At 41.5% G+C, this 57,671-nt stretch carries 46 protein-coding genes (2 of these 46 only partly in view); 17 read left to right on the top strand and 29 right to left on the bottom strand.

Translation table 11 applies throughout. From position 1 onward, the window contains the following. Nucleotides 1-1,963, bottom strand: partial view of a transcription-repair coupling factor gene (gene mfd / locus IQ13_RS08245; RefSeq protein WP_242009501.1) — the 5' portion only. 1,493 nt of this gene lie to the left of the window's left edge; only the first 1,963 of its 3,456 coding nucleotides appear in the window; its start codon is at nt 1,961-1,963; the stop codon falls past the left edge of the window. 142 nt (nt 1,964-2,105) lie between these two features. Between mfd and IQ13_RS08240 the strand changes: the two genes are divergently transcribed. Then, nucleotides 2,106-7,151: a S8 family serine peptidase gene (locus IQ13_RS08240; protein WP_158637352.1), complete on the top strand. Its 5,046-nt coding sequence runs from the start codon at nt 2,106-2,108 to the stop codon at nt 7,149-7,151. Between the two features lie 67 nt (nt 7,152-7,218). On the opposite strand, the gene IQ13_RS08235 is transcribed toward IQ13_RS08240, so the two are convergent. From IQ13_RS08235 to dtd, 4 genes are all read right to left on the bottom strand, one after another. Next, a complete protein-coding gene (locus tag IQ13_RS08235; RefSeq protein ID WP_144885826.1) occupies nt 7,219-7,572 on the bottom strand; it encodes a hypothetical protein in 354 nt (117 codons plus the stop codon). A gap of 103 nt (nt 7,573-7,675) precedes the next feature. Beyond that, nucleotides 7,676-9,133 (bottom strand): glycine--tRNA ligase, encoded by a 1,458-nt coding sequence (locus IQ13_RS08230; RefSeq protein WP_144885824.1) that lies wholly within the window; start codon nt 9,131-9,133, stop codon nt 7,676-7,678. Between the two features lie 96 nt (nt 9,134-9,229). Beyond that, nucleotides 9,230-9,568, bottom strand: coding sequence for a nucleotide pyrophosphohydrolase (locus tag IQ13_RS08225; RefSeq protein ID WP_144885822.1), 339 nt, complete (start codon nt 9,566-9,568; stop codon nt 9,230-9,232). A gap of 32 nt (nt 9,569-9,600) precedes the next feature. Further along, nucleotides 9,601-10,053 carry a D-aminoacyl-tRNA deacylase gene (gene dtd, locus IQ13_RS08220; protein WP_144885820.1) on the bottom strand — a complete coding sequence of 151 codons (453 nt, stop codon included), beginning with the start codon at nt 10,051-10,053 and terminating at the stop codon, nt 9,601-9,603. A gap of 59 nt (nt 10,054-10,112) precedes the next feature. Here dtd and arfB point away from each other — a divergent pair, with 59 nt between their 5' ends. Together arfB and IQ13_RS08210 are read left to right on the top strand one after the other, a co-directional pair. After that, a complete protein-coding gene (gene arfB / locus IQ13_RS08215) occupies nt 10,113-10,520 on the top strand; it encodes an alternative ribosome rescue aminoacyl-tRNA hydrolase ArfB (RefSeq protein ID WP_144885818.1) in 408 nt (135 codons plus the stop codon). A gap of 2 nt (nt 10,521-10,522) precedes the next feature. Beyond that, nucleotides 10,523-11,554, top strand: coding sequence for a cytochrome-c peroxidase (locus IQ13_RS08210; protein ID WP_144885816.1), 1,032 nt, complete (start codon nt 10,523-10,525; stop codon nt 11,552-11,554). 38 nt (nt 11,555-11,592) lie between these two features. On the opposite strand, the gene IQ13_RS08205 is transcribed toward IQ13_RS08210, so the two are convergent. Then, nucleotides 11,593-12,231: a hypothetical protein gene (locus IQ13_RS08205; protein ID WP_144885815.1), complete on the bottom strand. Its 639-nt coding sequence runs from the start codon at nt 12,229-12,231 to the stop codon at nt 11,593-11,595. Nucleotides 12,232-12,331: 100 nt separating this feature from the next. Here IQ13_RS08205 and IQ13_RS08200 point away from each other — a divergent pair, with 100 nt between their 5' ends. Continuing rightward, complete coding sequence (locus IQ13_RS08200; protein ID WP_144885813.1) at nt 12,332-13,843, top strand: oligosaccharide flippase family protein; 1,512 nt, start codon at nt 12,332-12,334, stop codon at nt 13,841-13,843. On the opposite strand, the gene IQ13_RS08195 is transcribed toward IQ13_RS08200, so the two are convergent. After that, a complete protein-coding gene (locus tag IQ13_RS08195) occupies nt 13,835-14,473 on the bottom strand; it encodes an MBL fold metallo-hydrolase (protein WP_144885811.1) in 639 nt (212 codons plus the stop codon). The genes IQ13_RS08200 and IQ13_RS08195 overlap by 9 nt on opposite strands. A 159-nt stretch (nt 14,474-14,632) precedes the next feature. On the opposite strand from IQ13_RS08195, the gene IQ13_RS08190 reads away from it, so the two are divergent. Next, on the top strand, nt 14,633-18,079 hold the full coding sequence (locus IQ13_RS08190; RefSeq protein WP_242009500.1) for a hypothetical protein: 3,447 nt from the start codon (nt 14,633-14,635) through the stop codon (nt 18,077-18,079). On the opposite strand, the gene IQ13_RS08185 is transcribed toward IQ13_RS08190, so the two are convergent. From IQ13_RS08185 to IQ13_RS08160, 6 genes are read right to left on the bottom strand one after another with little or no spacing between them, the layout of a single operon-like run. Next, nucleotides 18,076-18,726, bottom strand: a complete 651-nt coding sequence (locus IQ13_RS08185; RefSeq protein WP_144885809.1) for a DUF1361 domain-containing protein — start codon at nt 18,724-18,726, stop codon at nt 18,076-18,078. The genes IQ13_RS08190 and IQ13_RS08185 overlap by 4 nt on opposite strands. A 4-nt stretch (nt 18,727-18,730) precedes the next feature. Next, nucleotides 18,731-19,072, bottom strand: a complete 342-nt coding sequence (locus IQ13_RS08180) for a diacylglycerol kinase family protein (RefSeq protein ID WP_144885807.1) — start codon at nt 19,070-19,072, stop codon at nt 18,731-18,733. Next, nucleotides 19,069-19,554 carry a Coq4 family protein gene (locus IQ13_RS08175; RefSeq protein WP_144885806.1) on the bottom strand — a complete coding sequence of 162 codons (486 nt, stop codon included), beginning with the start codon at nt 19,552-19,554 and terminating at the stop codon, nt 19,069-19,071. The genes IQ13_RS08180 and IQ13_RS08175 overlap by 4 nt, the downstream gene beginning before the upstream one ends. Further along, nucleotides 19,551-20,897 carry a cell envelope integrity protein CreD gene (gene creD, locus IQ13_RS08170; protein ID WP_144885804.1) on the bottom strand — a complete coding sequence of 449 codons (1,347 nt, stop codon included), beginning with the start codon at nt 20,895-20,897 and terminating at the stop codon, nt 19,551-19,553. The genes IQ13_RS08175 and creD overlap by 4 nt, the downstream gene beginning before the upstream one ends. A gap of 54 nt (nt 20,898-20,951) precedes the next feature. Beyond that, a complete protein-coding gene (locus IQ13_RS08165; protein WP_144885802.1) occupies nt 20,952-21,254 on the bottom strand; it encodes a winged helix-turn-helix domain-containing protein in 303 nt (100 codons plus the stop codon). A gap of 20 nt (nt 21,255-21,274) precedes the next feature. After that, a complete protein-coding gene (locus IQ13_RS08160) occupies nt 21,275-21,940 on the bottom strand; it encodes a hypothetical protein (RefSeq protein WP_144885800.1) in 666 nt (221 codons plus the stop codon). 170 nt (nt 21,941-22,110) lie between these two features. On the opposite strand from IQ13_RS08160, the gene IQ13_RS08155 reads away from it, so the two are divergent. Continuing rightward, nucleotides 22,111-24,609, top strand: coding sequence for a DUF5686 and carboxypeptidase-like regulatory domain-containing protein (locus tag IQ13_RS08155; protein ID WP_144885798.1), 2,499 nt, complete (start codon nt 22,111-22,113; stop codon nt 24,607-24,609). A gap of 25 nt (nt 24,610-24,634) precedes the next feature. Here IQ13_RS08155 and IQ13_RS08150 read toward each other — a convergent pair whose 3' ends face one another. After that, complete coding sequence (locus tag IQ13_RS08150) at nt 24,635-25,816, bottom strand: aspartate aminotransferase family protein (protein ID WP_144885796.1); 1,182 nt, start codon at nt 25,814-25,816, stop codon at nt 24,635-24,637. A gap of 169 nt (nt 25,817-25,985) precedes the next feature. On the opposite strand from IQ13_RS08150, the gene IQ13_RS08145 reads away from it, so the two are divergent. The 3 genes from IQ13_RS08145 to IQ13_RS08140 are packed head-to-tail and all read left to right on the top strand — an operon-like array spanning nt 25,986 to nt 27,104. Beyond that, on the top strand, nt 25,986-26,522 hold the full coding sequence (locus IQ13_RS08145) for a gamma carbonic anhydrase family protein (RefSeq protein ID WP_144885794.1): 537 nt from the start codon (nt 25,986-25,988) through the stop codon (nt 26,520-26,522). A gap of 44 nt (nt 26,523-26,566) precedes the next feature. Further along, nucleotides 26,567-26,743, top strand: a complete 177-nt coding sequence (locus IQ13_RS21360) for a hypothetical protein (protein WP_158637351.1) — start codon at nt 26,567-26,569, stop codon at nt 26,741-26,743. A 49-nt stretch (nt 26,744-26,792) separates the two neighbouring features. Next, nucleotides 26,793-27,104 (top strand): DUF3630 family protein, encoded by a 312-nt coding sequence (locus IQ13_RS08140; protein ID WP_144885792.1) that lies wholly within the window; start codon nt 26,793-26,795, stop codon nt 27,102-27,104. Between the two features lie 32 nt (nt 27,105-27,136). Here the strand turns inward: IQ13_RS08140 and rsgA are convergent, their stop codons facing one another. The 5 genes from rsgA to IQ13_RS08115 form a co-directional block, all read right to left on the bottom strand. After that, entirely contained in the window at nt 27,137-28,069 is a 933-nt protein-coding gene (gene rsgA / locus IQ13_RS08135) for a ribosome small subunit-dependent GTPase A (protein WP_144885790.1), read from the bottom strand. Nucleotides 28,070-28,223: 154 nt separating this feature from the next. Beyond that, nucleotides 28,224-29,228: a vWA domain-containing protein gene (locus IQ13_RS08130; protein ID WP_199758213.1), complete on the bottom strand. Its 1,005-nt coding sequence runs from the start codon at nt 29,226-29,228 to the stop codon at nt 28,224-28,226. Continuing rightward, the gene (locus IQ13_RS08125) at nt 29,221-30,111 is read right to left on the bottom strand and encodes a hypothetical protein (protein WP_144885788.1); all 891 of its coding nucleotides are present in this window, start codon (nt 30,109-30,111) and stop codon (nt 29,221-29,223) included. The genes IQ13_RS08130 and IQ13_RS08125 overlap by 8 nt, the downstream gene beginning before the upstream one ends. Beyond that, nucleotides 30,108-30,980, bottom strand: coding sequence for a DUF58 domain-containing protein (locus IQ13_RS08120; RefSeq protein WP_242009499.1), 873 nt, complete (start codon nt 30,978-30,980; stop codon nt 30,108-30,110). Before IQ13_RS08120 ends, IQ13_RS08125 begins: the two co-directional genes overlap by 4 nt. Nucleotides 30,981-31,013: 33 nt before the next feature. Further along, complete coding sequence (locus IQ13_RS08115; RefSeq protein ID WP_144885786.1) at nt 31,014-32,015, bottom strand: AAA family ATPase; 1,002 nt, start codon at nt 32,013-32,015, stop codon at nt 31,014-31,016. 194 nt (nt 32,016-32,209) lie between these two features. Between IQ13_RS08115 and IQ13_RS08110 the strand changes: the two genes are divergently transcribed. From IQ13_RS08110 to IQ13_RS08095, 4 genes are read left to right on the top strand one after another with little or no spacing between them, the layout of a single operon-like run. Further along, a complete protein-coding gene (locus tag IQ13_RS08110; RefSeq protein WP_144885785.1) occupies nt 32,210-32,554 on the top strand; it encodes a hypothetical protein in 345 nt (114 codons plus the stop codon). 1 nt (nt 32,555) lies between these two features. Continuing rightward, nucleotides 32,556-33,215: a peptidylprolyl isomerase gene (locus IQ13_RS08105; RefSeq protein ID WP_144885783.1), complete on the top strand. Its 660-nt coding sequence runs from the start codon at nt 32,556-32,558 to the stop codon at nt 33,213-33,215. 46 nt (nt 33,216-33,261) lie between these two features. Then, nucleotides 33,262-33,639: a glycine cleavage system protein GcvH gene (gcvH, locus tag IQ13_RS08100; RefSeq protein WP_144885781.1), complete on the top strand. Its 378-nt coding sequence runs from the start codon at nt 33,262-33,264 to the stop codon at nt 33,637-33,639. Further along, nucleotides 33,639-34,052, top strand: coding sequence for a VanZ family protein (locus IQ13_RS08095; RefSeq protein WP_144885778.1), 414 nt, complete (start codon nt 33,639-33,641; stop codon nt 34,050-34,052). Before gcvH ends, IQ13_RS08095 begins: the two co-directional genes overlap by 1 nt. Nucleotides 34,053-34,367: 315 nt before the next feature. On the opposite strand, the gene IQ13_RS08090 is transcribed toward IQ13_RS08095, so the two are convergent. The 3 genes from IQ13_RS08090 to prfA all read right to left on the bottom strand — a co-directional run bounded on the left by IQ13_RS08090 (nt 34,368) and on the right by prfA (nt 37,403). Next, nucleotides 34,368-34,943, bottom strand: a complete 576-nt coding sequence (locus IQ13_RS08090) for a DUF937 domain-containing protein (RefSeq protein ID WP_144885776.1) — start codon at nt 34,941-34,943, stop codon at nt 34,368-34,370. 147 nt (nt 34,944-35,090) lie between these two features. After that, a complete protein-coding gene (locus tag IQ13_RS08085; RefSeq protein ID WP_144885774.1) occupies nt 35,091-36,020 on the bottom strand; it encodes a thrombospondin type 3 repeat-containing protein in 930 nt (309 codons plus the stop codon). A 321-nt stretch (nt 36,021-36,341) separates the two neighbouring features. Then, complete coding sequence (prfA, locus tag IQ13_RS08080; RefSeq protein WP_144885773.1) at nt 36,342-37,403, bottom strand: peptide chain release factor 1; 1,062 nt, start codon at nt 37,401-37,403, stop codon at nt 36,342-36,344. Nucleotides 37,404-37,470: 67 nt separating this feature from the next. Between prfA and IQ13_RS08075 the strand changes: the two genes are divergently transcribed. Continuing rightward, the gene (locus IQ13_RS08075; protein WP_144885771.1) at nt 37,471-38,625 is read left to right on the top strand and encodes an amidohydrolase family protein; all 1,155 of its coding nucleotides are present in this window, start codon (nt 37,471-37,473) and stop codon (nt 38,623-38,625) included. Nucleotides 38,626-38,677: 52 nt separating this feature from the next. Here the strand turns inward: IQ13_RS08075 and IQ13_RS08070 are convergent, their stop codons facing one another. The 3 genes from IQ13_RS08070 to porZ all read right to left on the bottom strand — a co-directional run bounded on the left by IQ13_RS08070 (nt 38,678) and on the right by porZ (nt 45,633). Then, the gene (locus IQ13_RS08070) at nt 38,678-42,487 is read right to left on the bottom strand and encodes a TraB/GumN family protein (protein WP_144885769.1); all 3,810 of its coding nucleotides are present in this window, start codon (nt 42,485-42,487) and stop codon (nt 38,678-38,680) included. A 96-nt stretch (nt 42,488-42,583) separates the two neighbouring features. Beyond that, entirely contained in the window at nt 42,584-43,333 is a 750-nt protein-coding gene (gene recO, locus IQ13_RS08065) for a DNA repair protein RecO (RefSeq protein WP_144885767.1), read from the bottom strand. Between the two features lie 5 nt (nt 43,334-43,338). After that, nucleotides 43,339-45,633 (bottom strand): type IX secretion system anionic LPS delivery protein PorZ, encoded by a 2,295-nt coding sequence (gene porZ / locus IQ13_RS08060; RefSeq protein WP_144885765.1) that lies wholly within the window; start codon nt 45,631-45,633, stop codon nt 43,339-43,341. Between the two features lie 183 nt (nt 45,634-45,816). Here porZ and IQ13_RS08055 point away from each other — a divergent pair, with 183 nt between their 5' ends. From IQ13_RS08055 to IQ13_RS08045, 3 genes are all read left to right on the top strand, one after another. Then, a complete protein-coding gene (locus IQ13_RS08055) occupies nt 45,817-48,234 on the top strand; it encodes an efflux RND transporter permease subunit (protein ID WP_144885763.1) in 2,418 nt (805 codons plus the stop codon). A gap of 167 nt (nt 48,235-48,401) precedes the next feature. Beyond that, nucleotides 48,402-51,629: a SusC/RagA family TonB-linked outer membrane protein gene (locus IQ13_RS08050; protein ID WP_144885761.1), complete on the top strand. Its 3,228-nt coding sequence runs from the start codon at nt 48,402-48,404 to the stop codon at nt 51,627-51,629. Between the two features lie 18 nt (nt 51,630-51,647). Beyond that, nucleotides 51,648-53,144, top strand: coding sequence for a RagB/SusD family nutrient uptake outer membrane protein (locus IQ13_RS08045; RefSeq protein ID WP_144885760.1), 1,497 nt, complete (start codon nt 51,648-51,650; stop codon nt 53,142-53,144). 425 nt (nt 53,145-53,569) lie between these two features. Here the strand turns inward: IQ13_RS08045 and IQ13_RS08040 are convergent, their stop codons facing one another. The 4 genes from IQ13_RS08040 to alaS all read right to left on the bottom strand — a co-directional run. Next, a complete protein-coding gene (locus tag IQ13_RS08040) occupies nt 53,570-54,700 on the bottom strand; it encodes an AhpC/TSA family protein (protein WP_144885758.1) in 1,131 nt (376 codons plus the stop codon). Nucleotides 54,701-54,706: 6 nt separating this feature from the next. Continuing rightward, complete coding sequence (gene gatB, locus IQ13_RS08035; protein ID WP_144885756.1) at nt 54,707-56,161, bottom strand: Asp-tRNA(Asn)/Glu-tRNA(Gln) amidotransferase subunit GatB; 1,455 nt, start codon at nt 56,159-56,161, stop codon at nt 54,707-54,709. 165 nt (nt 56,162-56,326) lie between these two features. Beyond that, complete coding sequence (locus tag IQ13_RS08030; RefSeq protein WP_144885754.1) at nt 56,327-57,382, bottom strand: PDZ domain-containing protein; 1,056 nt, start codon at nt 57,380-57,382, stop codon at nt 56,327-56,329. A 172-nt stretch (nt 57,383-57,554) separates the two neighbouring features. Then, nucleotides 57,555-57,671: the 3' end of an alanine--tRNA ligase gene (gene alaS, locus IQ13_RS08025; RefSeq protein ID WP_199758212.1), read on the bottom strand. It continues 2,499 nt past the right edge of the window; the window shows 117 of its 2,616 coding nt (coding positions 2,500-2,616); its start codon lies beyond the right edge, outside the window; its stop codon occupies nt 57,555-57,557.

Genomic DNA, 57,671 nt, shown 5'->3' with positions numbered 1-57,671 from the left:
TTTTGTAGTGCTGGTAAGCAAGAATGGTTGTTGGCACCATTACTGCAGCCTGTTTACCATCACATACTGTTTTAAACGCTGCACGAACAGCAATTTCTGTTTTACCAAAACCAACATCGCCACATACCAAACGATCCATGGGCGATGGCGCTTCCATATCTTTCTTTACATCGGCCGTAGCCTTGCTTTGATCTGGAGTGTCTTCGTACATAAACGAAGCTTCCAGTTCTGTTTGCAGATAACTATCCGGTGAGTGCTGAAAACCTTGTTGCGCTTTACGTTGTGCATACAGCTGAATTAAATCGAATGCAATTTCTTTTACTTTCGTTTTTGTTTTTTCTTTCAGCCGCTGCCATGCATCGCTGCCGAGTTTATTGATCTTCGGTACGCTTCCTTCTTTACCAGTGTATTTTGAAATTTTATGGAGTGAATTGATGTTCACATACAAAATATCGCTGTCTTTATAGATCAAACGCACCGCTTCCTGCATTACGCCATTTACTTCTATCTTTTGTAGCCCACTGTACGTACCTACACCATGATCGATATGCGTTACATAATCGCCTGGCTGCAATTCTTTTAATGCACGAATGGTTAATGCCTTACTCTTATTATATGCCTGCTTGACTTTGTATTTATGATAACGCTGGAAAATTTCATGATCGGTATAACAAACCACTTTCAGGTCTTCATCAATAAAACCTTCATGAATCGCTAATGCAATTGGCGTGAAGGGAATCTCTGCTTTCAGATCTGCAAAGATGCTGTGCAGTCGTTCAAGTTGCTTGGGATTTTCGGCAAAGATGAATAGTTCAAATTGTTTCGCATTCCAACTTTTAAGATCGCTGATCAATAATTCGAACTGCCGGTTGAAAGCAGGTTGATGTTTGGTGTGATATTCGATTTCAAACCTGTTCTTCTCTTCAACAGAGTTCAACAAGTGCGGCTCGTAACCAAACTCAATGGTATGATGTTGCTTTATTTGCTCTTCAACAATTGCTGCAGTAATAAAATCCTGTTCGTTGAGATCAATTTTTTCCAAACGCTCATCATCATCACGTTCCTGTTTCGATACCGGCAATTTCAAAAACTGCTCCATGTCTTCTTCCATGGTGAGCAATCGTTCTTTCATTACATCAAAATCCTTCACCCACACAATCGTATTCTCCGGTAAAAATTCAAACAGTGAAACCTTCTCGCCACTTTCAAATTGTGTTTCTACATTTGGTATAATACTTACCTGCGCCAATCGTCGTTCACTCAACTGTGTTTCAGGATCGAAGATGCGGATACTGTCTACATCGTTCCCAAACAATTCGAGACGATAAGGTTTTTCATTACCAAATGAATAAATATCGAGAATACCTCCTCGTACAGCAAACTGTCCGGGCTGATACACAAAATCGGTGCGTTCAAAACCAAGATCAACGAGAAAGCCCATCATATTCTCAACGTCCAGTGTATCGTTGGTTTTAATGAGGAGCATATTACCCTGCAACTTTTTGGGTAATACCACTTTTTCAAACAAGGCATCGGGATAAGTAACCATTGCACCTACACGTTGCCCGGTAGGCATGGAAAATTTCGTCAACGCTTCCGTGCGCAACATCACATGCGATGAGTTGAGCAAACGGAAATTCTTTGGGTGCTTGAACGACGAAGGGAAATAAAACAGGTTGAGTTCTTTGGTAATACTTTCCAGTGAATTGTGGAAGTATGCAGCCTCCTCAGCATCATTAACAATAAACACATGATTGAACTGTTCCAGTGATGAGTGGTTAAAAACCGAAGCTGCCACAAACTGCGATGAGCTACCCAACAGGTTTTTGAGATAAATCCGTTGCGTTTGGGAAAAAGAAAGTCTGTCCGCCAGTTGAAAAAGGCGGGGATCATCGGTAAACTTTTTCTGCAACAACTCAAAATTCACAGGCGGTAAAGATACAAAGCCGACATTTATCTTCAACAAGAACTATTCGGTCAAAAGCTTCCGTTTTAAGCTGATATTACTTATTTTTGAGGTAATCCAAAATCTGAAAACCAGTTCCATGAAACACTTGAACCTGCTTTCACCTCTATCTGCTTCATATTTCCAAAAACATTTTCGTTTGCGTTATACAAATTTTGCAAAGCCATTGCTGCTTGCTGCAATGCTTATTGGCAGTATCCAATTTGTTCTTGCACAAAAGACAGTCACCACCATTCGCTTAAAAACAGGCAATGTTGTTGTTAAAGAAAACATGACTGTGGAAAATATTAACAACGAGTTTAAAAAGGGACGGGTTGGAGAATGGACGTATTGTCTTTTATCATTTAATGGCCCTGTTACTGCAGCTCAACAACAGTCATTAAAAAATAACGAAATTGAATTATTGCAATACCTGCCAGATAATAGTTACCAGGTTAGATTAAAAAAAACACAACAGTATTCCCAACTTTACAGCATTGGCATCAGAGCTATTTCTCAATTACCCGGATCATCGAAACTTGGCCGGGAATTAAGCCAATCAATTGCAAGCCAACAGCCTGAAACCAATCTTACGCTCAATGTACAATTATTACCCGCCGTACAATGGGCAGATGTGAAAGCACAGTTTGAAAATCTCGGTGCAGCATTAATAAAGAGTACATTCTTAAATCAAGGTTTGTTGCAAATAAGGGTTTCTGCAAAACAAATTGATGCCATCAGCCAGATACCGGCTGTAGCCTATCTCAATACAGGTAACAACCAGGTTGTGCCATTGAATCAACGTGAAAGAGGATTATTTGGATTAACCAATCTCACCGGTTCAGAAGCAGGAGGACGGAATTTAACGGGTGCAGGAATAACTGTTGGCGTGGGTGATGATTCAGATCCTATGCATCTAGATAATACAAAAAATGTATTAAACCGAAACCCAATTTATACGAGTAATATTCACGGAAGAATGGTATCTGGTGTAGTAGGCGGTGATGGATTGGTTGAAGAACGTTTTCGTGGCGTGGCACCTAAAAGTCGTTTGATCGTTGATTATTTTGATTTGATACTGGCAAAAACTCCTACTTACTTCAATGACTACGGCATGACTGTTACAAATAACTCCTATTATAATGGTCTTGCAGGCTGTATTGGCGATGGCGAATACAATGAGTTGAGTGTATTTGTAGATCAACAGATTTACAGCAATCCCTTTTTACAACATGTTTTTGCTGCAGGAAACGATGGGCAAAGAACCTGCTCGCCATTTCCTTTGTCCTTTGGTACCATAAAAAGCGGTTACCAAGCGGGTAAAAATATTTTAGATGTTGCGGATTATCATGTGGGGACAGATGCACTAAACCTTTCATCCAGTAGAGGTCCTGTAGAAGATGGAAGAATAAAGCCTGAAATTACTGCGAGTGGCGTAGCTGTAATGACCACAAGTGGCAACAACGGTTACCAAGACGCATATGGTACGAGTTTTTCCTCACCCTTCATTACTGGCGTGTGGAGTTTACTTACCGAAAGATACAAGCAACTTAACAGTAACACTCTTCCAAAATCTGCACTACTAAAGGCTGTGATTTGTAATACTGGTGATGATAGAGGAAATCCCGGTCCGGATTATAGCTATGGGTTTGGATTTATTAATCCGCGAAGAGCTGCAGAAGCTCTTGAGAATAATCGCTATTTCTCTGGTGTGCTATCGTCTGGCGGGACATACTCTCAAACAATTACAGTTCCTGCAGGCACAAAGCAAATAAAAGTAATGGTTTACTGGCACGATAGACCAGGGTCGCCTGTAGCTGCGAATGCACTAGTAAACGATATTGATTTGACGGTTATTGATGGTGCAACATCATATCAGCCATGGATTTTAAATTCCGCTCCTGCTTCAGTAAATCTTCCTGCCACCAGAGGCGCAGATCATGTCAACAATATAGAACAGGTAACAATTGATAATCCAAGCAGCAACGTAACCGTCAACCTTAGCGGATTTAATATACCTAATGGTCCACAGGAATATTTTGTTACTTATGAGTTTCTATTTGATGGTATTAAACTCGAATACCCAATTGGAGGAGAGAGACTGGCAGCAGGGCAGGATGAAGTAATTAAATGGAATGCAAACGACAACAGCACAAATACATTCACAATAGAATATTCCATTGACGATGGTGCAACGTGGATTACGATAAATAATAATGTCGCTGCAAACCAACATCGATTACGTTGGATTGGCATTCCGAACACCCCTACCAATAAAGGTAAAGTGCGTGTTACAAGAAACGGTGGCGGTGCTTCTGCCGTAACTGCCGGCAACTTTACATTACTTGAACAACCGGTTCTTACACCTTCTGTTCCATGCGAAGGTTACGTTAATCTTTCGTGGCCCGCTATTTCAGGAGCAACAGACTACGAAGTATTGCAATTGGTAGATTATGAATATGTAAGCTTAGGAACTACTACTGCAACCAGCTACAGGGTAAATGCGCTTGACAAAACAAAAACCTATTGGTTTACAGTAAGAGGGCGTATTACCGATTCAGTAGGTCAGCGTGCCGTTGCCAAAAGCATCATCCCAACTTCAACTACCCCCTGCACTGCAGCTGAGTTTGATAAGGATCTGAAAATTGACTCCTTACTTTCACCAATAAATGGACGGGTATTAACAAGTAATGCATTAACCGCTGCACATCCCGTAACAGTTCGCATTAAAAACCTCGACGATGTTGCGACCAGCGGCAGTTATACATTAACCTACCAGGTAAATGGTGGTTCAATTATTTCTGAAACATCAGCTGCAACAATTGCCGCAGGCGGTACCGTTAATTACACTTTTACAACTCCGGCAAATTTTGCAGCACCTGGCACCTATACCATTAAAGTAACGGTTAAGCAAACCGGAGACATACAAACAACTAATGACGAATTGATATATACTATCCGTCAAGTTGTAAACCCAGCAATCAGTTTACCATACACGGAAGGTTTTGAAGCTGCAGATACTTCAACTTACACCAGTAACTACTTTGCATTAACCAGTTTGCCCGCATTCGACTTTACTACTACACCCAACGGGCGTTTGCGCACTTTTGTGAACAGCGGCATTGCTGTTACAGGCGGTAAAGCATTAACGCTGGATGCTGTAAACTATACAGGCGTGTTAGCCAATAACGAAATTATTGCAACTGCGAATCTTTCTAATTACATAGCCGATCAGGGTTTACGCTTTGATTTTAGTTTTAAAAATCACGGACAGTTGAAACAACCCGGCACTGCTGTTTGGATGCGTGGTAGTGATGTTAATCCATGGATAAAAGTATACGACCTGTCTGCCAATCAAGGCAAACCTGGCGATATCAAACGAGTAAGCATCAACATCAATGAGCTTGGTCAACCGGTAAGCTCCAGTTTCCAGGTTCGGTTTGGTCAGCAAGGAACTACTTCGGCAAACAATGGCAGTTACAGCAGTGAAAGTGATGATATGGATGATGGGTTTACATTTGATGATCTGCGAATTGTAAAAGCCAACAACGATCTGCAGTTAACACAGATTGTTGCGCCCGATACGTTCCTCTGTAATGCAGGTAATACAGTTGTTACCATCAAAGTAAAAAACACTACCACTTCTGTGTACAATAATGTTCCTGTTTACTACCGCATCAATAACGGAACACCTGTAGCAGGCAGCATCAGTTCGTTACCTGCAAACACCGAAGTGAATTATACATTTACAACAACTGCCGACCTAACTGCGTTAAGAGCATATAAAGTTGATGCATGGGTACAATTACCCGGCGACAATTATCCTGTCAACGACAGTACTACAAATCAATATGTTTACAGCAGCCCGTTAGTTACCACCTTCCCTTACCTCGAACGCTTCAATAATAATAAGGGTAACTGGTTTACAGATACCTTAAGCTACAACAGCTGGCAATGGGGTGAGCCAGGAAAAACAATTATGAAACGAGCTGCCAGTGAAGGCAAAGGTTGGTTTACTACACTTAACAGTATTTACAGGCAAAACGAAAATGCATATCTCTACTCACCTTGCTTTAACCTCAGCAGCTTAACGCAACCTGTTTTAAGCTTTAGCCATATTTCACAACAGGAAGATAATTGCAACTGCGATTATCATACACTCGAATACAGCATTGATAATGGTAATACCTGGCAACGTTTATCTGCTACCAACGGTACTAATTGGTTCGACTCAACCAGTAACCAATCATGGAGAAAAAGTATTCAACGCTGGCATGTATCGAGTACAGAGGTGCCGAATGCAGCAAACATCCGTTTCCGTTTTGTATTATCAAGTGATGAGTTGACAGAATATGAAGGCGTGGGTATTGATGACATCCACATCTTTGATAAAGCAACCGTGTATACCGGTACTGATGTTTTAAATAACAGCCAAACAGTGTCCGGAAATAACTGGGTGCATTTTAACAGTGGCGGTAACCGTATTGCTTCAATCCATCCTTTAGGTCAGAATCTTGGTACTACGAATGTGAGTGTTTACATCAACACCAATCCCGTGCGTTACATGAACAATCAGTATTATCTCGATCGTAATCTTGTTATCAGTTCTGCAAATGCACCAACCGATAGTGTATTGGTTCGCTTCTACTTTACAGAACAGGAAGTAAACAGATTGCTATCTGCCACAAGCTGTACAGGCTGTACGAAGTTTTCTGATGCATTCCTGGCTGCTGTTACCAAATACAGCGGTTATGCTTCATTCGAAAATGGTTTACTCAACGATGGTACAGATGGAACATTCCTGTTCATTGATTCAGGTAAAGTTGATGTAGTGCCATTTAACAATGGCTATTATGCGGAATTTAAAGTGAAGAGTTTTTCTGAGTTCTGGATCAATGCTGTGGATATGGGTTTAGCGCAACTTGTAACGGATGTAAACGATGTTCCTGAAACCGGCATATTTATTAAGAATGCATTCCCCGACGAAGCAGGAAACTTAATGATTGCTGTGGGCAATAAACCACAAGTACGTTCAATGACAGTTCGTATTGTAAACAGCATTGGCCAGGAAATGAAGCTTGTACAAACATCCTACAGCGATACCAAGGTAGATATGAGCCAGCTGCCAAAGGGTATCTACTTTGTAGAAATAAGAGATGCAAAAGGAAAAGATAAGTACACGAAAAAGATCACAAAGGGCAAATAATAAACCCGCAAACATACAAGCATAAAAAAAAGAGCCTAATGGCTCTTTTTTTTTATTTCTTATTTGATTATCCGATTTTACCAAGAGGAATTTTTCTAACCTTTTCATCATCCTCTTCATCTATTCTTGTAACTGGATAAGGAATTTTTGCTTTTTCGAGAGTTTCCTTCAACTGCTTATTGGCTTTAGCATACTGTAAAATTTCCTGGTGTGCTGCAAGCATTTCTTCTTCTACTTCCAAGATGCGTTTTTCCTTCGCTTTTACATTTTTACGCCCATACAGAAAGCCGATGAATATAAAAACAGCAGTTAATGCACCGAAAAGAACTACGTGAATTTGAAGGGTCGATTGTGTTAGGCCAAAGATTTCACCTGGTATGAAACCTAGGATTTCAAGGGTTAATTGAGTAAGGTCTATCATTTCTTCCTAAGGTTTAGTTCAATAACATGGCAATTTGCCTGTATTGATTTGGGTATGCTAATAAATAAAGCGCTCGGGCGGCAAATTAGTTCACTTCTGCCAATTATGCAATATAATTGAGAATAAATTGTTTAACGGCAGTTGCGGGAATTCGCTCCTGCACCAATGTATCCCTGTTGCGGATTGTAACCGTGCCATCTTCTTTTGTTTGATGATCGACGGTAACACAGAACGGCGTACCAATTGCATCCTGCCTGCGGTAGCGCTTACCAATAGCATCTTTCTCTTCATAAAAACATGCAAAATGCGGACGGCATTCTTTTACGATTTCTTCAGCCAGTTCCGGCAATCCGTCTTTTTTAGTAAGTGGAAACACTGCCAGTTTGATAGGTGCAATTTTGGCAGGTAACCGCAAAACTGTACGCATATCTGTTTTACCTTCTTCTGCGGTAGGCACTTCTTCCTCATGATAAGCATTGCTTAAAACGGTGAGGAACAAACGATCCAGACCAACAGAGGTTTCCACCACATAAGGAATATAATTGCCATAAGGTTTACCTTCTGCATTCAGATCATTATCGAAATACTGCATTTTCTTTTTGCTGAACTCCTGGTGGCGGCGAAGATCATAGTCGGTTCTTGAGTGGATTCCTTCCAGTTCTTTCCATCCAAACGGAAATTCAAACTCAATATCTACCGCTGCGTTTGCATAGTGCGCCAGTTTTACGTGGTCGTGGAAACGGAGCTTTTCAGCAGGTAAGCCCAGATCTTTATGCCACTGCAAACGGGTTTCTTTCCATTTTGCATACCAATCGAGTTCCGTACCGGGGCGTACGAAAAACTGCATTTCCATTTGTTCAAACTCCCGCATACGGAAGATGAACTGGCGGGCCACAATTTCGTTTCGAAAAGCCTTTCCTGTTTGTGCAATACCAAACGGTATTTTCATACGGCCGGTCTTTTGCACATTAAGGAAGTTGACGAAAATACCCTGTGCCGTTTCGGGGCGGAGGTATACAATATTATCTTCCGGGTTATCGCTGCTTACAGCGCCAAACTCGGTGGAGAACATGAGGTTGAATTGGCGCACATCGGTCCAGTTAGCAGTACCGCTTACCGAACATTTGATCTTATTGTCTTCAATCAGATGTTTAATGCCGGTAAAATCATCGGCCGCTAACAACTGTTCCATTTTTGTAATGAGGGCTGCTCCCTGATCTGCAGATAATGTTTCTGCAAAACCTTCAATTAAATGATCTACACGGTAGCGCTTTTTGCTGTCCTTGTTATCAATCATCGGATCGCTGAAATTATCTACGTGGCCGCTGGCCTTCCAGGTAGTAGGATGCATAAAAATAGCCGCATCAATACCTACAATATTGTCGTGCAGCTGAGTCATACTCTTCCACCAGAAATCACGGATGTTCTTTTTCAGCTGCGATCCGTACTGGCCGTAATCATATACCGCACTTAAACCATCGTAAATTTCTGATGACTGGAAAATATAGCCATACTCTTTAGCGTGAGAGATAATGTTTGCAAAAAGCTTTTCGTTCGCCATGTTCGCTGTTTTTGAAGGTGGGCAAAGATAAGCGTTTGCAGTCGCAAGACGAAGGAACAGCAGCAAGAAACAAAAGCCAATTTTGGAACCCAGGTGTTATTTCAACTTTTCATTTTCCTGATGCCGATTGGCATCCCTTATGTTTTTCTTCTCAAAATTCTTTTGCAGGGCTTCGGTTAAATCAACACCGGTTTGATTGGCGAGGCAAATCAGCACCCACAGCACATCAGCCATTTCATCACTCAGTTCCCTGCCTTTATCGCTTTCTTTAAACGATTGTTCGCCGTATTTGCGTACCATCAACCTCGACAGCTCACCCACTTCTTCCATTAAAATACCAAGGTTGGTCAATTCATTAAAGTAGCGTACACCAACAGTTTTGATCCATTGGTCCACATCAGTCTGTGCCTGCTTTAGTGTTATGTCTATACTCATTATCGTATCATTTATCCATTATAAATTATTCATTACTCCTTATTCTTCGTATCAATTACAATTGTAACCGGGCCATCGTTCAGCAACTCCACTTTCATATCAGCACCAAACACGCCGGTCTGTATTTTTCTACCCAGTTCCTTTTCCAGTTGTACAATCATTTTTTCATACATCGGTACCGCAAAATCGGGTTTGCTAGCTTTGATGTATGATGGGCGGTTTCCTTTTTTTGTTGATGCATGCAAGGTAAACTGGCTTACCAATAAAACATCACCTGCCACATCTTTTACGCTCAGGTTCATTACGCCATTCTCATCATCAAAAATGCGCAGGTTCACAATTTTTGAAGAAAGCCACTCCAGATCCTCTGTTGTATCTGCATCTTCAATACCAACTAATACCAGTAATCCTTTTTCAATGGCGCCGGTAATTTGTCCATCAACTTTAACAGATGCATGTGCCGTTCGTTGCAGTACCGCTCTCATAATTTCTCTATTTGGTTGTACATTCGAAAACCGAAAATACAACGCTTCGGGTTTGATGTATGATAAAAGATGTGAGCAGCGAAATTCAATTTCAGACTGCACGTAGCGGCGGTGCCGGCGGACAAAATGTAAACAAGGTAGAAACAATGGTGATGGGCTATTGGCCCGTTGCAGCATCGGCTTTGTTTACCGATGTGCAGAAACAATTGCTGCTGGAAAAACTCAGCAACCGCATCAACAAAGAAGGGATGCTGCTGGTAAAAAGCCAGGTACACCGCACCCAGCAAAGCAATAAAGAAGAAGTAATCCGAAAGATCAACGAACTGATTGCAACTGCACTTACGCCAAAGAAAGCACGCATTGCCAGCAAACCTTCCAGGGCCGCAAAAGAAAAACGCATTGAGAGTAAGAAAAAACTGGGCGACCAAAAACAAAACCGGCGGAAAATTCGTTTATCAGATCTTTAAACATGCTGAAAAGAAACACCATACTCCTTATTACAATTTTCATTGTTCTGTTCGTTTGGGTAATGGAAGGCTGCCGTAAAAACAAGCTGGAGTTAACGACTTATCCTGTTTCTGTTCCTGCACATTTTCCTGCTACCGATTACTACCAACGTAAACCCATTTACAAAGAAGGTTTTGAATTAGGCCGACGTTTGTTTTACGATACCCGTTTTTCGAAAGACGGCACTATTTCCTGCGGCTCCTGCCACGAACAGGTGGCAGCGTTTGGAACATTCAATCACGACTTAAGCCATGGTGTAAATGGGGAGCATGGCATCCGCAATGCCATGAGTTTGTTTAACCTTGCCTGGCAAACCAATTTTGGATGGGATGGAAAATATAATTCCGTAGAAGATGTGTACACAGCGCACATCAACAGCCGCATTGAGTTTGGCGAAAATATTACCAGCATCATTAATAAACTAAAGGCCGACAACCGCTATCCGCAACAGTTTGCACAAGCATTTGGCACAACTGAAATAAACCAGCAACGTATTTACGCTGCGTTAACGCAATTTATTTCTGTTTTCGTCAGTGCCAATACAAAATACGATTCGGTAAAACAAGGACTGGCTTCGTTTACCGTTAGTGAACAAACAGGCTACAATGTTTTTTTAAGCAAGTGCAACAGTTGCCATACCGAACCGCTTTTTACCAATAACAGTTACCGCAATAGTGGTTTACCGGTTACTGCATTAAACGATTTTGGACGGATGCGTGTAACCAACAACAAATTCGATTCGCTGAAGTTTCGTGTACCCTCTTTACGCAACCTGTTTAAAAGTTATCCGTTTATGCACGATGGAAGGTTTGTTGCATTTTCGCAGGTGTTCGATCATTACCAAACAGGTGTTCAGCAAAGTGCAACACTTGATCCGTTACTCAGCAGCGGCATTTCTCTTTCAACCAACGAACGCAATGCGTTGGTAGACTTTTTGCGTACATTAACCGATAACAATTTTACCGGCAACAGCAGCTTTACTGCACCGCAATAAAAAACCCCGGCTTTACCGGGGCTATAAAAAAAGATCGCTTAAATTTTTCGTTTGGCTCTTAACACATCCAATGCCTTTTTCTGATTCTCTACTTCCGCTTTTTGCTTTTCGATATTCTTCTTGTTCTCTTCCATATCTTCCTGCAATTTGCGTAAGCGCTTTTCCAAACTCACACTTTCATCTTCGTAATCTTTCAGCTTCTTTTCGGTAGACTTTACTTTGTCTTCCTGGCCTTTAATTTCCACTTCCAGCGATTGTGCTTCTGCTAACGGAATAAATCCAAGACAGTACTGTTTTATTTTAGCAATTAACACCGGATCATCTGTTGATTTTATATAATTCTCATTGCTGCGTGTTACAATAAAATACACAACGCTTTCATCTTTTTCCTTGCGGCTTTTGCGTTCTACTTTCAATAACAGATCAAACGCTTCTTCCATTATTTCGGGAATGCGCACTGTTTTATACGTATACACTCCTTTACTTTCTTTCGCACTGTAACCCATTTGGCTGAATTTTTGCCGTATGGCATCTTCAGTTACAGAGGCCGTGTAAGGTACTTCGGTAATAATAGCAGGGATCTTTTTCTTCTGTACTTCCAGTTCGCCAAAGTTTTGCGCCTGCAGACCAACAACTGCAGAAAAAAGGGCAACTAAAAAGAGTAGCTGTTTTTTCATATAAACTTATTTTGTGAACCGAAGATAGAAAACAATACAGATCAGTTGCATGATTATGGAATGATGTTTCCCTATTTTTACAAATCGTAATTATCCTTACTTGAGCAGCGTAAAAAAATTAGCCGGACAAACTTTATGGTATGGGTTACCCACAATCGCAAGCCGGTTTCTGGGTTATTTAATGAACATGGCATTGCCGTTCATTTTTGCACAGCCATCTGTTACGGCCGATCTTACACAGGTTTATGCTATCATTCCTTTTTTAAGCATCGTCTTTACATACGGTGTAGAAACAGCTTACTTTCGTTACTCGAACGAGAAGGACCGCACCGCTCTTTACAACACCTTAAGTCTTTCCATCTTTGGTACAACAATTCTGTTTTCGGTTCTTTTATATTTTTTCCGGGATAGTATTGCCGGCGCAGCTGGCTTAAACGATCACCCGGAATATATTACCTGGATGTTAGCGATTCTGTTCTTAGACACATTAGCTACTTTGCCGTTTGCCCGGCTTCGTCAGGAAAACCGCCCGAAGAAATATGCTTTTGTAAGAGTAGCGGGCATTGTGGTAAACATCCTCATCGTGTTTACGTTTCTAGGCTTTCTTCCGTCGTATGTAAAAGATCATCCGGATGGTTTCATTGGCACTTTTTATAACAAAGAAATCGGCATTGGCTACTATCTCATCGGTAATTTATGCGGCAGCCTGTTTACTTTTTTATTGTTGTGGAAAGAATGGAAGCAGATCCGTTTCAACTTCGATGGCGGTTTGTGGAAAGAAGTAATGAACTACAGCTATCCGCTCATTATTGTTGGACTGGGTGGCATGATCAACGATATGCTCAGTCGGCTTGTGTATCAGCATGTGGTTGATTTACCAAAGGAACAAGCCAAAAATGAGCTGGGCATTTTTGCCAATATCTATCGTATTGCTGTGCTCATCACCATCATGATACAGGCATTTCGTATGGCAGCCGAGCCTTTCTTTTTTAACCGGGCCAAAGATGAAGATGCCCCACGTACCTACGCACGGGTAATGAAGTTTTTTGTCATTGCCTGCTGCTTTATGTTTCTCGGCATCGGCTTATATCTGGATGTGTTGAAATGGATCATTACATTAAAATCAAAAGCCTGGGGCGAAGGCATGAACGTGGTGTTGCTGCTGGCCATGGGCAACATTTTCCTGGGCATCTATTATAACCTCAGCGTTTGGTACAAGCTCACCAATAAAAACATGTACGGAGCAGTCATTACAATTGCCGGTGCGGTAGTAACTGTACTGCTCAACATTTTGTTGATTCCGAAATTTCATTACTGGGGTGCAGCCATTGCAACCTTCAGCTGCTATTTTTTAATGATGGTAAGCAGTTATGTATTGGGGCAGAGACATTATCCCATACCATATGCCCGTAAAAAAATCATCAGCTACCTTGTTGTGGTAACACTACTTGTATTGCTGCACAAACTCATTCTGCTGTTGTATGCGCCACTCTGGTTCAGTATTGTTACCGGCACACTGTTGCTTGGCTGCTTTACTTGGCTGGTATTGCAGGTAGAACGGAAAGAGCTGCAAGGCTTACCCTACATTGGCAGACTTATCTCATCACGTTAAAAACGGATTATACTTCTTTTCGTAACCAATGGTTGTCGGTTGTCCATGACCGCTATACACGATCGTTTCATCGGGTAACACAAACAACTGGGTTCGTATGCTGTTGAGCAAGGTTTCGTGGTTACCTCCCGGCAAATCGGTTCGGCCAATACTTTGCCGGAACAACACATCGCCACCAATAACAAAACCCTGGGCTTCGCAATAAAAACACACATGGCCGGGGGCATGGCCTGGGGCAAACAATATCTTCAGCTTATCGGCATCCAGCAAAATTTCATCGCCTTCGTTCAACCAATGCAGCGGTCCGTTGTAATTATCAAAAGGCAGGTTCCACATTAAACCACTGGCCGGGGCAAAGTCTAATACCTGTTTTTCGTTGGGGTGCAGGTGCAGCTCCAGGCCGTATTGCTCATGTACCCATTTGTTACCAAACACATGGTCGAGGTGGCAATGGGTGTTGAGCAGTTTTACAGGGGTAAGTTTATTCTGGTGAAGAAAACGGGCCAGCTCTTCCCGCTCTTCATCAAAATAACAGCCGGGATCTATAATGAATGCATGCCCCTGTTCGTTATAGATTACGTATGTATTTTCCTGAACGGGGCTGAATGTAAAAGCTTTAACAGTGAACATGGATTGATTTTTGTACTTTTAATTACATTTTTCGACTCTGTTTTCTACAACCAATACAACACGAAATGAGCCGGATGAACTGCTGCCTGAAAATTGAAATAACAACTTTTTGGCGAATCACATTTGGTAAATTTCGCTCATCAAATAACAAATGACAATATGCGAATTCAACGGATCGGTTTCTTACGGCTTACAGCATTTGTAACAGGTGTTTTTCTTTTGCTAGCCACATCTACTACTGCACAGGTGAACATGGTGGAGTTTGGTAAGAACAGAGTGCAGCATACAAAATTCAAGTGGAGCTTTTATCAAAGTCCCAACTTCAACGTTCACTATACCCTTAATGGTTTGGAGCTGGCCAAGTTTGCAACACAGGTTGCCGAAGAAGAATTGCCGGGTATCGAAGATTTTGTTGAGTTTGCCGTGCAGCGTCGCATCAACATTGTTTTATACAACAACTTCAACGATTTCAAGCAATCGAATATTGGCCTCGGACTCGATTACCCGAATGCCGGCGGTTTAACCAAACTGGTCAACAATAAAATGGTGGTGTATTACAATGGCGATCATAACGATCTCCGCCGCCAGATCAAACAAGGCATTGCTAAAGTACTGGTTGAAACAATGCTTTTTGGTGATGATTTGGGCGAGTTTGCACAAAACCAGGCTTTGCTTGATTTACCGAAATGGATGACCGATGGTTACATTTCGTACGTGGCCGAAAACTGGAGCCCGAAACTGGACAACGAATTAAAAAGCGCCATGATTGGTGCTGAATATAAAAACTTCTACCACTTTGCACATGTACAGCCCGAACTGGCGGGGCATGCATTTTGGTATTATATCGAAGAAAAATACCGCAAGGAGAATGTAACCTACCTCCTCTACCTCAGCCGCATTTATAAAAATGTAAACCGTGCAACAAACACGATTGCCAAAAAGAAACTGAAGGACGTGTTGAAAGATTTCATGGTTTATAACCGTGATAAATATTTTAAAGATATCCGTGCAAGAAGAAATGTGCCGGCCGGCCGCTTAACGCTGCCCAAAGAAATTGGCAAGAGCGATTATTTCCGCTTCCAGGCCAACCCCAATCCGAAAAGTTTTACCTACGCTGTTGTTGAATACAAGAAAGGACAAACAAGAGTGATTCTGAACGAAAACTTTATCTCCGAAAAAACATTGTGGAAGAGTGGTGTTCGTAACCTCGAAGAAAAACCCAACCCCAACTATCCGTTGCTGGCATGGGACCCCAAAGGCACACGCATTGCCATGATTGTTTGGGAAAAAGGGAAAGTACTGTTGAATGTGTACGATGCATTCCGCCGTATTAAAACAGTGAAGAATGTGGAATTGCCTTTTGAACAGGTGAATGATATGCAGTACATGCTTGATGCAAATACATTGGTGATGAGTGCTGTGAAGGGCGGACAAAGCGATGTATTTGTTTACAAGATCGATCGTATGAAAGAAGAACAGGTTACCAACGATGTGTACGACGACCTTGATGCAAGTTTTGTTGCGTTCCCCAACAAAACAGGTATCATCTTTTCCAGTAACCGTCCATCGCCCAACGCACCAACAGGTGATACTGTTTTACCGAAAGACCGTTACAATGTATTCCTCATCGATAACTGGAACAAATCGGAGTTCAAACAAATTTCGCAGCTGAGTAATATTCCTTATGGTAATGCCCGCTACCCCATGCAATACAACATGAATCACTTTACATTCATTAGTGAACAAAACGGTATTGGTAACAGATGGGCAGGTTTCTTCAGCACAACAGCTGCAGGTTTAGATACAATTTTCCAGGTGGGTGATGAACTGTTGCGCAATCCCGAACCAAAAGAACTTGATTCAACATTGCAGGCGTGGAATAAACAGGAACCCGATTCAGTTTACACCTTCCGTGTAACCGACGACAGTTCGTATACGTTCCCAATCACCAACTATCAAAGCAGTGTGTTGGAAACACGCATTGCAGGCGATAACGGGCAAGTTACTGAAGTAAACCGCCAGGGTGAGTTTAAATTCCTGTACAAATTAAAAGTGGATGAAAATGTATTACGCAAACGCAATGTTAATGCACGTCCTACGGAGTATGTAAAACGTATGACGAGGATGGATAAAATTGCCGGGGAAGATAAAAACCAGCAAACAGATATTGTTGACAGCACATCGGTAATACAAAAGCCAGCTTCCGACTTTTTTGAAACAGAATTTAAAACAGATTCTGCACAACAAACAACAGAAAAGCTGATGGGCGCAAAATCGCAAAGCAGAGAAGAAGTGCTTAGCCGTATGCGTTTGTTCCCCTACAAAAAGAAATACTTTATTGATAATGTAAGCACCAACTTTGCTTCGAACAGCGCATTACTCATCAACCGTTTCCAACCTTATTCAGGTGCAAACGGCCCGGTAAACCTTGGTAATAACAATCCGTTAAACGGTATGTTCCGTGTGGGCGCAATGGAGTTTATGGAAGATTATAAATTCACCGGCATGTTCCGCATGAACTATGGCTTGCAGGATAATGAAGTGTACATGCGCTTCGATAACCTGAGACGCCGCATCGATTGGGGACTTGCTTATTACCGCTCCATTTCTTCACTAGGTTTACAAACGTCGGGTGGTACTATTAATAATGGAGCAACGGGTATTACCAGTATTTACCAGGCAAACCTTTCTTATCCGTTTAACGAAGTACAAAGTCTTCGTTTTACAGGAGGTTTGCGTCGTGATATGTATCATATTAAGAGCGATGACCAGGTGCCTGGTTCATTACAACAACAACCGTTCGATGAAAATTTTGCATTAGGCCGAGCAGAATTTGTACACGATAATTCCATCAATCCTGCTACAAACATCTGGGTAGGTTTACGTGCAAAAGCATGGATGGAACTGTTCCATCGTTTAGGTGGTAATTACGCTGTGCGTCCCGGAGACAATACGTTCAATTTCGGTTTTGATGTTCGTCATTATCTACGCATTTACCGCAACTTCATTTGGGCGGTACGTGGTGCTGCCGATGTATCGTGGGGTGATAATAAATTTATTTACTATCTCGGTGGTACAGACGGATGGTTGATGTTTGGCCCAAATACCGTTATCAGAAATGGTGTTGCAAAAGAACGTTATTTCAACACAGCCAATAAACCTGCAAACGATGTAAGTTATGTGTACGAATCGCTTGCAGTAAACCTGCGTGGCTTTACACAAAATGCAGCAAACGGAAACAATGCTGTTGTAATAAACAGTGAATTACGTTTGCCTGTTTTTGCTACGCTGTTTAATAAACCAATTAACAATGCGTTTTTGCGCAACTTCCAGTTGGTACAGTTTATTGATTTAGGTACTGCCTGGAATGGTCAGTACAATAAAATCGGTCGCCCGGAAATTACCTATACCGATCCAAGCAACCCCAACAGTCCGGTAACAGTAACCATTAAAGCTCCCGGCGTTGGACCATTCCTCGGCAGCTATGGTTTTGGTGCAAGAAGTACATTGCTTGGTTACTTTATCCGCTACGATGCAGGTTGGCAGATGAATGGTATTTTCAAAGGCAAACCACAAATGCATGTATCGCTGGGCTTCGACTTTTAATGTTTCAGTTCTTTGTTAACAGATGCCTGCTCTTCAAAAAGAGCAGGCATTTTTTTGAGTGTTTCATAAATGAGCAACAGCACGACTGTAAACAAAATTGTTACTGCCCATACACGTGGGTATGCGAGCGGTGAAATTAATTTTGTACCAATGCCATATGCTAATTCGAAAGGCTGTGTAAGAATGTGCCAGCTGTTGTAACGATCGTACCTGCCGAGATAAATACCAAAGCCGCATAACACGATAAAGCAAACAATGAGCACGTTTACTTTTTTAGCTGAGAAGCGTTGCAGCAATACACGTTCAATATTGCGTAATGAAAACAGTCCCATCATCAAGCCATTCCACGCTGCCATAAACAACAACACCAGATCGTAATACAGTGGCACGCCCGGCCGTTCCTGCAAATGAAACAGATCAGTAATTAAATAAGGCGAATTCGGGAAAAAGAGCAACCACAACCCAAACAACAACACATTACGCAAACTGTAAGATGCATTTGTGAGTTTACTGCTGAAATACAAGGGCAGCCATGCCAGGAATAAATTCCACGGTATAAATAAAAACAGGAAGCTGCCGGTATAGCCTACACGGAATACGTAGAGTAAAATGGGAAATCCTACAGAATAAAGAAAGATGCGTTGCATAGATTTACAATGAAAAAAGTTTTGGAATAAAGATGATGGCGCCGGTTATAGCAGCACCGGCACTGATAACCAGTACGGCAGCTGCAGCAATATCTTTCACTTGTTTTATTGCCGGGTGATGTTCGGGTGTTACATGATTACACAATACTTCAATAGCTGTGTTTATCAACTCCGCTGCAATTACTGCAACAACAGCCGTAACAACCAATAACCACTCCGTTGTTGAAATATGCAGAAAGAACCCTGCGATGCAAACAGCAGCCGCACTGCCTGCATGTAACCGCAGGTTGTATTCTCGACGTAATGCATACATTAACCCACTAATGGCATAATAGAACGACTTCATACAATTTTATTTACATGATATTGTTTGCGTACATCCATTAACAGCTCGGGCATAATACCAAACCAATCCAGTTGCGAAAGATCGCCGGCTTCTTTTCCTCTTGCATACGCTTTGCGAAACGATGCATAATACTCCGGCATTGTAACCAGGCCATACAGTACTGTTGCCAGCACCGGAAATGAAACACGGCCATTTGCCAGCATAAAAAACTGCAGACACACTTCGCCTTCGTCTGTAAACGGATAGCCCAGTACTACATGTTTAATATCGTGCCGCTCGTAGTACGGTAACAGCCGCAGATTATTTTCATTCAGCAATTGCCACACTTCGTTACCTACTGTATCAAAAGGCAAAGCGCTCAACTGTTCCATACTATATGGAAAAGCTTTTTTCCTCCGCACAATTTTCAGTACCGGTAAAGCAAACGTATGAGTAAGCAATACCAGCAGCTGACTTCGTAAATTCTTCAGCAACTTTATCATATAACAGGTGTTGAATTGTTAGCAGATTTTTTCGTGTCACCATACCAATCAATGCGTCTTGAATAGAACATAACAAACGCCAGCAGCATAAACAAGCCGATGCTGCCGAATAACAAGGCACCATCCTGCAACTGAATTAAAATATAAATGAAACCGTACAATGCAGAAAGGAAACTCGTTAATGCAATAGCTACACCTGCCTGTTTAAAAATGCTGTAGGTATAAGCTGTAATCAATCCAATGGTTGCAACAGATGCAATTACATACGCAATATTAAAACCGGTATACTCCGATACGGATAACAGCAACGTATAAAAAATACAGAGTGCCAAACCTACCAAAATGTATTGCAGCGGATGCACGCTTCGTTTCTTCAGTATTTCAATAAAGAAGAATAAGCAGAAAGTAAGCGCAATAAACAGTAACGCATATTTCACCGTACGCATCGTTTTACTGTAAGAGTCGATGCCCTGCAGCAAACCAACCCCAAAAGCATAGGTATGTACATCGTGTTTGCCGCTTTTCCAAACCTGCGGAATATCACGTGTAAAATGCAGGATGTTCCATTTGGCAGTAAAGCCGTTTGGTTTTACAACAGATTGTTGTGGCAAAAATTTTCCATCAAACGCCGGGTTCGCCCAACTCGATTGCAGTTGCACACTGGTTTGTTTGGCCAATGGTGTAAAGTACAATCGTTCCGATCCGTTGAGTTTTAGTTTTAGTTGAAATGTTGATGCGGTGTCTTTTAAACGAACGGCATCTGGTACCAACATACTTACTCCTGATACTGCTACTTCTGTTTCGGGAAAGCCCGGCTCCATTTCCATTGGCTGACCATTCCAGTTTAACACCAGCGATTCTGCAATACCACGGTTATCGGTAATACCCAAACACAAACGCACTTCGTTCCATTGAATATTATTCGGATCGATGCCGGCTTTTGCCAATTGTAAAGGAGAAATTTTTCCCTTCAGCATAATATCCGATTTGTATAATACAATTTTAAAAATGCTTCTGTGCTTTACTTCGGGCATCAGTTTGCCATCCACTTCCAACGCATCAGGCATGTAGTGCAGCATACGTTTATATGCCAGTACTTTTCCATTTTCAGCAGGTTGATAATCGAGATAAGGAATCAATAAAAACGGACCGTTAATCGTTTGTGCCGATGCCCACTTGGAACTTACTTCGGCAATTACCTCCGTTTGACGCTCCTGCCGTTCACGTACCAGGTCTTGAATAAAAGAAGCAGGAATAAGTAATACGAGCATAAGAAAACCAACGACCATCGATTTAAAAAAGAGCCCGTAGCGTTGCCAGAATGTTTGTTGTTGTGTACCCATTTTTTCATTTTTTAAAAGCGCTTTGAATTACAAAGTATAAATCCAAAAAAAAATTTACTTCCCCATTTGTTTGATCATTTGCTCCAATGCATCGAGATGAAGACGAAATGCTTTCTCTCCTGCTTTTGTAACAGCATACGTTGTATTTGTTTTACGGCCAACAAAGCCTTTGTTCACTTTTATATAACCGTTTTCTTCCAATGCTTTTAAGTGCGATGCTAGGTTACCGTCAGTTAGCTGTATCAGCTCCTTCAACTCGTTAAAGCTAACCTGGTCGTTTACCATCAGCGCACTCATTACACCCAGCCGCACACGGCTGTCGAAAACTTTCTGTAATTGTTCAATCGGATTCTTCATACGTTCCTGTTCTGATTCGTCTAAGCCTGCCGCTCGTATTTGTTCCACATTACAATACCGTAGATAATGTGCAGTAATCCAAAACCGGCGGCCCAAAAATAAAGACCATAACCCGGAAACCAACAACTGATTATGCCCAACAACAACATTCCATATCCTAAAAACCGTATTTCTCCCAGCGTATATTTTGCGCCGTTCACTAATGCGAGTCCGTAAAAAATTAAACATCCGGGCGCAATTAAGCCATATACACCAGCTTCAATCAGCTTTAATAAAAATAAGCCCCCCGCAACAAGCGGTACCGCCACATTCCAGATAAGTCGTTGCGATGTTGAACTCCACAAAGGAATACCTTGCCTACTGCTTCGTAAATAGGTGAAGATAACGGCCACTACAATTGCAGATATTAAGGTAACAGCTGCAATCATAAACAAGCGGTGACCCATAAACGAGTGAAGCATATCGAGACCTCCATCTGCATGCTCGTACTGCCGTATAGTTCCTGCCTTTGCAGTTTTACCTGCATCTGAACCTGCAATTACATCATTGGCAAACCAGGCACCAGCAAGTGCACATACACCTGCCCCCACTCCGCTTAAGCCACTTAAACTCAAAAAGCGGCTGCTCCTGTCCATAATATTGCGGATGTCCTTTATTGTTTCCAGCGTTTGATTTTGGTCTGTCATAAAAGCACTTTGTTTTACAAAGTAAATTCAAAAAGAGTTACTTCGCCAAATTTTCAACAACCTTTTTAACAGAAACTTCCGAAAAAGAGTAATGTTACGGGTAAATCTCTTAACGGTAGCAAAACAGGAATCGCTAATTTTATCGCTTTAACGATCACTCTGATAACCGGATGAAGTATAGCTTTCTTTTTGTGCTGTTTTGTGTTGCAGGTATTTCGGCGTTTACACAAACAAAGCTGATAACCGGCCTCGTTAAAGATTCACACTCCGACGAACCTATTCCATTTGCATCGGTTGTTGTAAAAAATACAACTACAGGTAAGCTTACTGATTCTGCCGGAAACTTTACACTGCACCTTACTTCTATCACTCCAACCGATTCCCTGCTTATCAGTTACGTTGGTTACAACAGTGTAACGATACCCATACCCGTAACAACAAATGATACTGTTTTTTTGATGATTCAACTGGAGCGTGGAAGCGCCGGCAAAGAAGTGGTGGTGAAATCCAAATACGGCAGGGGTTGGATCTTGTGGCGAAAAGTGGTTCGCCAAAAACCCGTAAACGATCGCTATCGTTTCGAAAATTTCGGTTACGAATTGTACAATAAACTTGAAATAGATTTAAACCGTTTCAACAAAGAAAAGTTTAAAAATATCCGCCCGTTAAAACCGTTTGGTTTTATTATGGATCAGAACATCGACAGTACGAGTGAAGAAAAACCCTTCCTGCCGGTGTTTCTTACCGAAACTATTTCTGACTACTATTTTCAAAAATCCCCTCTACGCCGAAGAGAAGAAATTAAAGCCAGCCGTACATCGGGATTAAAAAATGAAAGTGTACAGAAACTGCTGGGCGGCATGGATCAGAACATCAACGTATATAACAACTATATACCGGTATTTGATAAACGCTTCATCAGCCCCATTAGTGATAATGGAGATGCTTTTTACAATTACCGTGTGCCCGATACACAGTATGTTGCAGGCAAACGCTTTTTTCATTTAGTATTCTCGCCCAAACGTAAAGGCGAAAATACTTTTGAAGGCGATTGCTGGATACACGATACCACTTTTGCCGTACAAAAGATGAACCTGCGTTTATCGAAAGATGCCAATGTAAACTATGTAGAAAAGCTGAGTATTGTACAGGAGTACAAACTCGTGAACGACAGCATTTGGTTCCTGGCAAAAGATAAATTCATCATGGATGTATCGGCTATTGGTAAGCAGCAGTTTGGTGTTACAGGAAGAAAAACCACTACTTACAAAGACATCCTGATCAACTCCGGTGTAGTGTGGGAAAAGCTACAGAAAAATAAAAAGCTGGAAGAAACCATCTTGCTTGCCGGCTCAACAGAACAACCGGAAACTTACTGGACAGAATCGAGACATGAAGACCTGGCAAAGAATGAACAGGCCATTTACAACATGATCGATACGTTGCAGAATATGCCGTTGTTCAAACGCTACAGCGATATTGCCAATTTCCTGGCAACAGGTTACAAAGCATTCGGCAGTTTTGAATATGGTCCTTGGTTCAATGTCATGAGCTCGAATATTGTGGAAGGATTCCGAACCCGTTTGGATATTGGCACGAGTACCAACTTCAGTAAAACATGGTGGTTGCGTGGTTATCTTGCATATGGTTTTACCGATAAACGTTTTAAAGGCCGGGCAGAGATAACGCATTTGTTTAAGCGGGATCCACGTATGCGTTTATACATGTCGTACACCAACGATTACGATAATGGTCAACGTTATTACGATGAAGTAGGCACTGATAACGTATTTACATTAGCTGCACGAAAATCGCAGGTGCCCATTAAATTTTTACATGTAGAACAACAGCGGATTGAGTTTTCGAAAGAAACACATGCCGGTTTCACCTTTGAAATTTCTGCAACGAGAAAAATATTTGACCCCATCAGATCTTTACCATCAAAATCAATTTATCCAAACGGAGCAGGCGATGCCCTCAATAATACAGAAGTTGGTGTTCGTATCCGTTATGCTTATCTCGAACGTTTTTTAGAAGGAACTTTTTTACGATCAAGTTTAGGCAGTCCCTACCCGATTGCTGAATTAAAGTACAGCAGAGGTTTTCCAGGTTTTTTGAAAAGTAATTACCAATACCATCGTGTAAGTTTATCGGTACACGACTATTTTAAGATTGCGAACTATGGTGAAATGTATTACAATTTGTACGGTGGAAAAGTGTTTGGCACATTGCCTTTCCCATTGTTAGAAATTCATCCGGGTAACGAGATCTTTTATTACAATAAATATGCTTTCAACCTGATGAACAGGTTTGAATATTTGAGTGATGAATTTGCAGGTATTAACCTCGAACATAATATCGGCAACGGTATGTTCCGTTTGCTGGCTCCAACCCGTAAACTAAAGCTTCGCCAGTTCTGGACGGCAAAAATGTTGTGGGGCAGCTTAAGTGATGCCAACCGCAGTTTTAACCAAGTGGGTACCGTGTTCGATCGTGGTCATCAATTTCAATCACTTAATGGTAAAACGTATATGGAAGTAGGCACCGGTGTTGATAATATTTTTCGTGTGCTGCGTTTCGATTTTGTGTGGCGTTTATTACCACAACCCTTGCCACAAGAGCAATACAAACGTTTTGGCATTTTCGGCAGCTTCCGTTTACAGTTCTAGCAACAGCCTTTACTGATGCTGCATTTTACAACTCATCGATACAGTCTACAATCACCCTGCATGCTTTTGTAATTTCTTCTTGTGTTATGGTTAATGGCGGAGCTATACGCAAACAATTGGCTGCAAATAAAAACCAATCGGTAATTACACCATTGGCAATACAGGCATCAATTACTTTTTTATTTGTTTCAAAGCTGTCGAACACCAACGTCATCATCAGCCCACGGGAACGGATGGCTTCCACTTTCGGGTGTTGCAACAAACTGCGGAATAATTGTTCTTTTTCAAAAACACTTTCTACTAACTTCTCTTCAAACAACACCTGCAAAGCCGCCATACCTGCTGCACAACAAACCGGGTGACCACCAAACGTACTGATATGACCCAGCACCGGATTCTCTGTTAACTGCCACATCAACTCACGGTTAGCAACAAACGCACCCAACGGCATCCCGCCGCCCAATGCTTTGCCCAACAGTAAAACATCGGGCACTACATCAAACTGTTCAAACGCCCACAAGCTTCCGTTACGGCCAAAGCCACATTGTATTTCGTCGAGTATGAGTAAGGTTCCTGTTTCGGTACAACGCTTTCGCAAAGCCTGTATCCATTCACGCAAAGGCGCATTTACACCTGCCTCTGCTTGTATGGTTTCTGCTATAACGCAAGCTGTTTTTGTGGTAATGAGTGAAAGATCTTCAAACGAATTATAATTGGCATGATGAACACTCGGCAACAATGGACGAAAAGCATTCCGCCAGTATTCATCGCCCATAATACTCAATGCTCCTTGTGTGCTTCCATGATAACTGTTTTTAAATGCCACAATTTCAGCACGGTTGGTAACACGTTTGGCCAGCTTCATGGCACCTTCAGTAGCTTCGGTACCAGAGTTTGTAAAGTAAACAGAGTTGAGTGTTGCGGGTAAATGATCGGTTAGCAGTTTGGCATATTGCACCTGCGGCGTTTCAACAAACTCACCATACACAATGAGGTGCATATATTTATTTAACTGCTCCTGGATTGCTGCCAGCACTTTCGGATGCCTGTGCCCCACATTACAAACACTGATGCCGGCAATCAGATCGATGTATTCTTTGCCAGTTGCATCCCACATGCGGCAACCTTCAGCTTTTACAATTTCAAGAGCCAAAGGTGCCGGCGATGTTTGTGCTACGTGTTTTAAAAAAAGTTCCCGTTGATTCATAACTGATGCCTGCAAATGTCGGAAAACTTGAGGCAGATTTGGTACGAAAGCTGGCTTTTGCAGGCATCACCGCCTGCGTTTGCTAGTTTTCACTGAAAAAAGCACTGAAATAATATGAACCCTCAAAAAACATTGCGAAATTTACAGTTCAACTTAAAACCCAGTTCCGATGCCCGTAATACTCCCTGTAGAAGGCGTTTTTCCCAAGTTTGGCAACGATTGTTTTATAGCTCCCAATGCTACTATTGTTGGCGATGTAGTAATGGGCGACGAATGCAGTATTTGGTTTAATGCAGTGGTACGGGGCGATGTAAACAGTATTCGCCTGGGCAATAAAGTGAATGTACAGGATGGTGCGGTGCTGCATGCCACATACCAAAAAACCAAAACCATCGTTGGTAATAACGTAAGCATTGGCCATAACGCATTGGTGCATGGCTGTACCCTGCACGATAATGTGCTCATCGGCATGGGTGCTATTGTAATGGATAATGCGGTAGTTCACAGCAATTCCATTGTGGCAGCAGGGGCAGTAGTGCTGGAAGGAACGGTGATTGAAGCAGGTACTATTTATGCCGGCGTTCCTGCAAAAAAGGTAAAGGACATCAGCCAGGAGCTGATACACGGCGAAATTAACCGCATTGCGAATAACTACCTGAAGTATGCCGGATGGTTTAAAGAAACTGTAACAAACGAAAAACAATAACGGTACAACTATTGTCCATATCCAACTGTTAAACAATTACGTATATGAAACAGATCGCAAAAGCAGCGTTAGTCCTTTTTTTACTGTCATTTATAATGACGAGTTGCAACGTGTTTAAACGCACACCCAAAGAGGGCTGTCCTACCAATGGCAAAAATGTTGGTGCAGAGCGATTGCTGAGTGGTGAAAAAGTGAAGAGAGCGAAACGATTTAACAGTTAACAGATATAGGGCTTACTAACCCGCATTAATAACACCAAAAAATACCGCTATGAATCCAACATTACGCAACCATGTAGGATATAACGAAGCCGTACTTGACGACGATGCCAGCTTTGATAAATTTCATCGTTGGGCAGATATTCTTGCCGACAAACTGAAAATTTCTTTTACCAAAAAGCTCGATGATTTTGAAGCGCTGTACTGGGACTTCCTGTACAAAGGCACGGCACTCACCCTTAGCTTCAATATCTTCAATGGCATTTCTGTTTTTCCTTCGCTGGAGGAAAAAAGCGATCATTTTGAAAATGCAGCTATCGCTGAATTAGTAGATGCGTTGAAAGATGCTTCACCTGAAGAGTAATTACAAACTGTACTTTTCTGCAGTTCTGTTTGCTACTGCCAGTGCTTTTTATTTTCGATTGTGGCAAGAATACCACAATAGCTGATGTAGCGCAGCGGATGAATTTTTTCTGCTCTTACAGCTTCTTTTATTGCACAGCCAGGTTCTTCCAGGTGCAAACAATTATTAAACTGGCACTCGCCAATCAGTTGGCGCATTTCCGGAAAATAGTGCGATAATTCCTGACGGTCGATTTCAAATAATCCAAATTCTTTTACACCGGGCGTATCAATAATGCGGCCGCCAAACGGCAGGTCGAACATTTCGGCAAACGTGGTAGTGTGCATGCCTTTACCGCTCCAGCCACTTACTTCTTCGGTACGTAAATCCAGGTCGGGCATTACAGCATTGATAAAGGTCGATTTCCCTACACCCGAATGACCACTGAGTAAAGTGGTCTTATCTTTCAGTAAGGCTTTTACATCGCTTACCCCTTGCCCTGTTTCCATTGAAATTAAAAATACCTTATAACCTACCGCTTCGTACATGTTTTTCCATTCTTCAAACTGCTCTTGCTCTTTTTTACGGTACACATCGGCTTTGTTAAACACAATGATGCTCGGAATGTGATACGCTTCTGATGCAATTAAAAAACGATCGATAAACCCTTGTGAAGTGCGGGGTTCTTTCAACGTTGCAAACAGCAGACTTTGATCGAGGTTTGAAGCAATGATATGGTGCTGGTGTTTGTTATGCGGACTTTGCCGGTTGATATAATTTCTCCTGTCGCTGATACCCGAAATGATCCAGGTTTGCTCCACATCGTTATCCAACATCATCTCCACTTCATCGCCAACAGCGATTGGGTTGGTAGATGTGATACCATCAATTTTAAATTTTCCTTTGATACGTGCCTGCACAAAATCGCCTTGTGTTGTTTTGGCAACATACCAACTACCTGTTGATTTATAAATGATGGCTTTCATTGTGATGCAAAGAAAAGGAATAGATTGCCACGGAGAGATAGAAAAAATTATTCGCCACCAAGGCTCAAAGGCAGCAGGAAGCACAAAGAGAAAAAGTGAACAGAAAAGATAAATTACAAAAGCGAATTTTAACGGCATTACGCCTCTGTGGCATTTACGGAAACTTCCGCAGCACTTTGTACCGCAGCCAAATTTCCAGTAACAGCAGCGCCACTATTGCGAAAGCAAGCGGATAAAACTCTTCGGAGTAACGGGCAAACTGGCTTGTTTCAATTTTCGATTTTTCCAGCTGATCAATATCGGAATAAATTTTACTGAGTGTTTCGTTATCCTTTGCCCGGAAATAATTACCACCAGTTTCGTTGGCAATTTCAGTCAACAGCTTTTCATCAATGTTTACTTTCTCCATTGTACGCACTACACCACCTGCAGTTTGTTGTGGTAATGCAGCATAACCTTCTGTACCCATGCCAATGGTGTACACTTTTACCTGGTAGGCTTTCGCAATTTCTTTGGCTGTACTTGGTGGTATCAATCCGCCATTGTTTTCACCATCGGTTAACAGGATAACAACTTTGCTTTTCGATTCACTATCTTTTAACCGTTCAACACTTGTAGCTAATCCAGAACCAATAGCTGTACCATCCTGCAAAATACCACTGCGTACAGCATAGATCTGGCTCTTTAATGCTGCATAGTCCGTTGTTGGCGGACATTGTGTAAACGACTCACCTGAAAAAATAACCAGTCCGATACGATCTGTTTTACGTGCATCCACAAAATCGTTTGCTACTTTCTTCATTGCTTCCAACCGGTTCGGGCTAAAATCTTCGGCCAGCATACTGCCGCTTACATCCATGCAAAGAATAATATCGATCCCTTCACCTTCAACACGCTCTTCGCTGCTGCGTGTTTGTGGCCGGGCAATTGCAATAATGAGTAATGCCAGCGAGAGCAAACGCAAAATAAACGGCATGTGCCGGAGGATATTTTTTGTTGTACCCGTACTACGGTAAATGCTGAGTGTAGATACGGTTACTGATGAGCTGGCTTTCCGATTCGTAAGGATATACCAAACAATCAGTACCGGCAGCAACAACAGCAACCATAAAAGGTAAGGATAAGCAAATACAATATGTTGATACCATTCACTAAGCATCCGGATTCAATTCTTTTTCTGTTTGTTTGACTGTTGTTTCAAGACTTTCCAACACCTGCATGCATTCAGTTGCAGCGGCTGCAAATTTTGCAAACTTCACAGCATCACTTAAACGCAATGCTTGTGTAAGCGTAATCACCCGATCGTTAATGAGATGAGGCTTTACCGCAAGCACAAATTCATCGGTAGTAAGTTTCGTACAAGGTACACGCAGCTTTCGTTCGTAATAGCGTTTAACAGCATGCGATAGATCGGAGAAATGCCGTTTCTGATCGAGCTGTGTGTGCCAGTCTTCTTTCTTTAACTGTGCAATTTTTTTCAGCACATCTTCTAATGCTGTACCCGGCGATTCATCGATAACATCGGTTACTTTCTTTTGCTTCCAGTTGCGGAACAGGATTATCAACAGTATTAAACTAATAAGGCCAACTGCAGCAACGATCAAACCAATAAACCATTGCCCGGCATTTACTTCTACAATCGGTTTAATATCGTTCATCAGCTGATTGCCGGTTGTATCGTATTCAATCAATATTTCCTTAGGCGAAAACTTTAACAGCTGTGGCTGCCCGTTTACATTAGATGGAACAAGCGCTGCAATATTTTCAACAGCCCACAATCCACTGTCGAAACTGGTAAGGGTTATTTTTCGTGTTAATACATTACTGCTGTCGATACTGATTATTTCAAAATGCGGAATGCTGTCGGGCAGTTGCCATTGAATAGCTGCAGAAGAACTGATGGCTTTTAATTCGAACCGCATGGTGAACGGTTCACCGATCAAAATTTTTTCTTTGTTACCCGATACTACGCCTGTTACCTGTGCCTGCGTACACAGCAGAAGCATCAAACAAAAAAATAAAATGGTAATGCGTTGAATCATCTGCTGCGGTTAATAAAAAATTTCTGTAACACTTTTACATAATCATCTCCTGCACGCATATGCAACAGATCGGCGCCTGCACGGCGAAACACATCTTTTACATAATCGTTATGCTTGTGAAAATCTTTTTCATATTCATAACGCACCAGCGCACTCGATGTATCAATCCATCGTTGCTCGGCGTTTTCAGCATCGGCTACCTGTAACAATCCGGCATCGGGTAAACGCATATCCAGCTGGTCGTAAATTTTAATGCCGATCACATCGTGTTTGCCTGCTGCAACACGCAAAGCATCTTCATAACCTTTACCCAAAAAATCGCTGATGAGAAAACAAATGCTCTTACGTCTGCACACATTATTGAACATGCGGAATGCATCTGCATAATTTGTTCTGCTCGATGCAGCATCGTTGCTCAGCATTTCACGCACAATATATAACGTATGTTGCTTTGCTTTTTTGGGCGCAATAAAACGCTGCACTTTATCGCCAAACAAAATGGCCCCTACTTTATCGTTATTGTTAACTGCCGAAAATGCAAGTACTGCCGCCAACTCTGTTATCAGGTCTTTTTTACGTTGCAGATGTGTACCAAAGCTGATGCTTGCACTGTTATCAATTAACAGAAACACCATTTGCTCCCGTTCTTCTTCAAACACTTTGCTGTATGGATGTGCATAGCGTGCACTCACATTCCAGTCGATGAAACGGATATCATCGCCGGGCTGGTACTCACGCACTTCTTTATAGCTCATACCCTGCCCTTTGAATGCCGAATGGTATTCGCCGGTGAACATGTGATTGGTAAGTCGCTTGCTTTTAATTTCAAGCGAACGTACCTTCTTTAATATTTCTTCGGTAGTTAACAAGTTTGTTACGGGTTATGCGTTGAACGTTACAGGTTACGGCACCTTTACCACATTCAATACCTGGTTAATAATTTCTTCTACCGAAATATTTTCTGCTTCGGCTTCGTAGGTTAAACCAATACGATGGCGCAACACGTCGGCTGCAATCGACCGTACATCTTCGGGTAATACATAACCACGTTTATGAATAAATGCAACCGACTTCGATGCCAATGCCATATTAATGGATGCACGTGGCGAACCGCCATAAGAGATGAGTGGTTTGAGATTACTTAAACCAACCTGTTCTGGCTTGCGTGTTGCAAATACAATATCAAGAATATAGTTTTCAATCTTCTCATCCATGTAAATGGTGCGTGCAAGATCTCTTGCTTCTGTTACTTCACGAATGGAAACCACAGGATTAATCGTTGGCGAAACAAGCTGTTGTGTGTTTTGCCGGATAATCAATTGCTCTTCTTCTTTCTTTGGATAATCAATGACCACCTTCAACATAAAACGATCCTGTTGTGCCTCAGGTAACGGGTATGTACCTTCCTGCTCCAACGGATTCTGTGTTGCCAAAACCAAAAACGGTTCGTCCAGTTTGTACGTATTCTCACCAATGGTTACCTGGCGCTCCTGCATAGCTTCGAGCAAAGCACTCTGCACTTTTGCCGGGGCACGGTTAATTTCATCGGCCAACACAAAATTGGCAAAGATGGGTCCCTTGCGGACGAAAAACTCATTCTTCTGTTGGTTATAAATCATGGTGCCGATAACATCGGCGGGCAACATATCGGGTGTAAACTGTATGCGGCTGAACTTTGCATTAATGGCCTGCGACAACGATTTAATGGTGAGTGTTTTTGCAAGGCCCGGCACACCTTCCAGTAAAATATGGCCATTACCGAGTAACCCAACCAACAGGCGATCTACCATATACGTTTGTCCTACCAGCACTTTTCCAACTTCTGCACGAAGTCGGTCGAGAAAACTGCCGGCATATTGAATTTTATCGTTCAGTACCTTGATGTCTTCTGCGGTTTTTAACATGTAATCTTGGTTTTTTGGTGAAAATACAACGCATCTTATTCTTTTCCTGTAGGCTGTATTAAAATTAACCTCCATAAACGCAAAAAAAAGGCCGAACTTTTTGAAGCGCTGTACTTTTTCAGGAATTGTAAAACATTGCGTACTTCTACCAACGGAAACTTGCGGCAGTTGCCGAACAATTATCTTTGCGGCCTATGGACGCAGCGAATGATTTATTTGTAAGGTGGATGCACCTTGAACAAAAACTGGTAGAACGCTTTGGTAAAAAGCCCGATTTAGAATCGATTTTATTTTTAATTGGTGTACAGGAGTTCGGGCAATTAAAAGATAAATTCAGCAAAGAGCAGAAGCAGGATCTGATGCATGTGGCTGTTTGCGCACTTTTATCACAGAGCGGTTATTTTAAGTTAGACCGATTTGATGATGATGGATGGCCGCACTTTGAGCAGCTGAAAGCCATGCCCAATATGACCATGCGTGAACAGGAAGATTTTTTGAAAGATCATGTATTGCTTTATTTTGAACAAAACGGATTGTAAGATGAAATATGTTGTGCTGCTGCTTTGCGTAATGCTTGCACTAACTGCAGATGCCCGTAACCGTAAGGTAAAGATTGTTACCAGCAAAGGAACCATCGTAGTAAAACTGAGCGACAAAACGCCATTGCACCGCAACAACTTTGTAAAACTGGTAAAGCAGAAGTATTACAATGGTATTCTGTTCCACCGGGTAATCAAAGAATTTATGATCCAGGCGGGCGATGATTCCACAAAAAATCCGGTGCCGGGCAAACGTTACGGCAGTGGTGGACTTTCGTATAAAATTCCCGCAGAATTCGACAGTTCCTTATTTCATAAACGTGGTGTACTGGCTGCGGCCAGGGATAACAACCCCGAAAAAGCCAGCAGCGGCAGCCACTTTTACATTGTGCAGGGTAAAAAGTTTACCGACAGTACCTTGAATGAAGTAGAAGTAAAACGGATGGGTGGCCGTAAAATACCTGAACGCTACCGGGCGGTGTACAAAAGCATTGGCGGAGCTCCCCACCTCGATCAGAATTACACGGTATTTGGCGAAGTGGTAAAAGGCATGCAGGTAGTGGATACGATTGCGCAAATGGAACGGGACCAGTACGACCGGCCAAAAGAAGATGTACGCATCATCCGGATGAAACTGAAGCGGAAATTTTTATTTTTCTGATTGCAGGAAAACAATCAATTTAGCAGCGCTTAAAAACAAATACAATATGAATTTTCCAGAGAATCTCCGTTACACAAAAGATCACGAATGGATCAGCTTAGAAGGTAATGTTGCAACAATTGGTATTACTGATTTTGCACAAAGAGAATTAGGCGATATTGTGTATGTAGACATTAACACAGTTGGCAAGGCATTAAATGCTGAGGAAGTATTTGGTACGGTAGAAGCTGTGAAAACCGTAAGTGATTTGTTTTTACCTGTTGCCGGTACCATTACCGAAGTAAACAGTGCACTCAACGATGCGCCTGAAGCTGTAAATACAGATCCTTATGGAGCTGGCTGGATGGTAAAAGTTACTGTAAATAACCCTGCCGACGTAGAGCAATTACTGGATGCAGCAGCGTACAGTGCTTTGGTTGCGTAATGAAATTGAAGCTTCAACAATATCTTTCTACAAAATGGCCGGCCATTCTTTGGTCGGTCATTGTTTTTATACTGCTAATTATTCCTCCTTTGGCAATTGGTGACGAAAAGAAAATCGAGATTGTAAACCTCGACAAGGTCATTCACTTTTTTCTGTTTGGCATCATTGCAGGTTTGTGGACGTATTACATCAAACAAAAGCAAAACAGCTTTTTGAACTACCTGCTTATTTTACTCTGTACCATTGTTTATGGTATTACTACAGAATATGTGCAGGATTGGGTAGGCCGGGATTTTGATGTATGGGATATGGTAGCCGATGCTGCAGGCACTATCGTATTTGCAAGCTGGATTTGGTATAAAAAGAAGACCCCGGTAGAAACCGGGGTCGAAACCAAAACTAACTGCTTATGAGAAAAATTTAAATTCAGATTTGTTACACAAAGTTCGCACTATCTACAACTTCAAACTGCTACTACCTTGTTAATGTTTTCTAAAGCCTTTTTGTTTTAAAAAACGGGCCCTGGTAGAAACCAGGGGCCGTAACCAAAACTAACTGCTTATGAGAAAATTGACTGCTTTAAAGAACTTTCATATTTAAGACGCTAAATGCATTCCAAAGTTTACAGTTCGATTGTTAAAATATCCTAAAAGCATTTTTGCTGTCTCTATACCATCTATTTCTAAAACCATGCCAATACAAAAAAGTGGTTGTTGCAACCTCGTTAATTAGCTAAAAAGCCCCTTTACCATATCCATTACTCCGCCGGCGCCCGACTGTTGCGAAGCTCCGCCTTTCACCATTGTAATCACATCGTTCAAATCTGTATCGCCATCACCATCTTTATCGAAACCGCCCTGTGTTACCCGACCCAGCAAACCCTGTAAATCAATCCCATTGGTGCTGCCGCCGGTTAAAGAGCTGAAAATTCCCTGTAAGTCAATACTGTTATCGGTTGGATCGTTTGTTTTAGAAATAAAGTTGTTCAACACACCTGGCAAGAGGTTGCTTACAATACTGCCCGCCTGTCCCTGATTAAGATTGAATTTTTCCATCAATGAAGAAACAGCATTGCCCGAAAGTTGCCCTGCCAATGGATTGGCCTCGATTTCACCTCCCTGGCCACCCAGTAATTTCAATACATCTTTAAACTGGCCTCCCGCAAGTGCCTGCTGCAAACCTCCGGTAATACTGCTGGTTACATCAGCAACGGCTTCCTCATTGCGTTCATTTGGAATATCGGGATTGTCGAAAATTACCGGACCAGCCTGTTGTTTTACAAGATTTAATAATTGATCAAACATGATGATTGTATATTTTACCTATCAAGTTACTGTAAAACATTCCGGGATGCAAGCAATACAGTTGAAATAATTATTATATAAGCCGGCTTAAAATAACAAAGCCCGGCTTCAACTACCGGGCTTTGTTTATAACTATGTGTTGGTTACTTATCGAACTTTAGCAGCGATTACAGATGCATCGTCCTGTGTGGTTTTGCAACTGGTGGTAGGGCCAATCCACCATTTACCAATTGGCTGATTATAGGATACACCCATAATTGGAGCCTCACCATTACCGCCCGGATTATACTCGGCCAGCCAGTTGCAGTTTGCATCGTACAAGCTTTGGTGGTACAGCCCGATGGTATGGCCACCTTCGTGTGAAGAGGCTTCCCATACATTTTTTTGGCTATAGCCTAATGCCTTTGAAAATACAAAACCTGGTATTTCAAGACCCCATGTCCAAGAATCGATGTAAGCAACACCGCCCGCTGCACCATACCATTCGTGGTACTGTGTAATAATAATGCGTTGTCTTCTGTTTGCCGCAGCAGCAAAATAAGCAGCTGAGTCTGTAGTAACTTTAATATTGGTGAATGCGGCATAATCGTTGGTAACTTCTGCCAAAATATTTGCAATTTCTGTACTTGTAAAGCCGGAGGGAGTTGCATAAAAAGGCACACCACCGTTCCAATAAGGACTGCTTACTGTCTGTCCATCAAAATCGAGATATAACAACCAGGAAGAGCTGGTAACTGTTGGTGTTGTAACAATGGAGGTTGATGTTTCGCAAGCATCTCCAATACCATCTTTATCACTATCGGCCTGGTCTGGATTGTAAGTAGATTTACAATTGTCTACATTATCAGGAATACCGTCTTTATCTACGTCTTTTCCTCTGCCTGCAATAAAATTATCAGCAAACAATTCGCCACGGCGAATGCTGTTGTAGTTTCCTTTAAGAAAATCGCAGGTTTCTTTTTTCTTTGAAGCGATAGCTTGAGCGGGAGTAAGAGCCTGTTGCTCAGTAAGGGTTGAATTTTCTTTTTGGCATGCAGCGAGGATTAATACGCTGGCATAAACAATCAACTTTTTCATAGTGATTGGATTTGGTTTTTAAGATATTGGAAATTGATTTCAGTAACTGCTACCTACATGTTGAGTAAGTCGCTGCTGTTCTTGCTAAACATTTTGTTTGTCTTCTTGTAAACGAAAAACATACCAAATGTTTACTTGCCATTTTTTATGGCCAAAACAGCTAACAAATTGCCGCCTGCAAGTAAGAGCTACAGATCAGATTAAGTCACGTCAACTATGTATCTGATTCTGGTACAAAGTAACGGTGCTCTTCCTGTGCGGAAAATAGAATAAGTAGTGAACCTGATGTAGTTAGAAGTTGATACCCGTGCACAATTCCACTTACTGGAGTGTAAGCTTTTCTGCGTTCTCGGCAAACTGTAAAGCATCTATTAATTCTTCGATTTCACCATTAAGTACGGCATCGAGATTATAGAGCGTAAGACCAATACGATGATCGGTTACACGGCCTTGCGGATAGTTGTATGTTCTGATTTTGGCGCTTCTGTCGCCGGTACTCACCAAACTTTTTCGTTGGCGGGCTATTTCTTCTTCTTGCTTACGCACCTGCTCTTCGTAAAGACGTGTTCGCAGCATTTGCATGGCTTTTTCACGGTTGGCCAGCTGTGTACGTTCGGTCTGGCATATGACTACTGTACCTGTTGGAACGTGTGTAAGCATAACTTTCGTTTCAACCTTGTTTACGTTTTGTCCACCGGCACCACCGCTTCGGGCAGTTTCCATTTTCACATCACTGTCCCGTAATTCAAAATCAATTTCTTCGGCTTCGGGCATTACAGCTACTGTTGCGGCACTGGTATGCACACGACCACTTGTTTCGGTAGCAGGTACACGTTGTACACGGTGTACACCACTTTCAAATTTCAAAATACCATATACATCATCGCCCGTAACTTCCAGCTGCACCTCCTTGTAGCCACCTACCGTTCCTTCGCTTTCGCTGAGTATAGCAGTTTTCCAGCCACGGCGTTCGCAGTATTTGATATACATCCGTAACAGGTCGCCTGCAAATAAACTCGCTTCATCGCCACCCGTACCTGCACGTATTTCAAGAATAGCATTCTTATCGTCCTGCGGATCTTTGGGAATCAATAACTGACGGATATACTTCTCTATTTCAGTTTGCCTTTCTTCCAAAACGGGTAGCTCTTCTTTTGCCAGTTCTCTCAACTCTTCATCGCTGCCGTTCAATGCCTCCTTATAGCTCTGCACATCGCTGAGTATAGAGAGATATTCTTTCCTTGCCTGCACAATTTTTTCCAGACTACGGTACTCTTTACTCAAGGCAGAAAACTGCTTATTATTGGCAACTATTTCGGGGTTGGTGAGTGCTACACCAACTTCATCAAACCTTGCCTGTATTGCTTCTAACTTATCTAACATAATAATCTGCTCCTGAAAGGAAATGCTTTCGTCTTAAATTTGAGCGGCAAATTTAAATGAAATCGGCATGCAATACAGGAAATTCAGGGCAGATAAGTTGTTTGATGGATACACACTGCGAAAAACAGACGATACCCTTATTGTGGATGCCAGAGGGAAAGTAATTGACATTGTTGCTGCCGCCGATGCGGGTGATGATGTTGAAACATTTTCAGGTATTCTTTCGCCCGGTTTCATCAATTGCCATTGCCACCTGGAGCTGAGCCACCTTAAAAATATCATTCCACCACATACCGGGCTTGTTGATTTTCTATGTTCGGTTGTTACAAAGCGTGGGTTTGAACAGGAGCTGATAAAGGAAGAGATCCGCAAAGCCGAACAGGAAATGTTTGAAAACGGTATTGTTGCTGTGGGCGATATTGGCAACACCGCCGATACTGCTGCAGTAAAACGAAACAGCAAAATCCGCTGGCACAATTTTGTGGAAGTGCTGGGGTTTACTGACGAAAAAGCTGTGAGTAATGTACAGCAGTATACACGTGTGGCAGAACAATTAAAAGCCGATCATCGCACTTCACTTGTGCCGCATGCGCCCTACAGTATTTCACCACGTACATTTCAACTCATCAACGAAGCAACAGCTAATCAAATTATTTCCATCCACAACCAGGAAACTGCAGCGGAGGATGAATTGTATAAAACGGGCCAAGGCGATTTTCTGCGTTTGTTTAATCTGTTTGGTTTTACTGGTTCGCCCTTTCCTGTAACCGGTAAAAGCAGCATCCGTTCGTACCTGCCATACTTCAACAATGGCCAAACAGTTTTTCTCATTCATAACAGCTTTATGCCGGAAGAAGATATTATTTGGGCGAATGCATATGCAGCAGCAAATGGATTACAGCTTGTTTACTGCTTTTGTATTAATGCCAACCTCTATATTGAAAACAAAGTGCCGGCTGTTACTTTGTTTCAGCAACAACATTGCAACGTGGTACTGGGCACCGACAGCTACAGCAGTAACTGGCAACTGAGTATTACTAAGGAAATACAAGCATTACTGCAGCACACTACTGTTACAAAAGAACAGGCGTTGCAAATGGCTACACTTAATGGCGCAAAGGCAATGCAATGGCAAAACGATCTAGGAAGTTTTGAAAAAAATAAACAGCCGGGCATTGTACTTATTAAGCACGACTTCGGTTCTTCGAAGAGACTACTTTAAAAAGCAAAAGCATTCCCGCTGGAATGCTTTTGCTTTACTATAACTTAGTTTTTTACTCGTACATCGACTCTACATCAACCAACGATTTCTTTTCGTTTCTGTAAAAATCGACACCGCTTGTACGGCTTGTAATTAATATCCGCTTCAACAACTTTTGCAATTGCGCTTCTTCCGGCTCATCGGCTTCCAACGCTGTTTTTGTAAACTGTGTAAACTCATAGTCATTGTTGCGGTTAATCCTGTAACGGTTGTAATACTTCCACATCTTGTCGTTTTCAAATTCAATTTCCGTATCTGCCTCCGGCACTAAGCCAACCGTTGCAATTTTCCACTGCACATCATCTTTCTTCATTTTATACCGGAAGAAATAGATGTACCCCTTTTTATCTTTTAGGGTCATTGCATAACGTTTTATAAACGATATGGTGTCTGGTTTCTCATTGTCATTTGCCCAGAGCAGTTTACCCATTGCAAGATCTTTATGATTGCGGTATTTCACCGGAAATAACTTTTCCATGTTCCACCCTTTCAGATCTTTTAAAAGACGGTAACGATATTCATCTTTTGAGGCAAAGAAGCGGAGCAGCGTATCGGGCACCTGCTGTTTGTTTTTTAACAGCACTTCCATCACATCGTACTTAAGCTGCTTGCTTTCCGATTGTAACAGTTGCGTAACAAACGCCTGTACAGACTGGCTTTTTGTAATAGAAGGAATCAACAACCTGCTGTATAAAATAAGATCACTGTTTGTTTCGTCTTCTTCATCGAAGCCTGTTGTTACTACAATATCTTCATCATCATTCGCCTCCTCCTTATTCTTAGTAGCTTCTGCTTTTTGTATTGATTGTTTCTTTTCTGCAATTACTTGTTTCCGCCACAAGTGTTTTGCTTCCAGTAAAAACTTATCGAAGTACATCTGGTAATCTGCTGCAGTAATCACACTGTCTTCCACCATATCTGCCAGCAGTTCCATCATCTCATCTTTGTAATCTTCGAGGTTTACCAACGGAAGCAGATCGGGCAGTATTGCTTTTACCAGCAACAACGTATCGCTCATATTATCTAGAAACTCATCATCACTATCGTCATCTTCACCATAGGGAAGTTCTGAAGCTAAGCCATAAATGCCGGAAGCATATCGCCTGTAATCATAATCGTCATTATTTTTTTCAATAATCGGCGGCTCAGCTTTTACAATATCTCTGAAGAGTTTATACGAAGTTGCGGTTTGTTGCCGTAACAACGCTTCCAAAGCAACATACTGTAGTTGAATGGTATCGCCGGCAGCAAAATATAAATCGTGCAGGTACTGCGAAGATGCAACGGTTTTAATACTTGCCAACCGCTTCATTAATGCACGCTTGGTATCGAGATAATTTTTTTCTTTCCAGTTAACTTGCTCAATTGCATTTTTCAATTGAGGAAAATCTGAAGAATCCAATACAATAGATGAAATATATTTTTTTGCCCGTTTATGCAGCACTGTATCGGCAGACTGAAAATCGCTGAATAAATAACCTGATTTCTTCGCCATGATATCAAAACCCTTCAATGTAGAATCCGGTGTAAACGTTTCGAAAAATCTGCTAATAAACGGACTTGGTTTTGTAAGTGTATCACGCAGGGTTTGTATGGTAAACACCATGCCATCTTTCAAAAACGATTTAACATGTACCATGCGACTGCTGCCTTTATCGCCTAGGTAGGTTTCCCACACATTCATTTTATTGGGCAGAACGGTCTTTTGTTGCCAGCGTACAATTCTGCTTGTATCATGATACTCATTGTCGGTAAGACTTGCACTGTCTTTTACATAGGTGTAAAAAGGCATTTTGTAAAAACTCACTTCAATACGTTCGCCGGTAGTATCGTTTTGTATAATTTTTGTTTCGTTGATGGTTTTGTAAATAAACTCTTCTTTAGCATCTTCCTCATTACTCAGTTTATCATAAATGCCTGCCAATTCCTTTAAATCTGTTTTTCGTTTTGGCACAGGATAAAAAGGTGTGTTTACAGTATAGTAAAGTGTTGTATCTTTTTGAACAGCATCATTACCATAAACAAACGGTTGCAGTTCAAAACTGTTGATGAACTGCTCCATTGCAGGATTTTCTTTTGCTGCATGCACAATTACGGCATAATAATGCGCCCCCTGCAAAATAAATCGGGCCATAAATATTTTGCCATCTTTATCTCTGAAACGGGTATGTAGAGCAGGATATCCTTTGTGCTTTATTTGTTTGCGCTCAAGCTGCTTATCAATAAATGCAGATGCTTTAAAGCTTTCTTCAGCAAGGCTTAAATCAAACGTGTCTTCATCGCTCTTTGTGTAATTGTGCAAAGAAGTTGCCACAACACGATAATGATTTACATCATCAACTGCATCGTATACACGATTTTCTTTTATTGTAAAGTAGGGCTCGTGCGGAAATGCAACTGCAAAACCACCACTTGCAGGTGTAAATAATTTACCGGTAATTTTTTGCTCTTTGTAATTTTTAAGTTGAATGCTGCTGAAAAATTCTTTTCCTTCTGTACTGTTGCTTACATAATTACCAATACCACTCATTTTAAAAATGAGTACTTCGTAAGGTGTAACAAAAATATTGTAGCGTTGCACATCGCCTCGACGGGTTCGGTTTACAATATCATATCCCTGGTACCCACTTCTGCTGATGGTTTCTTTCGACAGAATTTTTCCCGGTATACTTTCGTACAACAAACTGTCAATCACTTCCATTACACGTGCATCTTTTTGCCCCCACATTAATGCATTGGTTGTAATTTTTGTTACCATGTAATAACTTCCATTACTAACATCGGCATGTTGTACCTGGTTAAAGAACGGATGATTGGTTGAAAAAAAAGCACCCGGCGCCTGCAACTGGTAGGTGCCCTCTTCTGCAATAATTTTTTGCATGGCAACCGGCACCGTTATTTTATCAACTGCATCTTTTTCCTGGTTGCTGCGTCCCGCCATTTTAACCGGGCGAACAATATACCCTTTGCTACGCAACAGTTCTATTACTCCTCTTGTGCCGGGCAAATGTGCTGCACCAACTCCTGCAAAAACAGAAGCTCCAGCTTTAATAATCGAATCAATTGAGTTGGCTTGAATTTCATTACGGCGATAAAGAAATTTTTCATCGAACAACTCCGACTGTGAGTTGTAGCGATTAATGCTGTCAAGCAAATCGAGATTACCTGTGCGGTAAGCTTCTTCCAGTTTGTCGAATGAGTACTCACTATTGTAATTATCGTAGCTGCGCTGCTTTTTATTTTTATCCTTTGCAGCGTCTTTTACTGCTTCAATCATCAGCTGCATACTTTCATCGAAATTTTCCAGACCGGCTGTTTTTTTACCATACTTTCTTCCACACTGGTAAATAAACATGTCGAGAAAAGTATCTTCTTCAAAGTCGGATGTTTTACCACCGTATGTTCTGTACAACAGATTGTTGATCACAGAAGGATTACTTGCGAGTGCATATTTAATGAGCTCCTCGTACTTGTGCACTTTAAAGGTGTTGATGGACAAATGATCGCCGCCACGGTTGCGGTTTCGTATAAAGCTCATCGGATCTAAATCGTATTTATCCATATCCTGCTGCCAGTAAGCCATATCGTTTTCAAGGGCTACAACCTGTACATTTTTAATACCCATGTAAAACGAATCGGGCAGGTTGTACACCAGCTTGCTGCTTACGTGCATGGTGCCAAACAAATAAGAAGGCTTTGTTGATCCTTTCTTTGTTATTTCCCAAAACAAACTTGGATACTTCGATGGCTTTTTATTAACCTGGCCAAAAGATGAGCTGCAAACAATGAGGAAGATCAGGAGGGCAAAGGGTTTGAATTTCATACGTTCTAAAGTGTGGTTTCGTATAGTTGTTTTTGTTAAGATGCACCGTTTAAAAGAATGCACATGGTATCTGCTAAAGTTCGGTATAATTTTTCATCAGGGCGACAGTACTTCCTGCAACACCTGTAATGTTTTCAGTTTGGTGAAATCTGGCATATGCAGCAAGTAAAATGTTTCAATCGCTTCCAGCAACTGCCGCCTTTGCAAATAGTTCATCGGCACTTCAGCTAGTTCATGTGGCTGCATGGCTTTCAATACGTCGCTCATCAGTTGTGCAGCCAGTCCATCGATATAATACACATGCTGCGGATAGGTATCTACAAAACTTCCTTCCTGCAAATCAAAAATGGTATGCATGCCGGCATCTTCGGTGTTCATCTGAAATCCGAAGAAATTGGTAAGATGTAACGAAAAGTATAACGGGAAATTGGCTGTAACCGTATCTGAAGCTGTATCTAATTCTACCAACGCTTCTTCAACAAAGTAAAACAGATCGGGATTGTTTTCTGGCTGCTTCACACATTTCTGCAGCAGTTCCATCATGTACAGCATAACACTGTTTTTAATGACATCTGCAAACAGTTCTGTATACAAATAATTCCAGCGGAATTCTTTGATGCGTTGCAGATTCTTCAGATCGTGATGGTACACCACTAACTCCAGTATGGCACCCGGCTGAAAATAATTTGCTTTTGCGCCGCCCTTTTTACTGCTTGTTCTTACTCCCTGCACAATATAACTCTGCAGACCATACAACTCGGTATAAGCAGATATAATGAGGCTTGTTTCGCCATACTTTACTGTACGTAAAACAACTGCTTTGGTAGTATGTAATACATTGCTCAATGCTGCTACTTGATAAATACAATTTTGCCAACCTGTTTCTCTACACCAAATTCGTTCTTGGCAAGCACAAGGTACACTCCGCTTGCTACCCGTTGATTTTTATAATCACGACCGTTCCAAACAGCTTGTCCGCCTAATGATCTTGTCTGATACACAAGACGCCCGTTTAGTTCTACAATCTTTACAATTGCATTTTCGGGCAAACCACGAATGCCAATTGTTCCGCCATAACCTGCAGGCACTGGACTTGGAAACACAACTACTTTATCCGGATTTTCACTTGCTTCGGTTGCACTGCTCCGGTAGCTGCAAATACCATTGAACGTAGAGAAATATACTTCGCCTGTTAAAGGATCGATGGCAATGCGGATAATACCATTGCTGAGCAGCGGACTATTTTCTGCTGTAAATCGTTCTAATACTTTTTCACCATCAGCACTTATTAACCACACACCGTTGAGTGTGCCTACCCATTTACGGTTCGCAGCATCTACAGCAATGGCACGCACATCTTCATTTTCAAATAACAGTCCGGCAAAATTATCCTGTTGTACTACCGGTTGAAACGCTTCACAGGCGTTAGTTGTAAACACATCACCCGGACATTGAATAACCGCTATGCCTTTATCGGTACCAATCCAGATAAAACCATCTTTATCTTTCGCCATGCAGTTAACCATATTGCTTGGCAGGTTACCATTTCCTTTGCCCGTTTGCAACCACTTCCAGCGATCATCACCTGCATTATCAATAGATGCGCCGTGATTGTAACAGAACAAGCCGTTACCTTGTGGTACCTGTATCCATTTCTGATCAGCATCATCAATTAAGATGGCGCCCACCATGTTGTCCTGTATTAAAAACGGCACACGGAAACTTCGCCAGTTGCCATCGGCTTTCTTCACAAGAAAATTATTACTACCTGCAAAATTGCTGATCCATAAATTGTTTTGCGCATCGAACGCCATGCCGCCTACACGATAATTATTCGGATCGCCGATAGCGACATTTAACGGTGAATTTTGTTTGTAAATTTTAAAGCTGTTGGTATTTTTCAGTTCTACCAGTCCGCCGCCAAACGATCCTGCATAAATGGTTTCATCACGAGGATCAACAGTTATTGTTATTACATCAAGCACCGTATCCATCCATGGTAGTGTAAAACGGTTATAATCTTTCCACTCATTGCCATCATACGTAAAAAAACCACTGCCGTTGTATTGATAATTCCAGGCTGCATTGATACTTCCGCCTGCTACATACAATTTGCCTTTATAAAAGTAAAGTTCACCATCCAATGCCCCATAAGGAGAGTTAATGTTATAGCGTTCAAATACGGTTGCTTCTGCTTTTACCAATCCTTTTTCATAATCAGAAATCCATATTTCGTTTCCACTCTTTACTGCATGCATGGGATAACGCAGTTGATTATTGTTCTGCACTGTAGCCGTAATTGTTCCGTTGCTGTTGAGCACAAGCACACGACGTTCGTTCCAGCCAAAACGTTCTTCGCAAAGCAACAACGAACCATCACTTGCATTAAGCGATTCCCAACGCCATGTATCTGTGTACACGGCCTGCCAGTTACTTCCGCTCAATACATAAATCGTATTGAAGTATTGTACCGCAACGGTATTGTTGATGATAAAAACTTGTTTTATTGCACCTGCCGGTAATCCATTGGTACCGCTGATATTTGTCCAGTTACGATAGTCGTTTAAGTTAACAGCTGATTGACTGGCAACTTTCAATCCTTCTTCTGTTGCAGCATAAAACAAGTTGGCAGTTGCTGCAAAACCATTTACCTGCACATTCCCTCCACTGTTGCCGATTAAAAAAGTATTGCTGACCTCGTACTTTACAAGATCGATCACCACAATACCCAAACCTGTACTGAGGTATGCTTTGCTGTTATAGAAGCTGATGTTGTTGATGGCTTTATCGCCTGTAACAGTACTTCGCAGAATATCAGGGATATTGATCACATCATTTCGATAAAGAATATCGATGTTACTGTTTTTATAAGCGATCAGCAGTTTTTCATCTGTTGCAGAATAATTGAGCGTTCGAATGCCTACATCGCTGAAACCACTCACTTTACTCAGCCTTGTAATTTCGCCTTCGTTCTTACTAACCATGTAGGCGCCAAATTCCGTAGCAGTAAACACCGTGTTGACCGACAACGCCACCCGTTTGCCGGAGCGGTAATCCATATGCTCCCGCCAGCGGCCGATAGGTTGCAGTTGAGTAATACCCTGCAGGGATGTGATTAAAAAAACAAATAGAAATAAAGCTCTCATCAGTTCTCAAATTTAACTGGTTTTGAAACAGCTGTAGAAAAACGATGCAGCAAACAGACATATTCCTGACAAATTCAATCCCACGCTCACTTACAGGGCAATACAACTTAAATTTTCTGCCTGTTTTCAGGCAGAATGGCGTTTCTTTGCGCTGCTTATTTTAAATTAAACGTATCAGACAGCATGTGGTATAACTTGGGTAAATGGGTATTGCGTAACAGACTTCCTCTTTTAATCGCTGTAATTCTCTCAACCGCTGTAATGGCGTTTTTTGCTGCCAAGGTTCAACGCAGCTACGATAATGCAAAAGCAATTCCGATCGATCATCCAAAATACCTCGAGTACGAAGCATTTAAAAAGAAGTTTGGCGAAGATGGCAGTTTGCTGGTAGTAGGTTTTGAGAAGAAGGATATGTTTGAATTGAATTTCTTCCGCTCATTTACAAAGCTGCAAAGTGAGATGAAGAAAGTTGCCGGTGTAGAAGATGTGCTCAGCATTAGTGCAGCCGTAGCACTGGTAAAAGATACTGCAGGCGAAAAGTTGCGCACAGTAACTGTATTTCCCGAAACAATTTCAACGCAGGCTCAACTTGACAGTTGTAAACAAGTATTGTATAACCTGCCTTTTTACAAAGGTTTGTTTTATAACCCTGATGCGAACGTGTACATGATTGCCGTGCGCATTAACAAAGAAGTGCTGAACTCAAAGAAAAGAGATGTATCGGTAAACGGTGTAATTAAACTTGTTACAGCTTTTGAGAAAGAATACAACACAACCATGCACCTCAGCGGCTTACCGCATGTACGTACCGTAATGAGCACCCGTATTGCTTCGGAAATGCAATACTTTCTGTTAGGCTCTGTATTACTTTCAGCGTTGATTTTACTGTTGTTCTTCCGTTCATTCAGCACCATGTGGCTGAGTATGGCAGTGGTGATTATAGGTGTAATCTGGAGCCTTGCAACCATGGTGATGTTTGGCTATAAGATCACCATCCTGAATGCATTGATTCCGCCATTGATGGTTGTAATAGGCATTCCTAACTGTGTGTACTTCCTCAATAAATTTCATACCGAGTTTAAAAAAACAGGCGACAAACAGCAGTCTCTCATCAACATGATTGGCCGCATGGGCATTGTTACACTCTTCTGTAACATTGCTGCAGCCATTGGTTTTGCTGTATTTGCCTTAACCAAAAGCCAGATCCTGCGTGAGTTTGGTATTGTTGCGGGCATCAACATCATGGTCCTGTTTGTTATTTCGTTTATTCTTATTCCCGTTGTATTAAGTTATTTACCTGCACCCAAACAACGCCATGTACGTTACCTCGAAAATGAGCGGCTGAATAAATGGATCATGCGTATTGAAATGTGGGTATTCAATCATCCCAAATACATTTATACGGCAACAGCTGTACTTGTAGCACTTTCACTTGTGGGCGTTATGCGTTTAAAAAGTGTAGGATACATTGTTGATGATTTACCGAAGAATGATAAGCTGTATGTTGATCTGAAATTTTTCGAACAACATTTTTCCGGTGTAATGCCTTTGGAAATTGTGGTCGATACCAAAAAGAAACAAGGTGCGGTACGCAGTATTTCCAATCTCACAAAAATTGATTCGTTAGTTCAATATTTACAACGCCGTCCCGAAATTGGTAAAGCACTGGCGTTAACCGAAGGGTTGAAATTTGCACGCCAGGCTTACTATGATGGCGACAGCAATATGTACCAGGTGCCCAACGAATTTGACCTTGCTTTTCTTGCGCCTTATCTGCAAATGAAAGCCGATAGTAACAGCAAGAACAACAATTTTGTAAAACTGGTGAGCAATTTTGTTGACAGCACCAAACAAAAAGCACGTATCAGTGTAAATATGGCCGATGTTGGCAGCGACAGCTTGCCGAAAATTCTGACAGCGGTACAATTAAAAGCAGACTCCTTGTTTAATGCAGACAGCATAGAATACGCTGCAATGATCAACAAAGGAGAAGTAAAGCCGAACGAAATTGATTCTGCACGTTTGGAAAAATCGGCCAACATCCAATTAACAGGTACCAGTATTATTTTCGTAGAAGGAAGCCGTTTTATCATAAATGGTTTGAAGGAAAGTATTTTCTGGGCTTTCCTGCTAATTGCCTTGTGTATGTTGTATTTGTTCCGCTCAGTACGCATTCTTATCTGTTCACTCATCCCCAATATCATTCCGTTGGTTATTACAGCCGGTGTTATGGGTTGGGTGGGCATTCCGCTGAAACCCAGTACTGTATTGGTTTTCAGCGTAGCACTTGGCATCGCTATTGATGTTACTATTCGCTTCTTAATTAACTACAAGCAAGAGTTACCATTGCATCAACATGAAACAGCCGAAACGGTAAAACAAACCATTCGTCATACAGGTATAAGTATTATTTATACTTCGTTGGTACTGGTTGCCGGTTTTATTATTTTCTGCTTTTCGGGCTTCGGTGGTACACAAGCGTTGGGTTGGCTTACATCTCTTACACTTTTAGTCGCCATGATCACGAACCTTGTGCTGCTTCCGGTGTTATTAATCTCAACTGGTAAAAAGCCGACTACCGTTCATAAAAAAACCAGCTGAGTAAGCAGCAACACTGTAATTTTTTTGTCTTCCTTTAACTATTTGTAGCATTTGACGTTAAATTTGGCGTCCGTAAAAAAGCATGTACTGACAAATTGTAATAAAAACCTCCTGACTAACACTCCAAAAAATCGGAAACAATTTTCATTAATAAACCTAAATCGAGTATGAGAAAACTTGTAAGTATGATGGTTGTGCTTCTACTTTGCATTACGCAGGTATTTGCACAAGACAAGACTGTTACGGGTAAAGTAACAGATGAAAAAGACGGGACACCACTTGCCGGTGTTTCGGTTACAGTTAAGGGTACCTCAATTGGAACAACAACTGCTACCGATGGTAGTTATTCATTAAGTGTTCCTTCTTCAGCTAAAACATTGGTTTTTTCTTTTGTGAATTACCAGCAAATTGAAATGGCCATTGGCGGTAAAACCACCATTAATGCAGGTCTTTCAACAAATGAAAAATCACTGCAGGAAGTAGTGGTAGTTGGTTACACACGTACAACAAAAGAAGCGTTTACTGGTTCTGCTAAATCTGTAACAGGCGATCAGCTGAACAACAAAAGCGTTTCAAACGTATCACAGGCTTTAGCAGGTGAAGTTGCAGGTGTAAGAGTAATTAACCCTTCCGGTCAGCCAGGAACTTCTGCAGTAATTCGTATAAGAGGTTTTGGTTCAGTAAATGGTAACCGTGCTCCTTTGTATGTAGTAGATGGTGTTCCTTTTACAGGTTCGATTAACTCAATTAACCCGAACGATATTGCCAGCACTACAGTATTGAAAGATGCCGCTGCAACATCAATTTATGGTTCAAGAGGTGCAAACGGTGTTATCGTTATCACTACCAAAACAGGTCGTGGTAAAAAGTCGTTCATCGAAGTTGATGGAAGATTTGGTAGCAACAGAGCAATTTTGCCACGATACGATGTGTTAAGGTCTCCAGAAGAGTTTATTGGACTCAGCTGGGAGGCTCTTTACAACGAAGGTGTGATAGTTAATAATGCTAATCCCACAAACTACGCAAACACACGTTTATTTTCTGCTAACGGGATCGATCCTCGCAACAACATCTGGAAAAACGTAACTACAGGTGCAGATTTAATTAATCCAACTACACGTACAGTATTACCCGGTGTAACACGTTTATACGATCCGGAAAATTGGGAAGAGTATGCGTTTCAACCTTCTAACAGGCTTGAAAGCAATATCCGTTTTGGTGGAGGTGATTCACGTACAAATTTCTACACATCATTTGGTTACCTAAATGATGTTGGTTATTCAATTAACACAGATTTCAGACGTTTAAACGCACGTATCAACCTCAACCACGAAGTAAAAAAATGGCTTTCTACAAACTTTAATCTGAACTACGCTAATACCCGTTCTAACAACAACGGTCAGGGCTCCAGCTCTAACAGCGTATTCTGGTTTGCAGATAATATGCCATCGATTTATCCTTTGTTTATGCGTGATGCAAGCGGCAACAAAATTCCTGATCCAATCTTTGGTGGTTTCAGATACGACTACGGTGAAACAGGAAGAAAGTTTGGTTCATTGACAAACGCTATTGCAGACGCAACTTTCAATACCAACAGAACATTTAATAATGAGTTAACTGGTACAACATCCGCAAACATTAAGTTTACCGATGAGCTTTCATTGGAAAACCGTTTAGGTGTGCAGTACAACTCTACAGTTGGTTACCAGCTTACCAATAAGTTTTATGGTTCTGCAGCTTCACAAAACGGTTCAATTTTCCAGAGCCGCAACAACCTGATGAATCTGAACTTGTTGAACATGCTCCGCTATAACAAACGCATCGGCAACCACAATATTGATGCGTTATTAGCACATGAAGCAACTAAATATGAGTTTGAGATTTCTTCTGCATCAGGTCAAAATCTCGTAAGCAATTACGATGTTTCATTGACAAATGCAATCATTAAAAATCCAACGCAAACTTCATATAAAAACACGAACAACCTTGAAAGCTACTTTACACAGGTAAGTTACGATTACGACGGAACTTACTATTTGTCAGGTACTGTTCGTCGTGATGGTTCTTCACGTTTCGTTCCCGGCAAACAATGGGGCACATTTGGTTCTGTTGGTGCCGGTTGGGTAGTTTCAAAAATGCGCTTTATGGATAATGCAGGCATTTTGAAATATTTAAAACTTAAAGCCAGCTATGGTATCCTCGGCGATCAGAATGGTTTAGGCTTCTATCCGGGTGTTTCAAGCATTTCTATCAATGTGTTGAACAACCTGCCTTCTTTCGGTATTCCTACACCGGGTAACCCAGAACTTACATGGGAAACCTCTAAAATGTTCCAGGTTGGTGCAGATTTCCGCTTAGGTAATTTCCTTGATGGTTCAATCGAGTATTACATTAAAAATACTGACAACCTGATTTTTGACAGACGTGTAGGTATTTCAAATGGCTATGCATTACTGCAGGTAAATGATGGTCAATTACGTAACGCAGGTATTGAATTTGAACTGACTGGTCATATCCTGAAAGGAACCAATCACTTCCTTGACCTTAGTGTTAATGGTGAGCACTTTGATAATACCATTACACGTATGCCGCTCGATCCTTCATTTGGTAATAAGGAAAAGCCAATTGATGTACAAGGAGCATATGCATGGTCAAAAGGCCGATCAATTTTTGATTTCTATCTCCGCAACTTCACTGGTGTTGATCCTACAGATGGTGCAAGCACTTGGACTGTTTACTACATTGATGCGAATAACGATGGTATTTACCAAAGCACAGAGCGTTTAACAACTGATCTGGAAAATTTCAAAGCAAACAATCCGGATAAAATCGGTTCGTTGAAAACAGCAACTACCAAAACATATTCACACGCTACGCAGTTTTACAATGGAAAATCGGCTGTGCCAAAACTCAGAGGTGCATTTAACCTTGCAGGTGGCTTCAAAGGTTTTGATTTAGCTGTTCAGTTATTGTATAGCTTCGGTGGCTACGCTTACGATGGTGCTTACGCAACTTTGATGGGTAATGGTTTGATTGGTAACAACAACTGGCATACCGATATCCGCAGACGTTGGCAGAAAGCTGGTGACGTTACAGACGTTCCAAGACTCTCTAACAACACTGATGCAAACGTGAATGCACAGTCTACAAGATTCCTCGAAAAAGCAAATTATCTTGCTTTGAACAACATTCGCTTAGGTTATACTTTACCTTCAAATGTTGCTCAGCGCTTAGGTATCATTGAATCTGCATCATTATTTGTTTCGGGTGATAACCTGTGGTTGCATTCTGCACGCCGAGGATTTAACCCAAGTACAGCAGAAACAGGTGGTTCCGATATGTATCGCTATTCACCGCTTTCAACAATTACTTTTGGCTGTAAAATCAAATTCTAAAGCATAAACTCAAAAGCTATGAAATTAAAATATTTATCAATTGTGGCTTTATTGCTAACCACAACTATTGGTTGTAAAAAGTCATTTCTTAATACCGAGCCTACGCAGTTTACCACACCTGAATTGTTGGGTGCAGCTGCCAGACAAGACCCAAAACTGCTAAACGGTAGTATTGCGGGTTTATATACAACCATGTTCTCTACAGGTGTTGGAGGTACTACCGGGCATGATGATTTTGGTCAGAAAGGTATTGACATCTACACTGACATGTTGCAGTCTGATATGGTGCTTGCCGGCTTAAACTATGGCTGGTATTCAAACGTTGCACGTTACAACGCATCACCAGATTTTACCCGGAATGAGGTTTACATACCCTTCCGCTACTACTATCGTCAGATTTTCGGTGCCAATAACCTTATTGACATCTTAGGTGGCAACGATGCGGTACCGGCAGAAGCAGGTAATAAATACACAATGGGGCAGGCAAAAGCGATGCGTGCTTATTCCTATTTCTATCTTACCCAACTGTATGGTAAGGAATATGGTACTGGTAATGACAAGCTGATTCCGATTTATACATCAGCAACTCAGGTAAATCGTCCGAAAGGAACTACAAAAGAAGTATTTGATCTTATGGTCAAGGATCTTACTGATGCGATTTCTTTACTGACAGGTTTCACAAGATCATCAAAAGACCAGGTGGATATTAATGTTGCCAAAGGTTTATTGGCGTATGTACTTTCAGCAAGAGGTACAACTGCAGATCTTAACCAGGTTGTAACACTTACACAGGATATCATGAATGCATATCCTAAAACAACGGTGGCACAATTATACTTTGATGGTACAAATGCTGCAACTGCGGGTTTTAATAATGTTGCAAATCCTAGCTGGATCTGGGGTGTTGACTTAACACTTGCACAGGGTTTGAACCTTATCTCTTGGTGGGGTCAGGTAGATCAGTTCACTTACAGCTATACTTGGGCTGGCGATCCTAAAACCATCGACAGAGGTCTTTACGATGCTATTCGTGCAGACGACATTCGTAAAAACCAGTTTGTTGCACCAACTGCAACAAGCCGTCGTTTGCAACCAACAGGCAAGTTCTGGGCTCCAGCACGTGTTTCTGGCGGTCAACGTTTTGTTGAAACCGATTACGTGTACATGCGTGCAGATGAATTTTATCTCTTAAATGCAGAAGCAAAAGCAAGATTGAATCAAGATGCAGCTGCACAAACTGCGTTGAAATCGTTCCTCACAGGACGTATAACTGATGTTTCGTATGTAGATGCGCTTTCTGGCCAAAGCTTACTGGATGAGATTTACCTGCAAACCAGAATTGAACTCTGGGGCGAAGGCAAGGCCTATTTAGCTATGAAACGTTTGAAAAAGCCAGTTGTACGTGGTTCCAATCATTTATTTGAAGCGGGTGCAACCATTCAGTACAGCGATCCAAAACTTACTTTCGTGATTCCACAAGCAGAGGTTTTAAATAACCCTAACTTAAATAATTAATTATTTAATTATTAATAATAAAAAAGCCGCATTCTTTGTGAATGCGGCTTTTTTATTATGCCTGTTTAAAGATTTTTCCAAAGAAAAACTTCACAAGTTAAGCATTTTGAATGCAGCATTATTATTTGCTCTCTTAGTAAGTTACGCATAGGTTTTCGACAGCCCCTAAATTTAGAGACTAATGTTTCAAAATCATTTCAAAACCAATAAAACTAAGAACCATTTTCAATCATAAATCACCATTGCATGAGGAACATATGGAATTGTGATATACTTCTAGCTGCACACTTAACAGCTCCTTGCATAGAACAAGACACAAACCTGAAATGTAACAAACGAAAAAGACGCACATCCTTAAGCGGGAGTACCCGTTACAGTAAAAGGTACTACAATTGGCGGGGCTTTCTCTTTGTAAGAATAAGTTTTTACTGTAACACTTCGGCAAGCTTTTGTTCCAATGCGCTGCCTCTTAAATTGTCTGCAATCACTTTACCACTAGGATCAAGTAATACGTTGTAAGGAATGCCGTTAAAACCATATAAACCTACTACTTCACTATCCCAGAATTTTAAATCGCTGATATGCGTCCAGGTTAAGCCATCTTCTTCAATTGCTTTTACCCAGGCATCTTTTGTTTTATCGAGCGATACACCAAGTATGGTGAAATTTTTATTCTTGAATTTATTGTATGCAGCAACTACGTTCGGGTTTTCGCCACGGCATGGACCGCACCAGCTTGCCCAAAAATCAACCAACACATACTTCCCACGAAAACTGCTCAATGAAACATTCTTACCATTTACATCGGGCAGTGTAATATCCGGCGCAACAGTACCAATTGCAGGAGTTGATGCTTTCGGTTGTTGTGCAGCAGCAACACTTTCACGAAACTGCTTAACCACCGATTGAATACCTGTATGCTTGGGGAAACGTTTTACAAGGCTGTTATACATTGCTTCGTTTTCAGCAGCATCGGCACCTACATTAATGGATGTTGCAAACATACTCACCATGGGGCTGTTATCTTCCGCTGCAGTTTTCTTTACATATGCACGAAACGATGAAAGTACTGCATTCATCTCGTTCTGCTTTACCATACGTAAGCTATCGCCTTGTACTTCGTTTTGCAACTGGTATTGCATGGAGTATAACTTTTGCTGTGTTACAGACAATGAATCAACAAACTTTTGCAAACGTTCACTTGCAGGAGAGCCGCTATAGTTTACTTTCCGAATATCTTTCCAATCGCCTGTAATGGTAATATCCGACTTATCGTTGATTACAAAAAACAATGGACTGTTTTCAACCTTAGGAAAACGCAATTGCAATAAGCTTTCTTCTGCTGCTTTTCCTTTCAATGAAAACTTACCATCCTTCAAAGTAATACTGTCTAACACCTGTGGCGGCATGTTTTCAAACGAGATCTGTTCGAGATAAACAACCGTTGCCGGTGCTCCCTTTACTTCACCACTTACAGTAAAATTTTTACTTCCGTTGTTTTTGCATGCAGCAGCGGACAGGGCTACAACTGCAATGATTCCGATTTTTTTTATCATGACTTTTTAGTTCGCTAATTTTTCTGTTACTAATTGATTCAGCAGCTTCGGATCGGCTTTACCTTTTGACTTCTTCATTACTTCGCCCACAAACAAACCCAATAATCCTTTCTTTCCTTTTTTGTATTCGGTTACTTTTTGCGGCATACTGCTCAATACTTCTTCAATCAATTGCTGCAACGCATCTTCGTTACGCTCTTGCAACAAGTTCAACTCCTGTGCCAGTTGTTCTGCTGATGATCCGTTTGTTGATTGTAACAATGCAGGAAATAATTTCTGCACCGCCATGGTATGACTCACCTTCCCTTCTTCTACCAATTGAATAACTGCAGCCAGTTGCTGTGGCGTAAGTGTAAGTTGATTGATTTCTTTTCCTTCTTCATTCAACACCGATTTAACCGGACCAAGTAACCAGTTTGCAATTTGTTTGTACGCAGTTATTGCTTTCGCTGCGTCTTCAAAATAAGCAGCCAACTCTACATCTTCACTCAACAACCCGGCATCATAAGCAGGTAAACCATATTGCTGCATAAAACGTTCCTTCTTCTGTTCGCTCAGTTCCGGTAACGAAGCCTGTATATCTGCAATGAACTCATCAGTTATGACGAATGGCGGCAAATCCGGATCGGCCATATAACGGTAATCATCTGCATCTTCTTTTGTACGAATGGCAAATGTTGTTTCTGTATCAGGATTAAAGCCTCTCGTCTGTTGCAATATTGTTTCACCCTTCTCTTTCATCTCAATCATACGCATTACTTCATGATCAATTGCTTTCTTGAGAAAGCGGATAGAGTTGAGGTTTTTGATTTCTACTTTGGTACCAAGCTTCGGATCTCCTTTTAAACGGATAGAAATATTCGCATCGCAACGCAAGCTTCCTTCTTCCATATTTCCATCACACACATTTAATGTGCGAACAAGTTTGCGGATCTCCGTAAGATAAGCCGCTGCTTCATCGCCACTATGCAGATCGGGTTCACTTACAATTTCAATTAACGGCACACCTGCACGATTATAATCAACAACTGAATATTGCTCATCCTGGTCGTGCATACTTTTACCTGCATCCTCTTCCATATGAATACGGTTGAGCTGGATGTTGCGTTCGCCGGCTGCTGTTTTAATTTTTACAAAGCCGCCAACACAGATCGGTGTAGTGTGTTGCGAAAGCTGATAACCTTTTGGCAGATCGGGATAGAAATAATGCTTACGTGCAAAATAGTTTTTACGTTCTATTGTGCAATTGCAGGCAAGCCCCATGCGCACAGCCAATGCAATCGCATCTTTGTTGAGCTTGGGTAATGTGCCGGGATGTGCCAATACAATCGGGCTAACATGCGTGTTGGGCAATGCACCAAAACTTGCATCATCGCCACAAAACAATTTACTCTTTGTAAGCAATTGTGCATGTACTTCCAAACCAACAACCGCTTCGTATTTTTCTGAATAATTTGACATAGTTTAAAAAAAACGACATTTCGACTCTTCGCCTTCGCTCAGGGTCTCCCCGGGTTTCAGGGTTGGCAAAAATACCCGTTTTAAATGGAAGCGTATGTGAGTAAATGCACAAAAAAGCCCCCGTTCAAAAACAGGGGCAACGCTATATCAGAGCATGAGAAAAATTTACAGATCGGCTTTTTGCAATTTCTTCGGAATTTTCACTTCCACATTTACCGTTTTACCGGCACGCAAAACCTTTACATTCCACAGGTTTTGTTCAGGCTTTCCACGTAATGCAGTACGGGCTTCAGCAACAGATTTTACCGCTTTACCATCTACTTCCGTAATCACATCATCTTTCAGTAACCCGCTTTTTGCAGCAGGAGAATCTTCATCCACATCCAGAATTTTTACACCATTGCCTTCTTCAGTATCCTGAATAGTTACACCGAATTGCGGGCGACCATTTCTGTACAGCAGCATGTTCTCATTCATCCCCTCAAAACGGGGAATATGGAACTGAAACTGATCAGGGGCGCCAAACTCTTTCAGTTCGGGCATTTCCATGCGAAACTCATGCATCCCTTCCGGTCCTTTTCCTTCTCCCAGTTTCGCTTTTACCTTTTTTTCCTTGCCATCATGTAAGTAAGTAATATCGACTTCATCGTTCGGCTTTTGTGCACGGATGGCAGCACTTAAATCAGACTGATTCGCAATTTTTTTATCGCCTACTTTGGTAATGATATCGCCTTTTTGCAAACCTGCTTTGTCAGCTGCAGATTCCTTTTGCACGGTTTCGATTTCAGCACCTTTTTCGTGATCATTGCTGATAACACCCAACAAAGCCCCACTTTTCCAGTTCATTTTGAACTCACGTTTAAACTCTTCGCTGTTAAATGGTTCCCAGTTTTGCGCACCATCATAACGATGATAAACACGTGGAGGTGTTACCCGTACTTTAGGCACACGATAAGTAAACACATCGCCGTCAAAGCGCTCAATAATTACGTCTTTATCGCCTTTTTCTACCGGCTTTCCATTAACAGTTACTTTATCGCCTTCAATTACAATGGTGGTCTTTTCGGTTTTATCGCCTTTTTTGCGAATGATGATCTGCTCTTTCTTTTCTTCCTTCACCCGTTTTTCTTTCTTTTCTTCTTTTTCCTGTGCAGTGGCTGCAACAGCAAGCAATTGGGTAGCGGCTACTAGGGCCAGGGCATACAACGAAAATCGTTTCATACTAATAAGGTTTTAAGTTGATGCAGCTAATGTACGAAGTTTTTCTTATTTACGAATTCTTTCGGAGATTTTAACATTTTCTGCATACGGGCAGGTATAAAAAGAAACTACCGCAGCGGTTGGCTGCGGTAGTTCTGTAAAAAGTATCAGACGCTCTCCGAGACGTTGGACATTATAGTAAACCCTTTACTTTTTCGATCACCTGTTGCAGGTTGCTGATATCTTGTCCACCTGCTGTTGCCAGCGTTTTTTGGCCACCACCACCACCTTTGATCAATGGTGCAATATG

Source organism: Lacibacter cauensis (assembly GCF_007830055.1).
In the GTDB taxonomy this organism is placed as follows: domain Bacteria; phylum Bacteroidota; class Bacteroidia; order Chitinophagales; family Chitinophagaceae; genus Lacibacter; species Lacibacter cauensis.
The sequence above is the reverse complement of the archived record's forward strand: the minus strand, read 5'-3'. Positions and strand labels throughout refer to the sequence as shown.

Excerpts from the sequence above, each read along its gene's own strand:
- IQ13_RS08235 (WP_144885826.1), bottom strand. The coding sequence starts at position 7,572 with ATGATAGACCTTACTCAATTAACCCTTGAAATCCTAGGTTTCATACCA.
- IQ13_RS08230 (WP_144885824.1), bottom strand. The coding sequence starts at position 9,133 with ATGGCGAACGAAAAGCTTTTTGCAAACATTATCTCTCACGCTAAAGAG.
- IQ13_RS08225 (WP_144885822.1), bottom strand. The coding sequence starts at position 9,568 with ATGAGTATAGACATAACACTAAAGCAGGCACAGACTGATGTGGACCAA.
- dtd (WP_144885820.1), bottom strand. The coding sequence starts at position 10,053 with ATGAGAGCGGTACTGCAACGAACGGCACATGCATCTGTTAAAGTTGAT.
- arfB (WP_144885818.1), top strand. The coding sequence starts at position 10,113 with ATGATAAAAGATGTGAGCAGCGAAATTCAATTTCAGACTGCACGTAGC.
- IQ13_RS08210 (WP_144885816.1), top strand. The coding sequence starts at position 10,523 with ATGCTGAAAAGAAACACCATACTCCTTATTACAATTTTCATTGTTCTG.
- IQ13_RS08205 (WP_144885815.1), bottom strand. The coding sequence starts at position 12,231 with ATGAAAAAACAGCTACTCTTTTTAGTTGCCCTTTTTTCTGCAGTTGTT.
- IQ13_RS08195 (WP_144885811.1), bottom strand. The coding sequence starts at position 14,473 with ATGTTCACTGTTAAAGCTTTTACATTCAGCCCCGTTCAGGAAAATACA.
- IQ13_RS08190 (WP_242009500.1), top strand. The coding sequence starts at position 14,633 with ATGCGAATTCAACGGATCGGTTTCTTACGGCTTACAGCATTTGTAACA.
- IQ13_RS08185 (WP_144885809.1), bottom strand. The coding sequence starts at position 18,726 with ATGCAACGCATCTTTCTTTATTCTGTAGGATTTCCCATTTTACTCTAC.
- IQ13_RS08180 (WP_144885807.1), bottom strand. The coding sequence starts at position 19,072 with ATGAAGTCGTTCTATTATGCCATTAGTGGGTTAATGTATGCATTACGT.
- IQ13_RS08175 (WP_144885806.1), bottom strand. The coding sequence starts at position 19,554 with ATGATAAAGTTGCTGAAGAATTTACGAAGTCAGCTGCTGGTATTGCTT.
- creD (WP_144885804.1), bottom strand. The coding sequence starts at position 20,897 with ATGGGTACACAACAACAAACATTCTGGCAACGCTACGGGCTCTTTTTT.
- IQ13_RS08165 (WP_144885802.1), bottom strand. The coding sequence starts at position 21,254 with ATGAAGAATCCGATTGAACAATTACAGAAAGTTTTCGACAGCCGTGTG.
- IQ13_RS08160 (WP_144885800.1), bottom strand. The coding sequence starts at position 21,940 with ATGACAGACCAAAATCAAACGCTGGAAACAATAAAGGACATCCGCAAT.
- IQ13_RS08155 (WP_144885798.1), top strand. The coding sequence starts at position 22,111 with ATGAAGTATAGCTTTCTTTTTGTGCTGTTTTGTGTTGCAGGTATTTCG.
- IQ13_RS08150 (WP_144885796.1), bottom strand. The coding sequence starts at position 25,816 with ATGAATCAACGGGAACTTTTTTTAAAACACGTAGCACAAACATCGCCG.
- IQ13_RS08145 (WP_144885794.1), top strand. The coding sequence starts at position 25,986 with ATGCCCGTAATACTCCCTGTAGAAGGCGTTTTTCCCAAGTTTGGCAAC.
- IQ13_RS21360 (WP_158637351.1), top strand. The coding sequence starts at position 26,567 with ATGAAACAGATCGCAAAAGCAGCGTTAGTCCTTTTTTTACTGTCATTT.
- IQ13_RS08140 (WP_144885792.1), top strand. The coding sequence starts at position 26,793 with ATGAATCCAACATTACGCAACCATGTAGGATATAACGAAGCCGTACTT.
- rsgA (WP_144885790.1), bottom strand. The coding sequence starts at position 28,069 with ATGAAAGCCATCATTTATAAATCAACAGGTAGTTGGTATGTTGCCAAA.
- IQ13_RS08130 (WP_199758213.1), bottom strand. The coding sequence starts at position 29,228 with ATGCTTAGTGAATGGTATCAACATATTGTATTTGCTTATCCTTACCTT.
- IQ13_RS08125 (WP_144885788.1), bottom strand. The coding sequence starts at position 30,111 with ATGATTCAACGCATTACCATTTTATTTTTTTGTTTGATGCTTCTGCTG.
- IQ13_RS08115 (WP_144885786.1), bottom strand. The coding sequence starts at position 32,015 with ATGTTAAAAACCGCAGAAGACATCAAGGTACTGAACGATAAAATTCAA.
- IQ13_RS08110 (WP_144885785.1), top strand. The coding sequence starts at position 32,210 with ATGGACGCAGCGAATGATTTATTTGTAAGGTGGATGCACCTTGAACAA.
- IQ13_RS08105 (WP_144885783.1), top strand. The coding sequence starts at position 32,556 with ATGAAATATGTTGTGCTGCTGCTTTGCGTAATGCTTGCACTAACTGCA.
- gcvH (WP_144885781.1), top strand. The coding sequence starts at position 33,262 with ATGAATTTTCCAGAGAATCTCCGTTACACAAAAGATCACGAATGGATC.
- IQ13_RS08095 (WP_144885778.1), top strand. The coding sequence starts at position 33,639 with ATGAAATTGAAGCTTCAACAATATCTTTCTACAAAATGGCCGGCCATT.
- IQ13_RS08090 (WP_144885776.1), bottom strand. The coding sequence starts at position 34,943 with ATGTTTGATCAATTATTAAATCTTGTAAAACAACAGGCTGGTCCGGTA.
- IQ13_RS08085 (WP_144885774.1), bottom strand. The coding sequence starts at position 36,020 with ATGAAAAAGTTGATTGTTTATGCCAGCGTATTAATCCTCGCTGCATGC.
- prfA (WP_144885773.1), bottom strand. The coding sequence starts at position 37,403 with ATGTTAGATAAGTTAGAAGCAATACAGGCAAGGTTTGATGAAGTTGGT.
- IQ13_RS08075 (WP_144885771.1), top strand. The coding sequence starts at position 37,471 with ATGCAATACAGGAAATTCAGGGCAGATAAGTTGTTTGATGGATACACA.
- IQ13_RS08070 (WP_144885769.1), bottom strand. The coding sequence starts at position 42,487 with ATGAAATTCAAACCCTTTGCCCTCCTGATCTTCCTCATTGTTTGCAGC.
- porZ (WP_144885765.1), bottom strand. The coding sequence starts at position 45,633 with ATGAGAGCTTTATTTCTATTTGTTTTTTTAATCACATCCCTGCAGGGT.
- IQ13_RS08055 (WP_144885763.1), top strand. The coding sequence starts at position 45,817 with ATGTGGTATAACTTGGGTAAATGGGTATTGCGTAACAGACTTCCTCTT.
- IQ13_RS08050 (WP_144885761.1), top strand. The coding sequence starts at position 48,402 with ATGAGAAAACTTGTAAGTATGATGGTTGTGCTTCTACTTTGCATTACG.
- IQ13_RS08045 (WP_144885760.1), top strand. The coding sequence starts at position 51,648 with ATGAAATTAAAATATTTATCAATTGTGGCTTTATTGCTAACCACAACT.
- IQ13_RS08040 (WP_144885758.1), bottom strand. The coding sequence starts at position 54,700 with ATGATAAAAAAAATCGGAATCATTGCAGTTGTAGCCCTGTCCGCTGCT.
- gatB (WP_144885756.1), bottom strand. The coding sequence starts at position 56,161 with ATGTCAAATTATTCAGAAAAATACGAAGCGGTTGTTGGTTTGGAAGTA.
- IQ13_RS08030 (WP_144885754.1), bottom strand. The coding sequence starts at position 57,382 with ATGAAACGATTTTCGTTGTATGCCCTGGCCCTAGTAGCCGCTACCCAA.